The 57,671-nt window shown below is 46.5% G+C and carries 67 protein-coding genes and 1 other annotated feature (1 of these 68 running past the window's edge); of the genes, 4 read left to right on the top strand and 63 right to left on the bottom strand.

What is annotated here, in order from left to right; genetic code table 11:
- The 4 genes from mgsA to WFI24_RS22515 form a co-directional block, all read right to left on the bottom strand.
- Window positions 1–357: the 5' portion of a methylglyoxal synthase gene (gene mgsA, locus WFI24_RS22530; protein WP_145322438.1), read on the bottom strand. It extends 84 nt beyond the left edge of the window; only the first 357 of its 441 coding nucleotides appear in the window; it begins with the start codon at window positions 355–357; its stop codon lies off the left edge, out of view.
- 11 nt (window positions 358–368) lie between these two features.
- Window positions 369–1,172: a 4-hydroxy-tetrahydrodipicolinate reductase gene (gene dapB / locus WFI24_RS22525; protein ID WP_145322440.1), complete on the bottom strand. Its 804-nt coding sequence runs from the start codon at window positions 1,170–1,172 to the stop codon at window positions 369–371.
- An 82-nt stretch (window positions 1,173–1,254) separates the two neighbouring features.
- Complete coding sequence (locus tag WFI24_RS22520) at window positions 1,255–1,779, bottom strand: tetratricopeptide repeat protein (RefSeq protein WP_336764380.1); 525 nt, start codon at window positions 1,777–1,779, stop codon at window positions 1,255–1,257.
- 50 nt (window positions 1,780–1,829) lie between these two features.
- On the bottom strand, window positions 1,830–2,159 hold the full coding sequence (locus tag WFI24_RS22515) for a nucleotide pyrophosphohydrolase (RefSeq protein WP_017687732.1): 330 nt from the start codon (window positions 2,157–2,159) through the stop codon (window positions 1,830–1,832).
- A gap of 171 nt (window positions 2,160–2,330) precedes the next feature.
- Between WFI24_RS22515 and WFI24_RS22510 the strand changes: the two genes are divergently transcribed.
- Window positions 2,331–3,200 carry a YitT family protein gene (locus WFI24_RS22510; RefSeq protein ID WP_336764377.1) on the top strand — a complete coding sequence of 290 codons (870 nt, stop codon included), beginning with the start codon at window positions 2,331–2,333 and terminating at the stop codon, window positions 3,198–3,200.
- Window positions 3,201–3,316: 116 nt separating this feature from the next.
- Here WFI24_RS22510 and WFI24_RS22505 read toward each other — a convergent pair whose 3' ends face one another.
- The 32 genes from WFI24_RS22505 to mtrB all read right to left on the bottom strand — a co-directional run bounded on the left by WFI24_RS22505 (window position 3,317) and on the right by mtrB (window position 31,231).
- Entirely contained in the window at window positions 3,317–4,186 is an 870-nt protein-coding gene (locus WFI24_RS22505) for a sporulation protein YpjB (RefSeq protein WP_336764375.1), read from the bottom strand.
- A gap of 66 nt (window positions 4,187–4,252) precedes the next feature.
- Window positions 4,253–4,879 (bottom strand): DUF1405 domain-containing protein, encoded by a 627-nt coding sequence (locus tag WFI24_RS22500; protein WP_336764373.1) that lies wholly within the window; start codon window positions 4,877–4,879, stop codon window positions 4,253–4,255.
- A gap of 110 nt (window positions 4,880–4,989) precedes the next feature.
- The gene (locus WFI24_RS22495) at window positions 4,990–5,874 is read right to left on the bottom strand and encodes a menaquinol-cytochrome c reductase cytochrome b/c subunit (protein WP_336764371.1); all 885 of its coding nucleotides are present in this window, start codon (window positions 5,872–5,874) and stop codon (window positions 4,990–4,992) included.
- A 21-nt stretch (window positions 5,875–5,895) separates the two neighbouring features.
- Complete coding sequence (gene qcrB / locus WFI24_RS22490) at window positions 5,896–6,567, bottom strand: menaquinol-cytochrome c reductase cytochrome b subunit (protein WP_017687726.1); 672 nt, start codon at window positions 6,565–6,567, stop codon at window positions 5,896–5,898.
- Between the two features lie 15 nt (window positions 6,568–6,582).
- The gene (locus WFI24_RS22485; RefSeq protein ID WP_145322451.1) at window positions 6,583–7,125 is read right to left on the bottom strand and encodes a QcrA and Rieske domain-containing protein; all 543 of its coding nucleotides are present in this window, start codon (window positions 7,123–7,125) and stop codon (window positions 6,583–6,585) included.
- A 193-nt stretch (window positions 7,126–7,318) separates the two neighbouring features.
- The gene (locus WFI24_RS22480; protein ID WP_336764366.1) at window positions 7,319–7,741 is read right to left on the bottom strand and encodes a DUF2487 family protein; all 423 of its coding nucleotides are present in this window, start codon (window positions 7,739–7,741) and stop codon (window positions 7,319–7,321) included.
- A 152-nt stretch (window positions 7,742–7,893) separates the two neighbouring features.
- A complete protein-coding gene (locus WFI24_RS22475; RefSeq protein WP_017687723.1) occupies window positions 7,894–8,073 on the bottom strand; it encodes an IDEAL domain-containing protein in 180 nt (59 codons plus the stop codon).
- A gap of 23 nt (window positions 8,074–8,096) precedes the next feature.
- Entirely contained in the window at window positions 8,097–8,603 is a 507-nt protein-coding gene (locus WFI24_RS22470; protein WP_336764362.1) for a gamma carbonic anhydrase family protein, read from the bottom strand.
- Window positions 8,604–8,647: 44 nt separating this feature from the next.
- On the bottom strand, window positions 8,648–9,766 hold the full coding sequence (locus tag WFI24_RS22465) for a hypothetical protein (protein ID WP_336764360.1): 1,119 nt from the start codon (window positions 9,764–9,766) through the stop codon (window positions 8,648–8,650).
- Window positions 9,767–10,000: 234 nt separating this feature from the next.
- Window positions 10,001–10,600, bottom strand: a complete 600-nt coding sequence (locus WFI24_RS22460) for a histidine phosphatase family protein (protein ID WP_336764358.1) — start codon at window positions 10,598–10,600, stop codon at window positions 10,001–10,003.
- A gap of 43 nt (window positions 10,601–10,643) precedes the next feature.
- Window positions 10,644–11,279, bottom strand: coding sequence for an anti-sigma factor family protein (locus WFI24_RS22455; RefSeq protein WP_336764356.1), 636 nt, complete (start codon window positions 11,277–11,279; stop codon window positions 10,644–10,646).
- On the bottom strand, window positions 11,276–11,869 hold the full coding sequence (locus tag WFI24_RS22450) for an RNA polymerase sigma factor (RefSeq protein WP_036607662.1): 594 nt from the start codon (window positions 11,867–11,869) through the stop codon (window positions 11,276–11,278). Before WFI24_RS22450 ends, WFI24_RS22455 begins: the two co-directional genes overlap by 4 nt.
- A gap of 726 nt (window positions 11,870–12,595) precedes the next feature.
- Window positions 12,596–13,690: a prephenate dehydrogenase gene (locus WFI24_RS22445; RefSeq protein WP_145322462.1), complete on the bottom strand. Its 1,095-nt coding sequence runs from the start codon at window positions 13,688–13,690 to the stop codon at window positions 12,596–12,598.
- Window positions 13,691–13,716: 26 nt separating this feature from the next.
- A complete protein-coding gene (hisC, locus tag WFI24_RS22440; protein WP_336764352.1) occupies window positions 13,717–14,817 on the bottom strand; it encodes a histidinol-phosphate transaminase in 1,101 nt (366 codons plus the stop codon).
- Window positions 14,818–14,903: 86 nt separating this feature from the next.
- Window positions 14,904–15,710, bottom strand: coding sequence for a tryptophan synthase subunit alpha (trpA, locus tag WFI24_RS22435; RefSeq protein WP_336764350.1), 807 nt, complete (start codon window positions 15,708–15,710; stop codon window positions 14,904–14,906).
- Entirely contained in the window at window positions 15,707–16,906 is a 1,200-nt protein-coding gene (gene trpB / locus WFI24_RS22430; RefSeq protein ID WP_145322468.1) for a tryptophan synthase subunit beta, read from the bottom strand. The genes trpA and trpB overlap by 4 nt, the downstream gene beginning before the upstream one ends.
- Window positions 16,903–17,640, bottom strand: a complete 738-nt coding sequence (locus WFI24_RS22425) for a phosphoribosylanthranilate isomerase (RefSeq protein ID WP_336764552.1) — start codon at window positions 17,638–17,640, stop codon at window positions 16,903–16,905. Before WFI24_RS22425 ends, trpB begins: the two co-directional genes overlap by 4 nt.
- Window positions 17,640–18,428, bottom strand: a complete 789-nt coding sequence (trpC, locus tag WFI24_RS22420; RefSeq protein WP_336764348.1) for an indole-3-glycerol phosphate synthase TrpC — start codon at window positions 18,426–18,428, stop codon at window positions 17,640–17,642. The genes WFI24_RS22425 and trpC overlap by 1 nt, the downstream gene beginning before the upstream one ends.
- Window positions 18,418–19,458, bottom strand: coding sequence for an anthranilate phosphoribosyltransferase (trpD, locus tag WFI24_RS22415; protein WP_336764551.1), 1,041 nt, complete (start codon window positions 19,456–19,458; stop codon window positions 18,418–18,420). The genes trpC and trpD overlap by 11 nt, the downstream gene beginning before the upstream one ends.
- Window positions 19,459–19,526: 68 nt before the next feature.
- Entirely contained in the window at window positions 19,527–21,095 is a 1,569-nt protein-coding gene (gene trpE, locus WFI24_RS22410) for an anthranilate synthase component I (protein ID WP_336764346.1), read from the bottom strand.
- A 500-nt stretch (window positions 21,096–21,595) separates the two neighbouring features.
- Window positions 21,596–21,973, bottom strand: coding sequence for a chorismate mutase (gene aroH / locus WFI24_RS22405; protein ID WP_145322476.1), 378 nt, complete (start codon window positions 21,971–21,973; stop codon window positions 21,596–21,598).
- A gap of 5 nt (window positions 21,974–21,978) precedes the next feature.
- Window positions 21,979–23,073, bottom strand: coding sequence for a 3-dehydroquinate synthase (gene aroB / locus WFI24_RS22400; protein ID WP_336764343.1), 1,095 nt, complete (start codon window positions 23,071–23,073; stop codon window positions 21,979–21,981).
- 1 nt (window position 23,074) lies between these two features.
- Window positions 23,075–24,244 (bottom strand): chorismate synthase, encoded by a 1,170-nt coding sequence (aroC, locus tag WFI24_RS22395; RefSeq protein ID WP_336764341.1) that lies wholly within the window; start codon window positions 24,242–24,244, stop codon window positions 23,075–23,077.
- A 178-nt stretch (window positions 24,245–24,422) separates the two neighbouring features.
- Entirely contained in the window at window positions 24,423–25,217 is a 795-nt protein-coding gene (locus WFI24_RS22390; protein ID WP_145322482.1) for a CheR family methyltransferase, read from the bottom strand.
- A 25-nt stretch (window positions 25,218–25,242) separates the two neighbouring features.
- Entirely contained in the window at window positions 25,243–25,686 is a 444-nt protein-coding gene (gene ndk, locus WFI24_RS22385) for a nucleoside-diphosphate kinase (RefSeq protein ID WP_017687704.1), read from the bottom strand.
- 143 nt (window positions 25,687–25,829) lie between these two features.
- Window positions 25,830–26,804, bottom strand: a complete 975-nt coding sequence (locus tag WFI24_RS22380; protein ID WP_336764338.1) for a polyprenyl synthetase family protein — start codon at window positions 26,802–26,804, stop codon at window positions 25,830–25,832.
- 346 nt (window positions 26,805–27,150) lie between these two features.
- Window positions 27,151–27,771, bottom strand: a complete 621-nt coding sequence (locus WFI24_RS22375; protein WP_145322488.1) for a UbiX family flavin prenyltransferase — start codon at window positions 27,769–27,771, stop codon at window positions 27,151–27,153.
- A complete protein-coding gene (locus WFI24_RS22370) occupies window positions 27,771–28,637 on the bottom strand; it encodes a UbiA-like polyprenyltransferase (protein ID WP_336764335.1) in 867 nt (288 codons plus the stop codon). Before WFI24_RS22370 ends, WFI24_RS22375 begins: the two co-directional genes overlap by 1 nt.
- Window positions 28,630–29,358 carry a demethylmenaquinone methyltransferase gene (locus WFI24_RS22365; RefSeq protein WP_336764332.1) on the bottom strand — a complete coding sequence of 243 codons (729 nt, stop codon included), beginning with the start codon at window positions 29,356–29,358 and terminating at the stop codon, window positions 28,630–28,632. Before WFI24_RS22365 ends, WFI24_RS22370 begins: the two co-directional genes overlap by 8 nt.
- A gap of 14 nt (window positions 29,359–29,372) precedes the next feature.
- A complete protein-coding gene (locus WFI24_RS22360) occupies window positions 29,373–30,236 on the bottom strand; it encodes a heptaprenyl diphosphate synthase component 1 (RefSeq protein ID WP_336764330.1) in 864 nt (287 codons plus the stop codon).
- Between the two features lie 101 nt (window positions 30,237–30,337).
- A complete protein-coding gene (locus WFI24_RS22355; RefSeq protein WP_336764328.1) occupies window positions 30,338–30,889 on the bottom strand; it encodes a hypothetical protein in 552 nt (183 codons plus the stop codon).
- 120 nt (window positions 30,890–31,009) lie between these two features.
- The gene (mtrB, locus tag WFI24_RS22350; RefSeq protein WP_017687697.1) at window positions 31,010–31,231 is read right to left on the bottom strand and encodes a trp RNA-binding attenuation protein MtrB; all 222 of its coding nucleotides are present in this window, start codon (window positions 31,229–31,231) and stop codon (window positions 31,010–31,012) included.
- A gap of 147 nt (window positions 31,232–31,378) precedes the next feature.
- Between mtrB and WFI24_RS22345 the strand changes: the two genes are divergently transcribed.
- Window positions 31,379–31,540, top strand: a complete 162-nt coding sequence (locus WFI24_RS22345) for a hypothetical protein (protein ID WP_186327808.1) — start codon at window positions 31,379–31,381, stop codon at window positions 31,538–31,540.
- A 66-nt stretch (window positions 31,541–31,606) separates the two neighbouring features.
- Here WFI24_RS22345 and WFI24_RS22340 read toward each other — a convergent pair whose 3' ends face one another.
- The 23 genes from WFI24_RS22340 to WFI24_RS22230 all read right to left on the bottom strand — a co-directional run bounded on the left by WFI24_RS22340 (window position 31,607) and on the right by WFI24_RS22230 (window position 51,233).
- A complete protein-coding gene (locus WFI24_RS22340) occupies window positions 31,607–31,879 on the bottom strand; it encodes an HU family DNA-binding protein (RefSeq protein ID WP_024630670.1) in 273 nt (90 codons plus the stop codon).
- A gap of 217 nt (window positions 31,880–32,096) precedes the next feature.
- Complete coding sequence (locus tag WFI24_RS22335) at window positions 32,097–33,083, bottom strand: ABC transporter permease (protein WP_062835197.1); 987 nt, start codon at window positions 33,081–33,083, stop codon at window positions 32,097–32,099.
- Window positions 33,080–34,597: a sugar ABC transporter ATP-binding protein gene (locus WFI24_RS22330; protein WP_336764317.1), complete on the bottom strand. Its 1,518-nt coding sequence runs from the start codon at window positions 34,595–34,597 to the stop codon at window positions 33,080–33,082. The genes WFI24_RS22335 and WFI24_RS22330 overlap by 4 nt, the downstream gene beginning before the upstream one ends.
- A 113-nt stretch (window positions 34,598–34,710) precedes the next feature.
- Complete coding sequence (locus WFI24_RS22325) at window positions 34,711–35,808, bottom strand: sugar ABC transporter substrate-binding protein (protein ID WP_336764316.1); 1,098 nt, start codon at window positions 35,806–35,808, stop codon at window positions 34,711–34,713.
- 220 nt (window positions 35,809–36,028) lie between these two features.
- Entirely contained in the window at window positions 36,029–37,507 is a 1,479-nt protein-coding gene (gene spoIVA / locus WFI24_RS22320; protein ID WP_036607700.1) for a stage IV sporulation protein A, read from the bottom strand.
- Window positions 37,508–37,963: 456 nt separating this feature from the next.
- Entirely contained in the window at window positions 37,964–38,743 is a 780-nt protein-coding gene (locus WFI24_RS22315; protein ID WP_336764314.1) for a hypothetical protein, read from the bottom strand.
- A gap of 27 nt (window positions 38,744–38,770) precedes the next feature.
- Window positions 38,771–39,121, bottom strand: coding sequence for a 2Fe-2S iron-sulfur cluster-binding protein (locus WFI24_RS22310; protein ID WP_145322502.1), 351 nt, complete (start codon window positions 39,119–39,121; stop codon window positions 38,771–38,773).
- On the bottom strand, window positions 39,111–39,755 hold the full coding sequence (locus WFI24_RS22305; protein WP_336764312.1) for a hypothetical protein: 645 nt from the start codon (window positions 39,753–39,755) through the stop codon (window positions 39,111–39,113). The genes WFI24_RS22310 and WFI24_RS22305 overlap by 11 nt, the downstream gene beginning before the upstream one ends.
- Window positions 39,756–39,838: 83 nt before the next feature.
- A complete protein-coding gene (locus WFI24_RS22300; RefSeq protein ID WP_145322506.1) occupies window positions 39,839–40,018 on the bottom strand; it encodes a DUF2768 family protein in 180 nt (59 codons plus the stop codon).
- 173 nt (window positions 40,019–40,191) lie between these two features.
- Window positions 40,192–40,467 (bottom strand): stage VI sporulation protein F, encoded by a 276-nt coding sequence (locus WFI24_RS22295; protein WP_145322508.1) that lies wholly within the window; start codon window positions 40,465–40,467, stop codon window positions 40,192–40,194.
- Window positions 40,468–40,570: 103 nt separating this feature from the next.
- Complete coding sequence (locus tag WFI24_RS22290) at window positions 40,571–41,611, bottom strand: NAD(P)H-dependent glycerol-3-phosphate dehydrogenase (RefSeq protein WP_336764308.1); 1,041 nt, start codon at window positions 41,609–41,611, stop codon at window positions 40,571–40,573.
- The gene (gene plsY, locus WFI24_RS22285) at window positions 41,604–42,227 is read right to left on the bottom strand and encodes a glycerol-3-phosphate 1-O-acyltransferase PlsY (RefSeq protein ID WP_336764306.1); all 624 of its coding nucleotides are present in this window, start codon (window positions 42,225–42,227) and stop codon (window positions 41,604–41,606) included. The genes WFI24_RS22290 and plsY overlap by 8 nt, the downstream gene beginning before the upstream one ends.
- Window positions 42,228–42,238: 11 nt before the next feature.
- Window positions 42,239–43,561, bottom strand: a complete 1,323-nt coding sequence (der, locus tag WFI24_RS22280; protein ID WP_145322514.1) for a ribosome biogenesis GTPase Der — start codon at window positions 43,559–43,561, stop codon at window positions 42,239–42,241.
- A gap of 185 nt (window positions 43,562–43,746) precedes the next feature.
- Window positions 43,747–44,961, bottom strand: a complete 1,215-nt coding sequence (gene rpsA / locus WFI24_RS22275) for a 30S ribosomal protein S1 (protein ID WP_062835205.1) — start codon at window positions 44,959–44,961, stop codon at window positions 43,747–43,749.
- Window positions 44,962–45,102: 141 nt separating this feature from the next.
- On the bottom strand, window positions 45,103–45,690 hold the full coding sequence (locus tag WFI24_RS22270) for a lysophospholipid acyltransferase family protein (RefSeq protein ID WP_145322516.1): 588 nt from the start codon (window positions 45,688–45,690) through the stop codon (window positions 45,103–45,105).
- Window positions 45,687–46,391 carry a (d)CMP kinase gene (gene cmk / locus WFI24_RS22265; RefSeq protein ID WP_145322518.1) on the bottom strand — a complete coding sequence of 235 codons (705 nt, stop codon included), beginning with the start codon at window positions 46,389–46,391 and terminating at the stop codon, window positions 45,687–45,689. The genes WFI24_RS22270 and cmk overlap by 4 nt, the downstream gene beginning before the upstream one ends.
- A gap of 103 nt (window positions 46,392–46,494) precedes the next feature.
- A complete protein-coding gene (locus WFI24_RS22260; RefSeq protein ID WP_336764299.1) occupies window positions 46,495–46,719 on the bottom strand; it encodes a hypothetical protein in 225 nt (74 codons plus the stop codon).
- Between the two features lie 62 nt (window positions 46,720–46,781).
- On the bottom strand, window positions 46,782–47,435 hold the full coding sequence (locus tag WFI24_RS22255; protein ID WP_336764297.1) for a flagellar brake protein: 654 nt from the start codon (window positions 47,433–47,435) through the stop codon (window positions 46,782–46,784).
- 149 nt (window positions 47,436–47,584) lie between these two features.
- Window positions 47,585–48,931 carry a germination protein YpeB gene (gene ypeB, locus WFI24_RS22250; RefSeq protein ID WP_336764295.1) on the bottom strand — a complete coding sequence of 449 codons (1,347 nt, stop codon included), beginning with the start codon at window positions 48,929–48,931 and terminating at the stop codon, window positions 47,585–47,587.
- Between the two features lie 120 nt (window positions 48,932–49,051).
- Complete coding sequence (locus tag WFI24_RS22245; protein WP_186327809.1) at window positions 49,052–49,222, bottom strand: hypothetical protein; 171 nt, start codon at window positions 49,220–49,222, stop codon at window positions 49,052–49,054.
- A gap of 116 nt (window positions 49,223–49,338) precedes the next feature.
- Window positions 49,339–50,034, bottom strand: a complete 696-nt coding sequence (gene prsW / locus WFI24_RS22240) for a glutamic-type intramembrane protease PrsW (RefSeq protein ID WP_336764293.1) — start codon at window positions 50,032–50,034, stop codon at window positions 49,339–49,341.
- Between the two features lie 43 nt (window positions 50,035–50,077).
- Window positions 50,078–50,692: a genetic competence negative regulator gene (locus tag WFI24_RS22235; RefSeq protein WP_076209900.1), complete on the bottom strand. Its 615-nt coding sequence runs from the start codon at window positions 50,690–50,692 to the stop codon at window positions 50,078–50,080.
- A gap of 187 nt (window positions 50,693–50,879) precedes the next feature.
- Complete coding sequence (locus tag WFI24_RS22230) at window positions 50,880–51,233, bottom strand: hypothetical protein (protein ID WP_145322530.1); 354 nt, start codon at window positions 51,231–51,233, stop codon at window positions 50,880–50,882.
- A 94-nt stretch (window positions 51,234–51,327) separates the two neighbouring features.
- Between WFI24_RS22230 and WFI24_RS22225 the strand changes: the two genes are divergently transcribed.
- A complete protein-coding gene (locus WFI24_RS22225; RefSeq protein ID WP_336764289.1) occupies window positions 51,328–52,230 on the top strand; it encodes a polysaccharide deacetylase family protein in 903 nt (300 codons plus the stop codon).
- A gap of 45 nt (window positions 52,231–52,275) precedes the next feature.
- Here the strand turns inward: WFI24_RS22225 and WFI24_RS22220 are convergent, their stop codons facing one another.
- From WFI24_RS22220 to WFI24_RS22210, 3 genes are read right to left on the bottom strand one after another with little or no spacing between them, the layout of a single operon-like run.
- On the bottom strand, window positions 52,276–53,073 hold the full coding sequence (locus tag WFI24_RS22220; protein ID WP_336764288.1) for a metallophosphoesterase: 798 nt from the start codon (window positions 53,071–53,073) through the stop codon (window positions 52,276–52,278).
- A 29-nt stretch (window positions 53,074–53,102) separates the two neighbouring features.
- Entirely contained in the window at window positions 53,103–53,555 is a 453-nt protein-coding gene (locus tag WFI24_RS22215; protein WP_221820294.1) for a hypothetical protein, read from the bottom strand.
- Window positions 53,552–54,145: a CPBP family intramembrane glutamic endopeptidase gene (locus tag WFI24_RS22210; protein WP_336764287.1), complete on the bottom strand. Its 594-nt coding sequence runs from the start codon at window positions 54,143–54,145 to the stop codon at window positions 53,552–53,554. Before WFI24_RS22210 ends, WFI24_RS22215 begins: the two co-directional genes overlap by 4 nt.
- A 334-nt stretch (window positions 54,146–54,479) precedes the next feature.
- Window positions 54,480–54,710: a binding site (T-box leader), on the top strand.
- A gap of 197 nt (window positions 54,711–54,907) precedes the next feature.
- Here WFI24_RS22210 and serA point away from each other — a divergent pair.
- Window positions 54,908–56,503, top strand: a complete 1,596-nt coding sequence (gene serA, locus WFI24_RS22205; protein WP_336764286.1) for a phosphoglycerate dehydrogenase — start codon at window positions 54,908–54,910, stop codon at window positions 56,501–56,503.
- 63 nt (window positions 56,504–56,566) lie between these two features.
- Here the strand turns inward: serA and WFI24_RS22200 are convergent.
- Window positions 56,567–57,671: BclA C-terminal domain-containing protein (locus WFI24_RS22200; protein ID WP_442956248.1), on the bottom strand; the 1,105-nt coding region annotated here is incomplete at its 5' end.

Genomic DNA, 57,671 nt, shown 5'->3' with positions numbered 1-57,671 from the left:
AGCCTTAACCAGGATTTCAGCAGTTGCGATATTTGTAGCAAGTGGAATTCCCTGCACATCACAAAGACGCAGCAACGCATTAATATCTGGCTCGTGTGGTTGTGCCATCAGTGGATCGCGCAGAAAAATAATCAGATCCATCTCATTTTGCGCAACCAAAGCTCCAATCTGCTGATCTCCACCCAATGGGCCTGATTCGAATCGATGAATCTGCAACGAGGTTCCTTCCATAATACGAAGCCCTGTTGTTCCAGTCGAGTACAATTGATGGTCTGTAAAGACAGGCTCATATGCCGTCACGAAGTTAACCATCTCTTCTTTTTTGCGATCATGGGCGATAAATGCTATTTTCAACATGACAATCTCCTTTAGTCGATAAAGTGATCAAATCCGTAGATGAGTCCTGTATATTCCATAACCTTTTGTACGCCAATCTTAACACCAGGCATATACCCCGCACGTTCATAGGAGTCATGCCGAATTTTAAGCGACTGGCCATAATCTCCGAATACCACTTCCTGCTGCGCAAATACGCCAGGTAGTCGTACACTGTGAATTCGGAAGCCATTGTAATAACCGCCGCGTGATCCTTCAATCGTTTCTTCCTCATTCGGATTACCTTGACGAAGTTCTTCACGATTAGCAGCAATCAGTTCCGCTGTTTTGATCGCTGTTCCTGAAGGAGCATCCAGCTTCTGATCTCCGTGATATTCAATGATCTCCACATTCGGCATATGCTTGGCAGCCTGTGCTGCGAATCGCATCATCAAAATGGCACCGATCGAGAAGTTAGGGGCAATAAGCCCTCCGATTCCTTTGTCCTGACACTGCTTGTCCAACTGTTCGATCTGCTCCGGCGTGAAGCCGGTAACACCCATCACAGGTCTAACTCCATGACGGATCGCGATCTCAGTATGTGCAAAAGCATATTGTGGCACTGTAAAATCAACCATGACCTGAGGTTTTGTCTCGGCAAAGGCCATTTCGATATCATCAGTCACCAGTACTCCACACTCTGGCAAACCAACAAGTGTTCCGGCATCGGTGCCCGCACCGGAGCGGTTGACTGCAGCTGCAAGCTCCAGTTCCGGGTCCTGAAGTACCAATTTCACGACTTCACGGCCCATTCGACCAGCCGCTCCGATCACGGCAACTCTTATTACTTCACTCATCTTGACTGCATCTCCTCGCTATATTGGATCATATGGTTGAATCCATTTCAACTTGACTTGGATACCCTTGTGAAATGAATTCTTATTGAATAGATTTCATACGTTGCTTGATTTCCTGTAACATCTGATGCAGCTGTCCGTTCTGCGGGTCCAATAAGATGGCCTCACGTAACACCTGAATTGCACAATCAAATTCATTTAAGTCACTGTAAGCCAGTGATAGCATGACATGAGCTTCTACTGAAAGAGGATCAAGTCTCACCGCTTCTTTCAACAGCGTAGACGCTTCCACATAACGCTCCTGTGTTGCAATCCCCCCCTGCTCCAACAACAGCTTGGCTCTGGAGGTCAATTGTTTTGCTTCCAATGTCTGCAGGTGCAAAATATATTCCTCTGTTCCTGCCGACATTGCAACCGCCTTGCGCGCATATTCAAGCGCCGGAACCAGATGATTGCTACGTGCGTGGGTAATGGAACAGCGATAATATAACTCCGCATGCTGCGGATGAGCATGAATGGCTGATTCGAACCAACGAATGGCCTGCTCAAAATCATTTTGCAATATACAGCGATAAGCCTGCTGCATATATTCTTCCGGTTTCATCATTAAGCTGACCCTCCCCGATCGGGTGATGGTACAGCATATGTAATCTACGCCTAATCGGTGTTTTTGGGAGTCCACCGATTGGCATCGCGGGTGTTAAATTTATGCATGACTTTATCGTGCGCCTCAGCCAGATCAATACCCAGCGAGTTCGCAAAACAAATCGTGATAAATAAAATATCTCCGAGCTCAAGTTCAATGGAATTGGCGGCTTCGGAAGACTTCTTGGGCTTCTCACCGAACTCGTGATTCACTTCCCTGGCAAGCTCCCCAACCTCTTCAGACATTCGGGCCAACATGGCCAGAGGACTGAAATATCCCTCCTTGAACTGGGAGATATACTGATCAACCTCACGCTGCATTTCTGCGATGCTTTTCTCCATGAGAACGGATTCTCCTTTTGAAATGATGTCGTATTTGTTCCTAATAATATCAGTTATTTAGATTCACTTCCACCATCATCAGGACAAATCATTTTTAAAGAATCAATAAACAGGTATACTAAGATGGGAATGACTGCTTCTCATTCTAATTCATCTACAGTGAGGGATCTTATGAGCACTGCCAAAACCTGGGTTCAAGTCAAACTGGTTCTGCCCATCCTGCTGGGTACAGCCTTATATGCCTTCGGGCTCCTCTATTTCATTATCCCCAACCAGCTTATGGAAGGTGGTCTCACCGGGGTTACGGTGCTGATCAATTATGCATTCGGCATTTCACCTTCACTCACAACGCTGATTCTTAACGTCCCTCTATTTCTGATCGGGCTTAAAGTTTTGGGCGGCAGACAGATGATCTATACCGGTATCGGGATTGGGGCATTGACCGTTTTTCTGTGGTTGTTCGAGAAATTGATTCATTGGGGCTGGATTGAACCATTACATACCGAGAATGACCTCCTGCTCGCAGCCCTGTATGCAGGTGTTACCCTTGGAGCCGGTCTTGGCATTGTATTCCGTTGGGGCGGAACGACGGGCGGCTCAGACATCATTGCTCGTATTCTCAACCGCAAGTATGGATGGAGTATGGGGCGAGTATTACTGGGCATTGATTTCGTCATTATCGGGCTCTCTCTCATCTACATCCCCAAGGAAAAAATTCTGTATACGCTCGTAGCGGTATTTATCGCCTCCAAAGTCATCGACTTTATTCAGGAAGGTGCATATTCCGCCCGGGCATTTATGATCATCAGTGACCATGCACCCGAGATTGCGGATCAAATCACACGGGAGATGGATCGTGGTGTTACCCTCATTCCAGCCATTGGCGCATACTCTAAACAGGCCAAACACATGGCCTACTGTGTTATATCCAGGCAAGAGTTCAGGCGATTGCAGACGATTGTACGTTCCATTGACCCTAGAGCTTTTGTCATCATCAGCGATGTTCATGATGTACATGGAGAAGGTTTCAAAGAAAGTTGATGTACTACACAGAGACAAAACAAAACCTCTTTTCGCATGAAGAGCCGTTATAGTGGCTGTTTATGTGAAAAGAGGTTTTTTAATATACGAGGATCAGGGATCAGGTTCATGTCCTATTAGCGCCGAAAAGGAAATATACCCTGCTGCTGTGCACGATATTTACGGTATCCGGCATAACTTAGCGTTGCCACAATGACCGAACTAATAAGCAACCCGGCGGCCCTGCGATCCGGACCCTGTACAAACGGTACGAAGGCACTCTCGTCCTTCTCCCGACCAAATAACTGGTTCACCAGTTCCTCACCATGGCCCACCATGCTCTTTAACTGAGCTAGATCTGGCTGCTTTGCAGTGGTAAGCCCTTTGGTATGAGATAACCAGGCATCCATCTGAGCAATCTCATACGGTTCACGGCGAATCAGTGCGGCAGGACGAATCGTCTCGTAATGTTCCTCCAGAACGGCGTAGCGGTTTGCCAGCACGGCCGCAGTTTGACCCTGATTTGTAGCAGCAGATAAAGCATCCAGATCGTTTTTCACGATTTTATAATACTGAAGCCATAACGGCTTGGTCGGATTTGCGAGACTGTCTGCTGCAAGTCTTAGTTTGGCAGAGGACTGCTGAAGAGAGGCATCATCATTCTTCACCTTCACAATGGCTTGTTTCACTTCAACTATGGTTTCGGACAAGGCATGAATGCCCTCTACTGTCGTTTGTCCCTCAAAAGAGATATGCTCCAGACTTTTACTGATGCGCAGAATGCTTCCTCGCACTTCTTCAATATTGTTCTCAAGTGCCTGACGATACAATATGGCTGCTTCTTCATTCAGTTGTGCAATTGAATTGCTTGTGGACACTTGCTGATCTGAACTCGAATTCAATCCTTCACTGTGTGCGGATACACGATATGCTAAGTTCGTCCACAGCAGCAGAGCCATGAACGATACCACCAATAAGCCAGTCTTGATCCTGAACGTTCCCTTCATGGACATCCCCCCCACCATCAATGTATGGCGGCGGGCAGTTCCTTAGAACAAGCTCAAGATCGGATATCAGGTTCGTTTCGCTTGTCTCAGCGCAAGCCAAGCACACAGTATACTCACTAGCGTCAGCCCGAAAGTGAAATTGCGTACGCCATCTACATGATCGTAGAGGGAGGCGGGCAACCAAGGGTAAATATCATATGTATAATCCATCGTATCGTTCAAAAGCGTCCAAAGACCTGCAACGATAAGGGCTGCCCAGCGGAAGCCGAAAAACCGCACATATATAAGAGCTTCAATGGCCATCGCACTATGCGAAGCAATCAACATCCAGTCTTGCCAGTGCTGTGTACCCCCTTGCATCCACCCAGCGAAAATAATGGATACGGCCCACACGCCATATTTCACAGATGTGACTACGGCAAGCGCCTGAATCACATGTCCAATCCGTTTAATAATGATGGACCTTGGTGGATACAGGATCCATAGCAACGCTAAGGTGAAAAACAAACTCGCCGTCGGGCTATCCGGAACAAATACGATCTGCCACACCGGTTGCTCGGCCAGCGTCATTTTCATTTGATCACCGTACCAGATGTAACCGTATACCGTTCCTACCGCATTACACCAAAACAAAAGCCACAGGAAATAACGATTCGTTAGAAATTCCCTACTCCAGAAAAACGATAAAGCCACGTTCCCTGCCCCTTCCTTCTTCACATGTTTTGCACGATAACGTGCTGCATCAAAAACACTTCAAAAAACCTGACCGCATAAACGATCAGGTTTCATTGGTTATTTCGATTTTACTGTTCTGCTTTCTGTTTCGCAAGCCATTCGGTCAGATGAGTAATCTCTTCATCCGTAACACCTTGAGCAATAGCATTATTATACTGAGGCTGCATTGCATTGTAGCCTTCTTTGATAATGGTCAGAATCTCTTCCTGGCTGTGCTTGTCACCTATGCCTCGAAGCGAAGGTCCAGTTGCGCCCTTCATATCAGCCGCATGGCAGCCAATACATCCGGCCTTCTTGTACGTTTCCATTGCAGGGTCATCCTGCTCCACGATGGCCACTTCCTCTTGCTGTCCAGGTGCATTGGAAATGGGTGGAAGCCCCTGTTCATGCCTCTCCAGCGCTTCTTCCTCACGCTGAATATGTTCAGGCTTCTGTCCTGTCGCTTCCAACTCATGCTTGTAGTGCGTCCATGCCACGTTCGTCAGGTAAAATACAGCAATGACCGACAAAATCATCAACGATGAAGCTATGGGACGTTTATAGAAACGTCGCTCCTTGCCTGTGTCCAGGAACGGTGCAAGCAGTAAAGCTCCAAAAGCGACTCCACTGACTCCCAGTACCCCGAGCAGGACGTAATCGCCTGATGCGTATGGATACTTCAGATACTGATACAGAAAAAGGAAGTACCAGTCCGGCATGGGAATAACGGATGCGCTCGGATTGGCCGGATATCCCAAAGGTGCAGGTTCTGAGATCGTGAGAACCAAAATCCCTACCAATACAACGACACCAACCATCCATTCTTTCAGCAGGAAGTTGGGGATAAAGGCTTCTGATTTGCCGGGATACGCCGTGTAATCAGGCGGGGTAATGAATCCCGCCCCTTTACGGACGCGTGAATCACCGACAAAGATAACCTTTTCCTCATCATCCTTCTTATGTCCGTGAGCCATTGCGATTCCTCCCTTCTCAGTTTATAGTGGTCCCGAAATGCCCTGTCTGCGGATCATGATAAAGTGTCCGACCAGAAGCACCAGAAGCACAGCGGGGAGGAAGAATACGTGCAGGGCAAAGAATCGGGTTAGTGTCTGTGCACCAACAATCGTACCGCCTTGCAGGAATTCTTTGATAATTGGTCCCAGCCAAGGAACCGTGTTGGCAATCTCCAGTGTCACTTTTGTTGCAAAATAGGCTTTGTTATCCCATGGTAGCAAGTACCCTGTGAGCCCCAGGCCCAACATGACGAAAAAGATCAGCATGCCGACAACCCAGTTCATTTCTCGCGGTGCCTTGTAAGAGCCTGTAAAGAACACACGCATCGTATGTAAGAACATCATTACGATAACCAGACTGGCTCCCCAGTGGTGCATGCCGCGAACAATTTGGCCGAAGGCTACTTTGGTCTGCAGATACTCCACACTTGCGTAAGCATTGATAATATCAGGTACGTAATACATGGTCAGGAACATGCCTGACAGAATCTGAATAACAGTAATAAAGAACGTCAATCCACCAAAGCAGTACACGAATGCGGAAAAGTGATGAGCCGGATTTACATGCTCTGGAACTTCATGATCCGCAACGTCCCGCCAAATTGGCGTGATGTCGAGACGCTCGTCAATCCAGTCATAGACATTTTTAAACATCTGCGTTCACGCCTCCTAATTCACTCGGGTGTTCGGAACAATGTCGCCCAGATATACCCAACCCTGCTCTTCCTTAACTACGTACTCATCCAGCGGTTTGGGGGCTACGGCAAGATTCTTCCCTTCCTTGTCATAGTGCGCGCCATGGCAGGGGCAATGATACTCGTCAGGATAACTTTTGTCACTATTCCAGCCCACTGTACATCCCAGATGTTTACAGATAGGTGAGAGCGCATAAATTTTACCCTGCTCATCTTTGCGAATCCAAGCCACCAACGATGCATTACTCAGATACCAACCATCCTGTTGTTGAAGTTCAAAGGTGAATTCTTGAGGTTCATTCGTAATTTTGCTGATTTCAGCTACTTTGACAGAGGTGCCTTCTCCCTTATGCTGCAAAATCGGGTCCACCGCAAAACGGACCATGGGAAGAATTGCACCGGCGGCCATGTAGGCTGTAGCTCCACCAAGCGTGTACGTCAAAAACTGCCTGCGTGACATCTCCATGCGGCTTGGCAATTTCATCGAAGCTTCGTGCTGGTCATGCTCACTGCTCATACTGTCTCCAACCCCCTTTTTCAGCCAACTCTCTCAAACGTTTTCATTTTCATAAATTCCACGACTTACTAGAACATACATAATCATATAGTAGCCCTAGAACACCGTCAAGAATTTGTCACACATTTTTAAGGTTCAATTGTAAGCGTTATTAAAAAAGTGTTGTAAAATTGTCACATTTATCACATAAAACTCACTTTTTCCACAACTCTCGTATTTTCTCCCCGACATATCTCGCAATCCCCTCTTCTCCGACCTCACGAGTTAATGTTAATCGGCTCAAAACCAAATCAGCAGATGGAATTTCCATATCCTCAAACTGACCATCAGATGACATAATAACCACATATTTGAATCCTGAAGATTTAAGCTGGGCGGACAAGGAATTTAATGTCATTGACATTTCCGAATTAGCATAATGAAAGGCTGGATAAGTCATGATTCTCCCTTTGAAAGGAATTTCGACCATATCCAAAAAATCTCTCAGCCGCTCCAGTGCCTCGGTAGCTTCAACTGGCGACTGCTCACCGCTAAGAGCTGTGTATGGAATAAGGCATGTATCCAGATAGAGTTGCAGTTCAGCCCAGCTGTCTTGAGTCATCTCACTGAATTTCAATTCCCTATATCCCCTTTCTATCCATTTTATTCCCATATTATATATGAGCATATCTTATAAATCCAGACAATCATTTTGGAATTACACATATCAAAAAAGGGAACACGCATCTGCGCATTCCCTTTTATCTCAGAAAAGATGTATTTAGCCCATCAGTTTATGGTCCTCAGTTCATCCGTCAGACTCCGGAAAGCTACTTCGTCTCCGGTAGCTAACGCTTTATCGATTTCCAAATAGAGCTTCTCGCTGCGCTGTTTGCGAAGCGCTTCGTCCCACACCATCTCAGCTGCTAGCCCCAACATGACTTCATACGTAACTTTCATTTTATCCAATAGGATGCACCTCCAAAACGGATTTAAGAGCTCCTATATTCTTTCCCTTTGGTAACATAACCCAGTGAAGTTCTGGACATCCGCTCCAAATCAGCATCAGTCAACTCACGTATCACTTTGGCAGGTGTCCCCAAAGCAAGAGTATAGGGCGGTATTTTACTATTTTCAGTAACTACAGAACCGGCGCCAATCAGCGTATATTCGCCAATGTCGGCTCCATTCAGCAGAATGGCTCCCATGCCAATCAATGACCCTGTTCCAATACAACAACCATGAATGATCGCTGAGTGTCCTACCGAAACATTGTCTCCCAAGATCAAAGGTTGGTCTGTGTTGACATGCCCAACAGCATTATCTTGAATATTACAGCGCTTTCCAATGATTATAGGAGCCAAATCAGCCCGTAGGACTGCATTGAACCAAACGGAAGACTCTTCTCCCATTCTCAAATCACCGATCAGTTTTGCACCTTCAGCTATGTATACCGAAGGATGTAACTGAGGTTGTATACCTTTGTATGGAATTATCATTCATATCACTCCTTAATTTGGGAGTGATTTTAGCAACTTGTCCTTCACTTGTCAAACATAATGGGTGTCGTGTCTCCTGAGATGGAGCGGCAAGATGCAGCAAGACGCGTACCCCAAGCTGTCATCTGAACAGTCCGGCCTTCTTCGTGTTCCCCAATACGGACCATGCCAAGATGCAACATCATTTTAATAATTCTGTTATCATATATGGCCTCGGCCGTATCATAATAGAACGGCTGAATGAATGGACCGATCTGTCGAAACAGTGACTCGGCGGTTGACCATTCAGATGCACATTCGCCTGTCCAATACACAATAGAGGACAGATTTGGAATAGCGCCTTTATACAATCTTAACCAAAACCTAAATAGCTGTATCATTTCAGCTGTTTTCTCAGCCCCCAGCTTGTCTTCTCCAGCTGGCGATAACATCAGTGTACCTTGCTCTTCGCGAACCAGCCGATGGTGAAATGCATAGTCATAGAGAAGGGCGAAACGATCCGGATAATCCTTGAACGAACGGCCATATCCGAATCTCCAACCGGCCTTGCCTACCAATTCCTCGCTGATGTGCAGATGCTCCATAATCTGCTGTTGAGAGCGGCGATACATCATACCTTCAGCGTTAAGGGCAATTTCATGCTGCTGAACAAACTGCAGGAACAACTTGAGATCGTCCGCCAAGAGATGATACTCATCCCGATACATGGGGGGTTCCGTTGTTTTCGTAATCCCTGTTCGCAAATGAGTGGATAGGACATCCCTGAATCTTAATTTCAGATCCTGAGGTACCTGATACAGATATCGGGTCTGCTGCGTCGTCCCATTGAACAACCATCCACTTTTATTGAAGCGGACGATAAGATCACGTGGACTTGCTCCAGCCTCACTCTCCTTTTTATCCATCGATTGACGAGCTATGGCAACGAGTTCTTCCATACCATAGTACTGGCGAGGATCGAACAACAAGTTGTTCAAGAAGCGCTGATCTGCTTGATTCAGTTGACGTACCTGCTGCTCAAAAAAGGGTCTGCTGCCCAATGTGGTGAGAATACTCTGGATGAGTTCATGTTTGGAGTTGGGCTTGCATTCACATTGGTAATAGTCTGCTATTCGATTAAGCTGGCCAATATCGGCAAAAGTAAGCATATCCGCTAGATTCATGGGTCCATCGCCTCGCCCGTTAACTACTTCGGCTGCTGATTCGGGGCCTGAAATAGTTTGGTTTTGTAAACATCGTTGACGGAATTCCCACAATCTAAACCTCTTTTTGGAAATCTTTTATGTTTTAAAATCATACTATGCCTCAAGTTGGTTAATCAGAAGAAAAATGAGAGGTTTGAAATCATATAAAGCCTTTCTTTCCCCATAAAACGCAAAAAAACAACCCAAGTTGGATTACTCAGGTTGTTTCGCTGTGTCTAGAGACAGATGTCGTGTACAATTATATAACAGCGGACTCCAGTCATCACGTTCCTTCTCCAGGATCGTTAGTGACAGGTTTCCAATCCGTTCTGTATACCGATCTTTATACAAGGCCGTTAACAGGTTGGCCAGAAATGCTCCATGAGTGACTATAAGCACGTTTTGATCCGGATAGGCACACCATAGATCTTCCAGAAATGCCAGTGCACGAATCTGGATATCCGCAATCTGCTCCTGTCCCAGATCAAGCGTCTCCCAGGCTTGGCCCCAGCGGGCAACCCGCTCCTCTGAAGTCAGACCTTCAATCTGACCAAAAGCCCTTTCTTTCAACCGTGCGTCCGGTTCAAGCAAAGGTACATTCAACAGTTTGGAGATAATCTCCCCTGTTTCCTGTGCCCGTGATAATCCACTTGTGATGATATAGTCCCATTGGTATTCTTCCGTCAGCAGACGTCTTCCCAGGCGTTCGGCCTGTTCACGACCTTCTCCATTCAAAGGTATATCAGTCTGCCCCTGAATACGGCCCGCCGCATTCCAGTCTGTAAGACCGTGACGAATAAGTCCGATTCGCACTTACATCCCTCATTTCTCCACACGGCGAACGAAAGGTTATTACCTATGCACGCGCACCTTGTTTTCGTTTATTCGTTGTTCGATGCATACGTCCAAGAGAAAATAAAGCCATCCCTATTGCTAGTAAAGACAGGGCCATCCAATACTGAGGATAAGCGGGTCCCATGCTCACAACAAAAGGTTCAATGATGCTTCCTCTGTCCGTTCCAGTCATGTTGTACTGATACAATCCAGATGACGATGGTCCGCTTCCGGCAACCCCTGTCTCCAGAATACCTGTAGCAACAACCTTGGTTTGCTCAGCTTCTGATACATCTGGCTTAAACATTGCCATGTACAGAAAGCTGCATAAAAAAATAGCCAGGAACGCGGCAATCCACAAAGACATATGCTTGCGAATCGCAGCAGAGAAACGATTAACCTTTGCCTCTTCCGGCAGTAGCCATGGAGACTCCGCGTAGATCCGGTCCATAACGTTACGGTTTACTCTCTCTGCCTGTTGTTCTGTCACTGGAACCGGAATGCTGTGCAGCAAGATCTGAGCTTCTTCCCAGACCTCAAACTGCTCGGAGCACTCTTCACAACCAGCGAGATGAGCATGAAATGCAATCCGCTGAGGATGATTTTCCGGCAAGTCCCAGACCAGTGCAAACAGTTCCTGGGCTTCATTGCAATTCATCGGTTCTTCATCCCTTCATATGGCTCGTACACCGGTTCGAAGAAATAAGGTTCCAATTGAGTTTTCACGCTTGATCTTGCTCTGAATAATAGCGATTTCACAGAACTGACGCTCTGCCCAAGAATATTCGCAATCTCTTGGTAGTCTAGTTGATCATACTCACGGAGTATAATCGCAGAACGCTGCTTCTCCGGCAAATTGTTAATCGCATCCCTAACCAGCATCACCCGCTCGCTGCGTAGTACAGCATACTCCGGTGTATTCTCCGAAGGAGCAACGGGCACAATCCCGCTCTCTTCAAGTGGGACATTTCCGCTGCGCTGTTTGCGAAGCTCACTCAGTACCGTATTTCTCGCAATGGTGTATAACCAGGTTGAGAATGAGGCATCCACCTCACGGAAAGAGTGCAGACTGCGGAACGCCTTATAGAAAGTCTCAGAACAGAGATCTTCCGCAAGCAGCTCCATATTGGAACTTTTCAACATATGATATACGAAAGCCAGTATTTTACGCTGATAACGACTCATCAGCTCGGAATATAACTCCAGGTTACCTTCCTTGATCTCTCGAATCAACTGGGAATCCGTCATTTGAGTGCGACCCCTCCTCGCCCATCCATGTGCTTCTCCCCGTTCGACTCTATCCATGTATTACCGAACAGGCACAAAAAAGTTGCGGTTCTCACCGCATATAAACAGCGTTCAGCGCCATAACTGGCCTTCCCGCCAAATTCCCCTATGTAATGGCAATTTCCCCAACGTTTCTACATTAACAGTATTTATTGTACAACGGTCTGCATCATCCTGGCAAATCCATTGCTCTCCACAGAAACCCGACCTGTCATTCATATGCCGTGTTTTTCACGTTCATGACTTCATTTTGCGCCTTTTTGGTAAGACTTGCTTATATAGACGAACGAAATACTGAAAAGGTTACAAAAATGTGATATTTTTTTGATCTAAAGTATCCTAACAGATTAAGGAGAGTGATGTAAATAGAGGATGTAATAAAAAGTGTAAATATTAACATATAAATAACTTTCAGAAATCTTTTAAGACAAAAAAAAGACCGCTTACATAAGCGGCCATTGCTCACGTGGAGCAATACAGTTATTGGATAGGAGTGGAGAGAAACCATACTGTACCCTTATTATATGTATACGTTTTCATTTTGTCAACACTTTAAGTAAAATTGTTTGATTTCATTATAACTTTCGGAAATTCAGGATAATAACTCCTTTTCTTTGTGGAGGAAAATCAATGAATAACTCTACATATAAGCTCTCAAAAAAGAGGGCTTTCGCCCCCTATCTCGTCTTATATCCACACCTGATATCCCAAGGAATCCAGCAGAGTCTTCGCTCGTTCCATATCTTCTTCCTGACGGAAGGACAGACGCATGATCCCCGGCACATCCACCCGGTTCTCGATAATTTCCAAGTTGCTCAGGTTGATGTCATTCGCACCAAGCTCGGTTGCGATCTTACCGATCATACCAGGTGCATCCTGGACATCGGTATACAGATCAAATAACGGCGAAATCATGCCTTTACGTCGCTCTGGCAATACACTCCTGAACTCGCGGGCCTGACGGAATGCATCCTCAATTCCTTCACCATTCTGATGTTCCAGCATATCCGTGAAGGCCGTCATTTGGCTATTCCAGTCCTTGAGCAAGCCCAACAGCACATCACGGTTGCTAAGCAAGATGTCTCTCCATACAATGGCGTCACTGGACGCAATCCGGGTAATGTCCCGGAAACCGCCTGCTGCCAGCATTTTATACAGCGGATTCGATTCATTATATTGACGTACCTGATTCACCAATGCAACAGCAATAACATGTGGCAGATGACTAATCGCCCCCACAATGTCATCATGCAGTAGTGGCTCCACACGTACGATCTGTGCCCGCGTATACGCAAGAAGCTCAGACAACCTGCTGTACGCTTCCTCAGGCACATGTTCTGAAGGAGTTAAGACGTAGTATGCATTCTCAAACAACACAGCTGAGGCCGCATCTACGCCTGCACGCTCCGATCCTGCCATCGGATGACCACCAATGAAGTAGGCGTCGGTCAACCGCACATGCTCGGCACAAGCGGCAATGGAAGCTTTGGTACTGCCTACGTCCGTGATAATGCATCCTTTTTTCAATGGTAGCTTGGAGAGCTGTTCGAAATAGGATTCAAGCAAACCTACGGGCACACACAAAAAAATAAAGTCGGCATCCTCTACCGCTTCTTCCAGAGAGAGCGTAGCATCATCCACTACACCGCTCGCTATGTACTTGGCCTTCAGTTCCTCCAAATGGGCGTAGCCCATCACGGATACACCTGGCTTGCCTTTGAAGCAAAGCGCCAGTGATCCGCCAATGAGTCCTACACCGATCATTGCAATTTTTAGTTTCATGGGTCCTCACTCTTTCATCGCCAGTATTAAGGGCGTGCTACCGCCTTCTCAGCCAGCGTGTTCTCCAGTGCCGTGACAAATGCACGGTTCTGTTCTGATGTTCCGACGGACACACGAATGTATGTTGGATATACGTGGAATCCTGGGCGAACGATAATGCCTTGTTTGAGCAAGGATTGGAACGCCGTTGCCGAAGGCATATTCAGATCAACCATAATAAAGTTACCCTGCGAAGGGAAATACGACAATCCCAACCGCGTAAATTCATTTTGCAGAAAATCCCGATCCGCTGCATTCCGCTTCGAGCACTCTTGAACAAACTCCTGATCCAGTAGTGCAGCCGTTGCTGCCACCTGTCCAAAACGCGAAGTGTTAAATGGCTCACGTACACGGTTAATCAAATCAATAATTTCGGGACGTGCAATACCGTACCCAATCCGGAGCGAAGCTAAACCGTAAATTTTAGAGAACGTCCGCAGAATGACCAGATTCGGGTACCGTTCAATTAATGGCACACTTTGTGGATATGCTTCATCGGTTACGAATTCATAGTACGCTTCGTCCAGTATAACCATCACATGAGCAGGCACGCGGTCCATAAATGCGATAAGTTCCTGTTCGGAAATAATTGTTCCGGTAGGGTTATTTGGGTTACATACCCATACTGCTTTAGTCTTGTCATTGATTTGTGCGAGCATGGAGCTCAGATCATGCGTTCCATCCTTCAGAGGCACTTCGATGGTTACGGCACCCTCAATATCTGCATTGCTTTTGTATACGGAGAATGTCTGATCAGCCATAATGGTCTCGTCACCCGGTAAGAAGAAAGCTCTCGTGATCAAAGCAATAATCTCATCGGAACCACAACCAAATATAAGATTGTTCCGTTCCACGCCAAGATGCTTGGCAAGAACCCCTGTCAGCTCAGCTGAGCTACCGTCAGGGTATATGCTTATATTAGTCATTTCTCTCGTAATGGCTTCCAGAGCGGCAGGAGAACTGCCGTATGGGTTTTCGTTGGAGGCCAGCTTGATGACTTGTTCAAGCCCCAGTTCACGTTTCACTTCTTCAATCGGTTTGCCCGGCTGGTACACAGGCAGATTGACAATCTGGGATTTCGGTTTCAACCCGACCGCCTCCTGTTATTGAAATAATATTGGACACGATTAAGCTTGTACTGCACGTGTCCAAAGAATGTACTTTCAGGACATCCCTATCCTTTTAATTGTGCCACAAAGTTGCGAATTTGCAACAGTCCCGCTTCACGCGTATCGGGATTTTCAAGCAAAGGAATCGCGTCCTCCACCTGACGAACGATAGCACTTCCTACAACAACGCCATCGCAGATACGAGAGAAATGCGCCACTTGCTCATGACTGGAGATACCGAAACCTACCGCCACCGGAAGGTCTGTCAGACTTTTCACCGTCTCGATGAAGCTTTCTACACCATCAAAGAAAGAAGCCCTCTCTCCGGTTACACCAAGGGAAGAAACGCAATAGATAAATCCGCTCGCTCCCGTCACAATCCGCTCAATCCGTTCATTAGACGTAGGTGCAACGAGCGGAACCAGATGTACACCGGCACGATGTGCACGCTCACGCATTTCTTCCGATTCCTCAATTGGCAGATCCGGAATGATCATGCCGCTAATATCGTGTTTGACCAACTCTTCAAAGAACACATCCAGTCCAGTCTGCAACACCGGATTATAATAGGTGAACAGCACAAAAGGCAGTTTCACACCTGCCTCACGAGCTTTTGCAGCTGTCTCCATGACAGTACGAATGGTAACCCGGCTCTTCAATGCACGTTCGGAAGCACGCTGAATGACGGGTCCATCCGCTAGCGGATCGGAGTACGGAACACCCAGTTCCAGAATGTCTGCTCCGGCCTGCTCAAGCTCCTTGATGATATCGACCGTTGTCTCCACATCCGGGTCTCCAACGGTTAGAAATGGGATAAGTGCCGTTTGATTCTGTTCCTTTAATTGCTGGAAGGTCTGGTCCATCAGATTCATGCCAAGTCGCCTCCCGTGTATTTCATGATGGATTCAACATCCTTGTCTCCCCGTCCCGACAGACAGATGACAACGATATCGTCCGCTGTAAGTTCAGGCGCCAATTTAACAACTTGAGCCACCGCATGTGCAGACTCAAGAGCAGGAATGATTCCTTCCGTCCGGCATAGCAATTGCAGAGCATCCAGAGCTTCCTGGTCCGTAATCGGTACATATTTCGCCCGCTCAATATCTTTGAGATAGGAGTGTTCCGGACCTACACCCGGATAATCAAGCCCGGCCGAGATGGAATGTGCCTCCTGTACTTGTCCATATTCATCCTGCAACAAGTAGCTCATGGAGCCCTGGAATACACCATGCGTACCCTTGCTCATTGTCGCCGCGTGATACTCGGTATCTACCCCTTTGCCTGCGGCCTCAACGCCAACAAGTTTCACATCCTGATCACCGATAAATGGATAGAACATACCGATTGCATTACTACCGCCACCGACAGCAGCTACAATCACATCTGGCAAACGTCCCTCGATCTCCTGAATCTGACGACGGGTCTCATCACCAATCACACGCTGGAAATTCCGAACCATCATCGGATAAGGATGGGGACCAACAACGGATCCGAGGACATAGAACGTATCCTCCACATTGCTGACCCAATAACGAAGTGCTTCATTACCTGCATCCTTCAATGTACGTGTTCCAGACGTCACCGGAATCACTTCTGCTCCAAGCAGCTTCATCCGAAATACGTTTAACTGCTGACGCTGTGTATCCTCTTCGCCCATAAATACTTTGCATTCCAGTCCGAGCAATGCAGCTACTGTCGCAGTTGCAACGCCATGTTGGCCTGCTCCCGTTTCGGCAATCACTTTCTTCTTGCCCATGCGTTTGGCAAGCAAACCCTGTCCAATGGCGTTATTAATTTTGTGTGCACCTGTATGATTCAGATCTTCACGTTTCAGATAAATTTTAGGTCCGCCCAACCGACGAGATAATTGCTCTGCATGGTACAATGGCGTTTCACGTCCAGAATACTCGCTTAGCAGATAGTTCAGTTCCTTGTTAAAATCCTCGTCTTCCGAGAAGTGGCTATAGGCCTCCTCTAGTTCAATGAGTGCGTTCATTAGTGTCTCGGGTACAAAGCGGCCTCCGAAGGGACCGAAACGCCCGTGTTGATCCGGCAATTGATGTGTCATGCCTGCTTCACCCTTTCTACGAATGCTGTAATTTTGGCGATATCTTTCACACCTTCAGTCTCCACGCCGCTAGATACATCGACGCCGAAAGGTGCATATGTCTGTATTAGTTGTTGTACATTGTCCGACTGCAAACCTCCTGCAACGAACATCCCAATGCCGTGACTTTTCGCCCATTCGGCATAGGCAGGAATACGTTCCCAGGCAAAGGTTTTGCCGGAGCCTCCTCCATACTGAGGATCATAGGTATCGAGTAATATCGCATCCACGAATTTATCGTAAGCATCAAGAGCCGTTATGGCTGTATCATCAGCTTCCGAACCCGTTTCATCTTTTGGAAAAGAAATAGCTTTGAACACCTCGGCATTCCACCGCTGCTTCACCTGCTGGCAAAATTCCACAGTCTCTTGTCCATGCAGTTGAATAACATCCAGTTGAACGACCTCCATAATGTGTTCCAGCTCTTCGAGAGTAGGATTCACAAATACACCAGCAAGCTTCGGTCGATCATAAGCAGACCATTCGAACAGCACCGTTCTTAATATAGCAGCCAGCTCAGGTTCGATTCGGCGGCGTGACTTGGCAAAAACAACACCAATGTAATCCACAGGCAAGTTTATCATCGATTTTAGCACTTCAACGTCCTGAAGTCCACATATTTTTACGGCCGCTGGCAGCGGGTTTCTCAGTTCTGACTGACTGTCGCCTGTGCCATCTTTTATGGAGGTATTCATCATTTGGGTCCCATCAGATCATATACAGCTGCCTCGACATCATCCTTACGCATGAGGTGCTCCCCTACGAGAATACCGTGAACACCTGCTTGGAGCAGAGGTACTGTTGATTCTGGTCCATCAATTCCACTTTCACTGATCAAGGTGACACCACTCGGAATCAATTCCATCAAATCCAGTGTCGTATTCAGACTGGTTTCGAATGTTTTCAAATTACGATTGTTGATGCCCACAAGAGTTGCCTCCTGAATTTCCAATACTTGCTCCAGTTCTGTCCGATCGTGGACTTCAATTAAGGCATCCAGCCCCAGACTTTTGGCGAATTCCAGATATTGACGAATCTGTTCTGGTGTCAGTATGCTGGCAATCAGCAGAATTGCATCTGCACCCAGCAATCTTGCCTCGGCAATCTGTCGTTCATCTATAATAAAATCCTTGCGTAATAGCGGAATATTCACCGCCTGATGGATAGCCTGCAAGTACTCATTATTTCCTTGGAAATACGACACATCTGTTAATACGGAGATGCAGTCTGCACCCGCTCGTTCATAAGCAGCAGCAATCTCTACCGGATGAAAATCCGGACGGATCAACCCTTTGGAAGGCGAAGCTTTCTTCACTTCAGCGATAAGACCGAGTTTGCGATTGCGTCTGCTCGATAATGCTTGTTCGAACCCCCGGGTTGCGGGTAGTTGTTCGATTTTTTGGATAGCTTCATCCATGCGAAATGTTTGTGCCAGAACTTCAACTTCTTTATGTTTGGTTGCAACGATTCGATCAAGATACATGACTGTACGCCTCCGTTGTATGAATTAACTGTTCAAGCTTCCCGGCAGCTTTCCCCGAATCTACCGCTTCTGCGGCAAGTGTCACCCCTTCTGCAATGCTATCTGCAAGACCGGATACATAGATGCATGCTCCGGCGTTCAGCAGAACGACGTCGCGGTAGGCACTCTGCTCGCCCTGAAAGATCCTCTTAATAATTTCGGCATTCTGTGCCGCATCTCCTCCAAGTACTGCTTCGAGCGGATGCAGAGACAAGCCCATGTCACGTGGATCAATATCATAGGTATGCACTTCACCATTGCGAAGTTCAGATACCTGAGTCGGTGCCGAGATGCTGATTTCATCCAGACCATCATGACTGGCCACAACCAACGCTCTTTTGAGACCAAGACGATTCAGTACTTCAGCAATCATCGGCGTCCGGGAGCGATCATACAGGCCAAGCAATTGGCGATCCGCTCCGGCAGGATTCGTTAAAGGTCCGAGCATGTTGAAAATGGTACGAACACCCAGCTCTTTTCTTGGTCCTGCTGCATGCCGCATGGAAGGGTGATATACCTGGGCAAAACAGAAGCAGATTCCGATGTCATCCAGACATTGTCTGGCCTGCTCACCGTTCAGATGAATATTTACACCGAGTGCCTCTAATACATCCGCGCTTCCCGCTTTGCCTGAAGCAGAACGGTTGCCATGTTTGGCGACCCGAACCGAGACGGCCGAAGCAATGATGGCGGATGCTGTGGAAATATTGAATTTGTGAATACCCGATCCGCCTGTTCCACAAGTGTCCAGCAAGCCGCTGCCATCGGTGAGAATTCGTCCGCCTTGACCACGCATCGCTTCAGCAAAACCCGTGATCTCATCCACCGTTTCCCCTTTCATCCGCAGCGCCATCAGCAAACCTCCGATTTGAGCCGGCGTTGCCTCACCTCTCATGATCGAGTACATCAAATCTCGTGCTTCGGCTTGCTCCAAATGGCCGCCCTCCAAAACTTTTGCCAGGCCATTCTTCATGCCCTCCTCACGAGCAATCTCAGCTACGGGTGTTACTGATTTCTCATTCATCATTGGGTTCATGTTCATCTCCGGTCTCTCCTCTCTCAGTTCTTAGCGGCCGCTGGTGTGACAAAATAGTCTGCATTCGCCAGTCTCAACGTGCTGTCTTTGTCTTTGGCAGGAAACATTGCTTCTGCTGTTCGAATCGCCTTAAGCAGCGCTTTGGCTTTGTTAACCGTTTCCTCGTATTCATTCTCAGGCACAGAATCCCACACGATTCCCGCTCCGGCCTGAACATATGCTTTTCCTTTTTTGAAAATAATCGTACGAATCGTAATACAGGAGTCCATGTTACCCGAGAATCCGAGGTATCCGATCGCTCCTGCATAGGCACCCCGTGCCTCTTTCTCCAGTTCCGCGATAATCTCCATCGCACGCAATTTCGGTGCACCGGATACGGTACCCGCAGGCAAACATGAGAGGAATGCATCGAAGAAATCCTTGTCGTCTCTAAGCTCGCCCGTAACGTTGGATACCATGTGCATAACGTGAGAATACCGTTCAATCTCCATGAACATGTCACATTTCACACTTCCGAAGCTGGATACACGGCCCAGATCGTTACGGCCCAAATCTACCAGCATCAAATGTTCTGCACGTTCCTTCTCATCCTGGAGCAGATCTGCAGCAAGTGCACGATCTTCCGCTTCTGTCGCCCCTCTTGGACGTGTGCCTGCAATTGGTCGTGTCCCCACACGATTTCCGTCCACCTTGACCAGTGCCTCCGGCGAGGTACCGACGATAATCTCATCATCCATCTTGAGGTAGTACATGTAAGGCGATGGATTTAGCGTCCGAAGCACGCGATACACGTGAAGCGGAGAAACTTCCGTATCGATATGAAAGCGCTGGGATAATACCACTTGAAAAATATCACCTGCGCGGATGTATTCTTTGGCTTGATCCACATTGCCGATAAACTGCTCCTTCGTGAGGTTGGAGCGAATATCCCCCAGTTCGACGTCTCCCGGAATAGAACGCGGATTCAGGTTCTCCCCGGGTCCTTGCTGCTGCAAACGTTCTGCGGCCTGCTCCAGCTTCTCCGAAGTCACTGCATACGCTTGACGTATCTCATCATCCGTTGCCCCGTCTTTGACGTGTACATTACCGACTAACAGCATTTGCTGCTTCACATGGTCAAACACGATAATCTGGTCGCAGAACATAAAACGAATGTCATCCATATTCAGATCATCCAGCGCGTGAGCCGGAAGCTTCTCATAATAGGAAAGCAGATCGTATCCGAAGAATCCAATTGCCCCACCTGTGAATGGTGGCAGTTCATCATCTTTCGGGCTGCGGTACTTACGCAGCAATGCTTTCAGTTCTTCAATCGGTTTGCCTGGCAATTCACGGGTCTTTCCTGCTTCTTCTACAACAATCCGGCCTTTCTTCGCCGAAATCATCAGGAACGGAGCTGTACCGATGAACGAGTATCTCGCCCATTGAATACCACCCTCTACACTTTCCAGCAGGAATGCACGGTCGTTGTCAGCATAACGGCGGAATATTCGAATCGGAGTCTCCATGTCTGCCAGAATCCGTTTGACTACCGGAATCAGATTATACTCATTCGACATTTTCAGTACTTGATTAACGTTTGGCGTTATCATCAGATCACGTCCTTTCAGATTTAGGTAGAAGAAAAAGTTATATATACGAAAAAAACCTCTACCATCAGGTAGAGGTTTGGTTATAAGCTGTATTTAACAGGGTGATGCTTCATAAATAACAAGTCCCTATACTTCGCTGTCGGATTATGCACAGGTTGCTGAATGGATGCAAGTCACATCATTCTATCAGGATACTTCAGTCATAACACGTCAACCACTCAGTCCAATATTTCATTAATAAGGGAGAGTACATTGATTGTGTTTGTACCAAAATATATCAAAACAAAAGATGTCCTAAGACAAATTTGTTCGCCCTGTTCCTGTTACCTATTCCGTAGCACGACGTACCGTGAATCAGTTGACCGGTTTCTGTTGCCCCGGTTACCACCCACTGGACTCTGCTATATACTCCACTAGCTCAGCTGCTCTCAGCTCAATCTCTACTCTACTCAACTGGTTCTCACTATACATCATTATAACCGGTTTGACAACCCACTTGCTTAAGAACCAGAAGGTGCTGCCAGATCCGGACGTAATGCCTGCGCACCATTCAGATACACATGATTGATTTCATTCTGACTCTTGTTCGTATTCACATGTACCATGAAACGGATGCACTGTGCCAAGGCACCTTTAACCGGAACTTCCAGTGCACACATCAGTGGTACAAGCTCCCAGCCGTCCAGTTGGCGAATAGCTTTTGCCGGGAAAGCAGCATCCAGATCCCCAGTTAACGTAATCCATACACTGCAGATATCTTCCGGTTGGATCTCATTGCGATCCACGATCTCCTGCAACAATACAGCCGTTTCCTTCAAAATCTGTTCTTCGTTGTTATGCGTGACTGTTGTAGCCCCGCGAATTCCCCGTGTGACCATTGCTGTTATTCTCCCTTCCTGAGCATTTCGATGACGTCCCGAACCGCCGCCACAGGTACGTCCTTCACAATTTTTGCAGCTCCAATCCGGTCAGGAATGATGAAGACCATATGACCTTCACGGAACTTTTTGTCATGCATCATCGCTTCCATTAATGCATCTGTGTCCAGATGCGCAGGCATTGTTGTCGGAAGGCGAAGTGAACGCAACATGCGGACCGTATCTTCATAGAGACCTGCTGGCGCACCAAGCTTCTCACCAAGCAATGCTGATCCAGCCATACCGATCGAGATCGCTTCTCCATGCAGGAATTCTCCGTAACCGGCAATCGCTTCAATCGCATGACCAATCGTATGTCCCAGGTTCAACAACGCACGTTCTCCATTTTCCCGTTCGTCTCTGGATACAATCTCTGCCTTAATGCTACACCCTCGTTCCAAGCCGTATCCCAGTGCTTCCGGATTAAGCGCAAGCAGTTCTTCCGCATGTTCCTCACACCAATGTGCAAAAGCCTCATCACGGATCAGTCCGTGCTTCAACATCTCTGACAAACCTGCCGAAACATCTCGTGGCGGCAAAGATTGTAGTGTATCCACATCGTAAAGTACAAGCTCAGGCTGGTGGAATGCACCGATCATATTTTTGGCCAGCGGATGATTGACAGCTACTTTGCCGCCCACACTGCTGTCATGCGCCAAAATCGTTGTAGGTACTTGAACAAACTTGATTCCACGCATATATGTAGCAGCAACAAAGCCAGCCAGGTCACCTACGACACCCCCACCTAGGGCCAGAATCGCAGAACTCCGATCCAGTTTGCCTTCGATAGCGACAGTCATCATATCCTGGTACACCGAAAGGGATTTCGATGTTTCACCAGAGGGGACAACCGCCGATACGACTGTATAACCAGCCGTACGCAGCGTTTGCTCCAAACCTGACAAGTATTTGGGAGCCACATTTTCGTCTGTAATGATGAGTAAAGGACTTTTTTTGGTCAAGCCATATTGCTCAAAATATTGAGGTGCTTGCGCCAATAGGCCGCTACCAATCAGAATCGGATATGAGCGTTCCTCCAACTGTACCGTCAGCTGACGCATATTAGTAATTCTCCAGCTGAGCGTTATAGCTGGCAACGTTCGCACGGATCTCTTCCATCGAATCCCCGCCGAATTTCTCCAGGAATGCTTTGGCAATCTCCCACGCAACGACATGCTCCATAACCACACTTGCTGCGGGTACAGCACAAGCGTCTGAGCGCTCAACCTGAGCCGTAAATGCTTCTTTCGTATCAATATCGACACTTTGCAGTGGCTTATACAACGTTGGGATCGGCTTCATCACACCACGTACAACCACTGGCATACCGTTCGTCATCCCACCTTCGAATCCACCGAGACGGTTGGTTGCCCGGTGGTAACCGCGCTCATCCGTGTGCATGATCTCATCATGCACCTGTGAACCACGAATGACTCCGGCTTCGAATCCAATACCAATCTCTACACCTTTGAATGCATTAATGGACATTACGCCTTGAGCGATTCGTGCGTCCAGCTTGCGATCGTATTGAACATAACTTCCCAGACCAACAGGCACACCTTCAACAATACACTCTACAATTCCTCCAATGGAGTCACCTTCCTGTTTGATCTGGTCAATGTAGGCTTCCATCTTCTTCTCAGTCTCAGCATCTGTGACACGTACAGAGGAAGCTTCTGTCACTGCGATCAGTTCATCAATCGGAAGGTCATGGTAAGGAGCTACGATCTCTCCAATGCGAAGCACGCGCCCAGCTACCTTAATCCCGAATTCAGCCAGGAACTGACGTGCAATGGCACCACATGCCACACGTACCGTTGTCTCACGCGCACTGGAACGCTCCAGTACGTTACGCAAGTCTTTGAGATTATACTTGAGTCCACCGTTCAGATCGGCGTGTCCAGGACGCGGACGATGAACGCGACGTTTCTCTTCGTCACTGCCTTCGATCGGCTCAATATTCATAATATTCTGCCAATGTTTCCAGTCATTATTTTGAACAACCAGCGCTACTGGAGCACCTGTTGTATATCCGTGACGGATACCACCAACGAAATTGGCCTGATCCTTCTCGATCTGCATCCGACGTCCACGGCCATAACCCTTCTGGCGGCGGTGAAGCTGGAAATTCAGTTCTTCAAAGTTAATCGTCAAATTACTTGGCAATCCTTCAATAATAGCGGTCAATTGGGGTCCGTGCGTCTCCCCTGCGGTTAAATAGCGTAAACTCATAATACGTTCCCCCTTTAAACTGTTAAACTTCACATTGCTAAAATCCCATAATTTCTTTGCTTATTATAGTATAGCTGACCGGCTTTGACAAGAAAGTCGGCTCTTTCTTGTGCTTGATATACAAATAACCGCCTGAACACATGTACATGTGCTTCAGACGGCTCAACAACCAATATCATTATTTCTTCCGATAGAAGAATGTCTCTGCTGTCTCCAGACCATATTGTCCCGGGGAGAAGATCTGCTCCGTACTGCCCACAAACAAAATACCGCCTGGACGCAAACTTGCTGCAAATTTGTGATACAACAGGTTTTTGGCTTCCTCGGTAAAATAGATCATGACATTCCGGCACACAATCAGATCGTACCCATCGTCAAAACGGTCCACCAGCAAATTTTGTTTCATGAACTTGATTGAATTTTTGAGTTGCTCATCAATACGGTATACCAAGCCATCCTGCTTGAAGTAACGGTTCGCCGTTTCCTTTGGCACATCCTTAAGTGAGCGTTCCATATAACGCCCTTCCTTGGCTTTGGCCAATGCACCTTCATCCAGGTCGCTTGCTGTAATGGAGCTGTCCTTCAAAATACCCATCGTGTCCAGAATCATGGCAAGTGTATATGGTTCTTCACCTGTTGAACAGGCTGCACTCCACACTTTGACACGACGCTTGGAACCCAGCAGCTCAGGCAGGATCTCGTCCCGCAGTACTTCCCAACGATTGGGATTACGCCAGAATTCCGACACGTTAATCGTCATACGATCAAGGAACTCGTAGAACAATGATTTGTCTTTCTGCATAGCCTCAAAAAAGATAGAAAATGTATGAAACCCGTTTTTGTTGCGAAGTGTGGTCAGCCTTCTTTTCATCTGGCCTTCCTTGTATTGAGCAAGATCAATGCCTGTGCTCTCTTTGATTTTACGAATGAATCCGGTGTAATCCGGGTCTAGTAGTTGTTCTTGCTCCAGCATCGTGTATCACCCTTTTGGCTAATAATTACAACCAGGCTGCGATGCTCTTGTCGTATACCACCAGTTCATCTGAAGCAAAGAAATTTGCTGCTTCACGGGAAGCACTTTCCGGCGAATCTGCCCCATGAATCAGATTATGTGGTGTGTGGCTGGCGAAGTCTCCGCGAATGGTACCCGGAGCGGCTTCCTTCACATTGGTTTTTCCGATGACAATGCGGGCAAGCGCCACAATATCGTCCCCTTCCCACACCATGGCAAATACAGGCCCGGATGTGATAAAACGAACCAAATCATCGAAAAAAGGTTTGCCCTCATGTTCAGCATAATGGCGCTTTGCCTGATCCTCAGACATCTGTACCAATTTACCTGCCACCAACTTAAATCCTTTGTCTTCCAGACGGCTAATAATTCGACCGATCAAACCACGCTGCACACCATCCGGCTTCACCATCAAAAATGTACGATCCATCAGCTCACTCCTCACTCACGGTTCAAAGTTAATCACTATGTAAACGCAATCCCTCTGATTGTAACATACATGTCCAAATCCTCCCAATGAGGAATTTCACACATCTGTTTATCTGTGGTTGTGAGTCTTGGGTCATACAATGTTTAATGTGTACGTTTCACCACAAAATGAGCGATATCACGCAAATTTTTGGTCGTCTTGATGTTAGGCAGTTGATCCAGAGCATCGAGCGCTTTCTTCATATATCGGTCAGCAAGGGCTTCTGCTTTAGCAATTCCTTGACTTTGGCGAATCATTCCAATTGCATCCGATGCACTGGCCCGTCCTTCCTCATGCTGGACACGGGAAATCTCCTTCAGCAGAGGTTCACGCAGTTCAGGCTCTTGGAGCGCATACAGCACAGGAAGAGTGATATTCCCCTGCTTCATGTCACTGCCAGGTGGCTTGCCAAGTTGTTTCTCCGTACCTACCAGATCAAGTACATCATCTTGAATCTGGAAAGCCATCCCCACATTGTAGCCATAAGTATACAGCAGAGAAGATACATGCTCAGGGGCACGTGTGGCCAAAGCCCCTAACTGACAACTGACCGCAATCAGAAGTGCTGTTTTACGGCGAATCCGTAGCAAGTAATTACGAACACTTTGTCCCGTATTGAAAAAGTCCCGAATCTGCTCCATCTCACCGATGGACATCTGTACCATGGCTTTGGCAAGTATGCGATGAATAGCCGGGTCGGATAATCCGGAAGTCATTTCAAGTGCCTTACCGTAGATATAGTCTCCAGTGTACATGGCAATCCGATTATCCCATTTTGACTTCACCGTGGGTTTCCCACGACGTGTCTCCGCATTATCAATAACATCATCATGAACAAGGGAAGCGGAATGAATGAGTTCCAGCGGAACCGCAACCAACTTCAGACGTTCAATATCATATGTACCAAATTTCCCGCCAAGTAACACAAAAACGGGCCGCAACCGTTTTCCTCCTGCTTTGAGCAGATGAAGAGACGTTTCACTAAGCAGCTTCTGTTCTCCTCGAACACTGCGATACAACTCTTTCTCAATGTAATCCATGTCCTTTTTTAACAACCCGAAAATATCCAATAGTTTCATTCGTTCACCCGTATCAGCGTATTGTCAGTCCATAAATCCATGCTTACCTTCCCCTCCAGCAAGTCGGGCCTGCAGGCATCACGAAAAACCCGGCTTACCGTTCTTGCTTGTGTTCTTCTATAAGGTAATCTAACGTATTATTCTTCTTCGAATGTCATGGCCGACACCCGGAAATTAAACTCTGCGACTTGTTCTGAAACAAAAGTACAGAAGTTGCCGGAGCATGGGTCAAGACTGTGGTATAAGAAGACTAACCATCAGCACTCACCAATACCCCGGGATTCGGGGGACAACGACACCGTGCAACGCCTTGTCAAAAATGACAGCCGTGGATCGGACTCAATCGTTATCCCCGTTCATCCGGTTCTCCCCATCTTTTAAAAAGTTGATGTGGGATGCGCAAGCTATCCAGCACTTTCCCCACCAAAAACAGAATCAACTCATCCATACTCTGAGGCTTGTAATAAAAAGCAGGCATAGCTGGTATCATTCGTACACCAAGACGGGAGAGCTTCAACATGTTTTCCAGATGAATCGCATGAAGAGGCGTCTCACGTGGTACGAGGATCAGCGTCCTTCCTTCTTTCATCATGACATCAGCTGCGCGGGACATCAGATTATCCGAAGATCCTTGCGCGATGGATGAGAGAGTTCCCATGGAACAAGGCATGATAATCATGCCTTCGGCCAAATAAGAACCACTTGCGATGGAGGCCCCTATATCACTCACAGGATGATAGATCAGAGAACCGGCACGGTTGCCGAATTTTTCTTCCAGCACCGCGTCTCGATTCGTCACATCCCAGTCCATTTCTTCTTTCAGTACACGCCACCCTGCATTGGATATGACCAGATGAACGGTATAATCCAGATCAAGCAGCGTTTCAATTAATCGAATGCCATATATACTGCCACTCGCTCCGGTAATTCCGACAACCAGTCGTTTATTGTCCGGCTGCTGTACCATTACTTCACCGCCAGATCAATCAAAGTAAACGTAAATACGATTAAACTGAGCAAACTGTTCATGGTAAAGAATGCCGTTTGAACACGGCTCATATCATTAGGCGATACAATATAGTGTTGATAGAAAAGTATTCCATACGTAACCAACATGCCTGCGCCATACCACCAGCTCAGATCTGTCATTAACAATAACGCAAGAAAACCAACCGCTGTAACCACATGGAAGAACTTGGCGATCTGCAATGATTTGGCTAAGCCAAAACGGGAAGGTATGGAATGAAGACCCTCTCCCTGATCGAATTCCAGATCCTGACATGCATAGATAATATCAAAACCTGCTGTCCAGAACACAATCGTAACGTACAGCACAATCGCTGTCCAATCCATCGTACCCGTTACAGCTACCCAACCACCAAGTGGTGCCAAACCAATCGTCATTCCAAGAACGACGTGGCATAACCATGTGAATCGTTTGGTGTACGAATACAGCACCAGCATAAACACAGCAATCGGTAACAGTTGCATGGATAATACATTAAGATTGGATGAGGCCCAGAATAACAATATAAATGAGATGATGACGAATATAACCACTTCACCATTTTTCAACAGCCCTGCCGGGATGGCTCTCATCGCAGTACGCGGATTTTTACCATCAATGGCTTGGTCAATAATTCGGTTCAAACCGAAAGCTGCACTACGTGCACCGACCATCGCAAGTAATACCCAGATAATCTGCATCCAGGTTGGGAACGTACCGTTCACTACCATGGAGCCGAGGATGGCTCCCATAAATGCAAATGGTAAAGCAAAAAGCGTGTGTTCAATCTTGATCATTTCTAAAAAGATGCGAATTTTCCTAAACATGCTGATTCTCCTTGGTTCCAATATGCAGTGCCGCGATGCCTCCGGTCAGAGGGTAGGCCTGCACTTGCTGCAATCCGGTTTCTTCAAAAATGTCTGCCAGTTCCTTCCTTCCCGGAAAAATTGCCAGAGAGTCCGGCAGCCATTTGTATTGCTCAAAACTTTTAGCGAACACTTTGGCAAGATTCGGTAAAACCTTCTCAAAATAAAAATAATAAATGCCTTTGAATGGCTGCCATGTTGGCTTGGACAATTCCAGACAAACAACCATACCGCCCGGTTTTACCACACGTTGCATTTCAGACAACACTTGTCTGAGATCAGGTACATTGCGCAGACCGAACCCAATCGTCACATAATCAAATGAATTATCTTCAAAAGGAAGTGACATGGCATTCCCCTGTGTCAGAGTAATCTGCTTTTGACGCTGCACCGCATTGATCTTCGTCTGACCAACCTCCAGCATATTGCTGCTGAAATCAAGTCCGTGCATGTGCCCCGTTTCACTTGCCTCTGCCATGGCGAGCGTCCAGTCACATGTGCCGCAGCACAAATCAAGACCGGTATCGCCTTTGGACATATTCATCTTTTTCATCGTGAATTTACGCCAAGCCTTATGCCTGCGGAAACTCAGAATATCATTCATGACATCATACTTACCGGCTATACTCTGAAAAACCGAATGGACATATTCTTCTTTCGGTTTGGTCTCTCCGCTCCCCATTCGTCTGTCTCCCCTCAATCTTCCCTTACTGCCGCATGTGAAGGCTGCAAATATGTCAAGTAAGGTTCAAGTATTGCATGTAACTCATGCAAGCCCATTCGCCCTTCCTCGTCTTGCAACAACAGCTGAATGCGGTGTGTACACTTTCGAAGCTTGTCCAGCAGAGCTTCGCCAACCTTATACTTCATCACCATAGCGTTCCATGCGCGTGCATCCGGTTCAGACTGACGCAGCATAGTTCGCTCATCGTCATTCCCATGCTCGTATATATGCCAGAATGCATAGCTATGAAGAAATTGTTGTTCGTCATTCATCCGCTTCAGTTCTTCCACGATCGTCTCGCAGGAGCTGAATTCGGTCAACAGGCTGTTCCATAACGACTCTTCATTCTCTTGAACCATGCCTGTAAATGAAAGAAACAGCTGCATCCTCAGCTGTACCGTTTCACGCAAGTATTCATCAGCCGAAACGAGAAGCTTCTTCATCCGTTCATACAGCGTCATCTTGCGTGCGTTCACTTCGGAAACTGCACCACTAAGTTTGCCAATCATTTCAATTCTGCCCGCATGGGCAAGCAATTGATAAAAACGGCTACTAAAATAATCCCCGGCGAGCACATTCAGCTGACGCGAACGCATCTCCTGTTCTCTACGCTCTCCGGAAATGGTATCGATTCGATCATGCGTATCCATGGCCAACTGAACGAGCGAGGTTGCAAGAGCGTATAGCTCATGGTGCACCTTTTCGTCTGTGCGTCCCACAAATACCTGCAGCAGACGTGCCCGGCTATCCGGAAATGATGGGATTTCCGTATGTTGTCGAATCATGTCGTAATCCGTATATTTCTTTGCTAGTTGGGGTACGCGATATGAATTCATTCTCAGCCTCCGAGCCTATACATTGTTAAACCATTTCTGCACTACAATCTTATATATTATATCATATGTTGAACGGGCACGCACTGAATCCTGCTATTCTATTACCCCTGACTTGTCATTTCGAATTGCTTCTTCCAAAGTTCGGTCTCCATCAGATGAAACCAGTCCTTCAATTCATCCGAAAAGGTAGCGCTTTTCCAGCTCCGTAATGTTTCAATCGCATACAGGGGCCACTCTCCACGCCGAATATCAGCCGCAAGTAACAGATGTCTTTTATGCATCCATTCATCTTCTGCCATCACACGCAGCAGCACCTGTTCGACGTTATCCAGAGTCCGAAAACTCAGCTCCGCCACAGCTGCCATGTTCTCATAGATTTCAGTGTAACTCGTACCCGTGCCCTTTACCTTGAGGTCCAGTGTCAAAATGGACTGTTTCCATTCTACTCTCGCAATGGGCGTAGATAGCTGCATGGTGCTAAGCACATCTACGAGATTGTCCTCCGTTAGCTGGATTGGTTGATGTGATGCGGAGACTGGCTGAACGTTTTCCCCGCCTGATGTACGCATATGTAAGGTTTGTATTGCAACAAGCAGAAAGACCGCCGCAACCGTTGCCAGCATTGAAGCAGTAACAATCATCCGCGGTTTCATATACGCCTCCCTGCCTTTACCTGTTAGTGTAGTCTGTCCGGTAAAGGCTCATACCTCATTGTACAATGAAAAAAAGCAGGCTATGCCTGCAATCTTCATTTGATCGTATTCAACCGTCCATTACTCCGATTCAATCTGTCCATGCTTGGTAATCAGCGTGGCTTTGCCCCGGATTTTAATAGCTGAAGTATGAGTGGTAAACTGGGCAAACATTACTTCACCCTTGTCCAATTTTTCGGTGTGATGAAAACGTGTATCCTGACCTCGGGTTAATCCGATCACCTGGACACCATTTTCCTCTGCCTTAATTACAATATAATCATTGCCGGTTGGATGATCCATCACGCACGTCCCCTTTTCTAGTTCGATAGCGTTAATGATGAATAAGATTGTTTCATTTGTCAACCAGTGCCTTATGCGAATGAACCGCAAGAATCGGCTTTCCTCGGGTCATACTACAGTTGTATATCCACAGAAAGGAGAATCTGCATGAAGTACACCCCTGCCGCACTCACAGACGAGCATATTCATCAGTTAAAAGAAATTGAACAGCATCTGTCTGCAGCTGCTGGCGAAGAATTGATTCTCGTTGCTTATGCCGGGCAACCGGATGATCCTGAACCCTCGGATACCCGAAAGAATCATCATTAAAGGGCAAAAGAAAAGGCCGTGAACAAGTCACGGTCTTTTTGTCGACATATGGAATATGTAGAAATCTTATTTAATTCCGTCTTTGAGCGCTTTACCTGGTTTGAACGCAGGAATTTTGCTCGCAGGAATTTCGATTTCTTCACCTGTTTGCGGGTTGCGTCCTTTACGTGCAGAGCGCTCGCGAACTTCGAAGTTCCCAAAACCAACCAATTGTACTTTATCTCCGCTTTGAAGAGCCTCAGAGATTGCTTCGAATACGGCATCAACCGCTTTCGTTACATCTTTCTTGGACAATTCAGTCGCTTCGGATACGTGTGTAATCAAGTCTGATTTGTTCATTTGTTTTTCACCTCCTGAATCAATGTCCTGAATGTTATACTGTGTTTCCGTTTTATAGCGAAATATACGTTCATACGCAAAAAATCTACGTACATCTTGAGCGATGAACACAAATCTCCGCCAGCGGTCAACAGTCATTTTCGGCAGAATGTCGCCTGAAACCAAGGGCATTTCAGACGCCGAACAAATTTCATACTAATACAGACAGCCCACAATTTCAAGTCCGGTTGCGGTTTAAGACGTAAAATGTAACCGCCAGGGCAAGTACAAGAACCCCACCTTTTACAATATCATGCGTGAAATACTGTACGTTCATCATCGTCAATCCGTTCACAAGTACACCAATCAGAACCGAACCGATGAAGGTTCCGATGACATTGGGTTTACCCGCGCCAAATACAGAGAAACCGACAAATACAGCAGCTACGGATTCCATTAACAACGGTGATCCCGCATCAATCTGCCCGGACCCTACTTTGGAAGCATAGATGATACCACCGATTGCTGCAAACACTCCAGCGGCTACATAGGCGAGCGTACGCACCTTTTTTACCTTGATGCCGGATAGGCGCGCAGCTTCCTCATTACCACCTGTAATGTACATCTGGCGCCCATATTTCGTATACGTCAAAAAGATATGCACACCGATGACCGCAATAAGCAGCAGGATGACTGATATCGGCATACCCAGCCATTTACCCTGCCCTATAAGCAGAAATGTCGGGTCCATCTCTCCCGCAGCTTTGCTTCCATCAGGGAACTGCATGTGATTATAAATGGTGTATCCCTGTGCATACGTTTTGTGAATGCCTCCAATGATGTACATCGTGGCAAGGGTAGCTAACAGATCAGGAATACGCAGTTTCACAATCAGCAAAGCGTTCAGTAAACCAATAACAGCTCCAATGATCAGTGGCACGATAATTACGATTGCGAGCGGTTGCTGATACCAAATCATTAATGAAGCCGTAACGACGGTAGTTAATGAGACGGTCGCCCCTACGGAGAGATCAAACCCATCCACAATGAGAGATAACGTAACACCGATCGCTACAAACGTAACGATAGAGATCGAGCCCAAAATATCAGTTAAATTACTGTACGTAAAGAAATAAGGCAATTTAATGCCGAAAAATGCGATAACACCTATGATGACAATGATCGCCCCGTAACGGAACGCAAAATCCAGTGATTTATCCTTCATGATTGCACCTCTTGTCCACCGCTTGCATAGTATAGCAGCTGTTCTTGGTTAGTCTCGCCCCGCTTGAACTCTTTTACGATAACACCTTCGCACATGACGGCAATGCGGTCACCAATCCCCATGCCTTCATCCAGTTCACAGGTGAAATAGATTACGCCCTTGCCTGCCAATGCCAATTCATTGATGATGCGGAAAATGTCACTTTTCGCCCCAATATCCACACCCTTGGTTGGCTCATCAAATATAAATACATCTGCATCCGCATTAAGCCATTTACCAATGGCTACCTTCTGCTGATTACCACCGCTTAAATACTTTACTTCCTGTTTTACTGACGATGTCTTGATTCCGAGCTGTCTCACCAATGACTCTGCATTCTGACGCTCCCGTTTGCGGCTCACAAAGCCCAGTGTACTGAGGCGACTAAGCAAAGGCAGGCTTAAATTCCGTTCCACGTTCTCATGAATCAGAATTCCTTGTTTACGACGTTCCTCCGGTACAGAAACAATCCCTAGAGCCGCAGCATCCGCAGGCTGAGTCAGGCGGAGGTTACGGTTGTTAAGCCGGATCTCGCCTCCCTCCAGTCGATCTGCGCCAATGAGCAAGCGAGAGCTTTCCGTTTTACCAGCGCCTACGAGACCCACTACAGCGAGGACTTCACCCCGGCGTACAGACAGGTCAACACCCTTGACCTTCACTCCACGACGAAGCCCACGTGCCTCCAGTAACAGTTCTCCCACGGGTGCTTCCGTCTTCGGAAACTCTTCTTCGAATGGTTTGCCCAGCATCTGTGTAACCAAGTCGTTAATTGTCAGTCCTTTTGCTTCACCGGTAAATACATGTTGTCCATCTCTCATGACCGTAACGCGATCACAGTGACCTGTCACTTCAGCAAGGCGATGGGTAATGAAAATACAAGCTACACCCCGATCCTTCAGGTGATGAACGATTCGGAAAAATGCATCCGTTTCTTCCTGACTCAGCGGTGCAGTCGGTTCGTCAAAAATGATGACCTTGGCATCCTGAATCAAAATCCGTGCCAACAGTATCATCTGTTTCTCTGCAAGCGTCAGATCGGCCACTTTTTGGTGAACGGATATGTCTGCTCCTAATTGCTGCAACGCCTCAACCGCACGCTGTTGCAGCTTTCGTGGACTTTTCCACCAACCTCCAGCAGATGAAGCCAGCTGATCCAACATAATGTTCTCCGCAGCCGTCAGCTGTGGCACCAGTGCCGCATCCACTTCCTGATATACACAATGGATCCCACTTGCCTTCGCGTCTCCCGGAGAACCCAAGTGAAGCGCTTGACCACTCAACTGAATCGTACCCTGATCCAAATGATAGGCACCGGACAAAATTTTCATTAACGTGCTCTTACCGGCCCCATTGGCACCCAGCAGCGCATGAATCTCGCCGCCTTTTACAGAGAAATCCACATCCTTCAGTGCAGGAATGCCTGAAAACTGCTTGTGGATATGTTCCATTTGAAGCAGAATCGGTGCAGTGCTCATGACGTTAACCTCCAATCATTCCCTCACGGGAGTATCCCATTTCTCATCCAGATCTCGCATATCTTCATTATGGTGGAAAAAGCGCGCCTTGCGGCGCGCTTCCCTTACGCTGCTTATTTAGCAGTAATTCCGTATTCGCTCATCCAATCCTTGATTCCTTGTGTACTGCCTCCCCAACCCTCAACGAACTCTGACAGCTCTGAAGTGGAGATTTGTTTATCTGGCAATGCTTCACGTTGAACGTAGACCGGATTAAGCACAACTGCATCTTCCGTCTCGTCCCCGTTCAGTTTCTGATAGGCATAACGTACTTGTACGCGACCGATATCTGTTGGATCAACCGCAGCAGAAGCAACCCAAGGATTTTTCGGGTCTTGAATCATTTGCAGATCCTCGTCACTCATATCGATACCATACACTTTGATCTCGTCACGTCCAGCTTGTTGAATCGCACGCGCTGCACCTTTGGCGAACTCATCCCATGCAGCCCATACAGCTGTAATTTCACCTTTTGGATATTGTTTGAGAATGGCTTCCATTTTGGCTTGAGTATCCAGCGCCGGGTTCTGTGCAGAACCGAATGTAGCTATTTCCTTGATGTCCGGATTTGCTTTCATGAATTCACCGTATGCGATCTGACGGCGTTCCATCGGTGCGAAACCAGCTACCCATACTTTGACAATATTGCCTTGTCCATTGATATCTTTTTTCATTTGCTCCAACGTGAGTTCAGCCATCTTCTGGTCATCCTGCGACAGGACTGTTGCTCCCGGAACACTGATGGCTGCGTCGAACACAACTACTGGAATGTTCTGTTCTACTGCCTTCTTCACACCTGGCTCTAGCAGGGAATCCCCGTGATCTGTGAGAATGGCATCGAATTTCTGGTTAATTGCGCTATCGAGCAAGGATACCATCTTCGCTTTATCATTATCGGCAACAAACGTAGTCAGCTCACCGCCGAATTTTTCGATTTCTTGTTTGACTCCTTGTACATATTGCTGCGAGAAGGTACCTGTATTGAATTCCATAATAAGTGCGATCCGTTTGCCGCTTAGAGGGCCTGTGACTGCTTCCGTTTTTGGTGTATCATCTGATGCACCTGAAGCCGGAGTTGCTGCCGGTTCTTTTTTGATTCCGCAAGCGGACAGCGCCAATGCGAATACTAAAAACACACTCAACCATACCCATTTTGTCTCTTTTCTTTTCATCTCTGTCTCCCCCTGTCCACTCTCTGTGATCTCGATCACAATAGTTGAATATTAATATAACGGCTAATCCCCAGTATGTAAATGGGTTTTAGTAATTTAAAGCTAAAAATCGCTAAGTTTTTTTTCGAAAGCATTATCCTTCCTATCCATTTCATCCAAAATTAAGAAATCATACTAAAAAAGACCGCGAGGGGGAGTCCCCTTACGGTCTTTTGATGTTTTACAGAATGATGGCAATCAAGCCGCCTGAACCTTCGTTAATGATTCTTCCCAGCGTCTCTTGCAATTTGTATCTTGCATTATCCGGCATCATGGCAATCTTGCCCTGGATACCTTCTCGCACAATGGAGTGCAGCGAACGACCGAACATGTCTGAATCCCATACCTTGATCGGATCGTTCTCGAAGTCCTGCATCAGGTATCTCACCAGTTCCTCACTTTGTTTCTCCGTACCGATGATTGGAGCGAACTCCGATTCCACATCAACCCGGATCATGTGAATGGACGGTGCAGTTGCTTTCAAGCGTACGCCAAATTTGGTACCCTGGCGAATGAGCTCAGGTTCATCCAGAGCCATCTCGGCGAGAGATGGAGCAGCAATGCCGTATCCGGTCGTTTTGACCATCTCCAGCGCTTCTGCAAAGCGGTCATATTCTCTCTTCGCATGCGAGAATTCCTGCATTAATTGCAGCAGATGATCCTTGCCTCGAATTTCAATCCCGACCACTTCCACGAGAATCTGATCATACAGTTCATCCGGCGCATACAGGTCAATTTCGGCTACACCTTGCCCCATATTCATGCCACTTAGACCCGCGCGATCAATGAATTCATATTCCATGAACTGAGCGACAACCCGATCCACGTCACGAAGTCTGCGAATATCCTTTACGGTATCCCGTACGGAATTTTCGTAGTTGCTACGCAGCCAGTGAGTCTCGTTCAGTACCATAACCCAGCTCGGCAGGTTTACATTCACTTCATGCACAGGGAACTCATAGAGCACTTCTCGAAGGACACCCGTCACATCATCTTCCGTCATCGTGGCTGCACTAAGTGTCATGACCGGAATATCATATTTGGCAGCAAGCTCACTACGCAGTTGCAGAGCTTCTTCACTGCGAGGACGAGTGGAGTTGATGACCAGGACAAACGGTTTGCCCACTTCTTTCAATTCCGCAATGACTCGTTCTTCGGATTCCACATAGGAACTGCGGGCAATTTCGGCGATCGTGCCGTCCGTTGTTACCACAACACCCAGAGTGGAATGCTCCTGAATGACTTTGCGAGTACCAATCTCTGCGGCTTCCTGGAACGGAATTGGCTCCTCGAACCAAGGCGTGGAGATCATGCGCGGACCATTCTCATCCTCGTATCCCTTGGCTCCTTCAACCGCATAACCTACACAATCCACAAGGCGCACATTGACATCGAGTCCTTCGGCCACCTTGATTTGAACTGCGTTATTCGGTACGAATTTGGGCTCCGTGGTCATGATCGTCTTACCTGCTGCACTCTGTGGAAGTTCATCCACCGCCCGACCACGATCTGCCTCGTTAGTGATGTTTGGCAATACAATGGTCTCCATGAATCGTTTGATAAATGTTGATTTTCCCGTCCGGACTGCGCCGACAACCCCGAGATAAATATCCCCTCCGGTCCGCTCAGCTATGTCCTTAAAAATGTCCACTTTCTCCAATGAAATCCCCTCCCTAAATTACTCCGAAGGAAAAATGCTAAAGAGCATCCGCTTCGTTTTTTCAATCAGAAGACTGAAATCCCTGCAACGGTAGAGCCGCCTTTGTGAGTGCCCGGAAGTCGTCCGCCGCCGAACGTTGCATTCTGATGAAACCGGCGAGAGCGGCGTTAACTCGTACATGCAATTGGACTAGTATCATCTTATGTATCCGTATGCGGCAATATGACGCGTATTTTTGTTTTTTTATCTTATGGTGATGACATTAGGAGAATCCCCCGATCTCGGACTGCGCGTCTTTATTTCAATCTACTTTATGTGATCCATGAAGCTTTTATGACTGTTGCTGTTCATGATTTCAGAATAAAAAAAGATATCCCATATTGGCGGAATATCTCTTCTTAAGCCATTGGATCAATGGCAGCATATGCTTTTACACCACTTGAAATGTACGAATCCTTAATTGGTTGGTTGAGCAACAGGTATATTATTTTGCCATGCGTAGGGAACAGATTTAACAGGAACGAAGTAGGAGTGTTCCAACAGAACATCCCGAACATCTTCAGTCTCCGCTGGAGACACATCAGACTTTTCCACCGCCTGCATAATGTCAAAAGCATAATCCACATATACATTGCCTTCCTCATCCATCATAAAAGGTAACTCCTGACCCGAATATACACTATTCAACGTTATAGAAGGAGTACCTGCCTGTGCAGCCTGCTCCATATCCACAGCATATAGACCCGGATACAGCTCTTCCCCACTTGGCAACTTATTGTTATGTACGGTCTTGTATTGATTAACCATTCGTTGCACATCATTTACTTTCTGCACGGTCAGAAGATCCATCACTTTAACGGTTGGATTCACTTCTTCATCCTGAATTAGAAAGTAAGCGCTACCACCGCTTTCAAAAGCCGTTCCCGGTATTTCATCCAGATACCCCAGTTGCTTCAACTTGGGCAGATCCACTCTGAACTTTTCATATTTTGGGGTTTGCATGTCTGCATTAATGATTGGCAAAATACCTTCATCTTGCTGGAATGTTTCGACCGCATTCTGGATACGGCTCACACTTTCCCGGTAAGCTATTTTAGGATCCGTAGTGTTCTGGGATGGGTACATGCAACCACTTGCTGTAAAAGCAAACAACAGGAGTAACAGCAGACCGCCCATCTGATGCATAAGACGCTGGCGTCCGCTTCCCTCTACACATTTTGGCTTGTTCCTGATCATCCGTATCCTCCTTGAATAACTCTTATCTCAGAACCAGTCGTCTTCCTGTTGTTGACGTTCCAATTGTTTTCGAATAGCTGCCTTCAGAGGATCCTCAGGAACATGAACCGATAGAGATCCACACACCTTGGCCTGACAAGACAGACGTGTACCTGATTCCAACAGTGAACCCAGCTTACGTTTTTCTGCATCTGTTGGCGGATAGAGTTCCGCCCGATGTTCTTCGTCCACATTCACTTTGCACATCAGGCAAGCCGCTTTACCATCGCATCGGGTCGTAATCTTGACTCCAGCACGTCTTGCCGCATTCAGAAGTGTTGCCCCTGGTTTGAGCGTTATCGATTTGTTCATAGGTAAAAAAGTAATCTTATAGTCCATCATTGTCCTCCCTCAACCTGCTCGGCCATGCAAAGCCAACAAGATTTTCCACTTCTGCTCTGAAGCGGCTTGTCCATACATTCTGTTGACTTAATTGTGTCATTATAGGTTGATGTGCAAGTGGTTGCTGACGCATCTGTCTCGCAATGGGTACATAACGATCTTCACGACCTCGCAGCAGATTAAACAACAACTCATGGGCAAGCGGCATCAGGCGCAGGGTATACGAACCCACCTGTGCTACTGGTGCATGCGGAGCAAGTACATGTTCAATCTCGATGCGGTACCAACTTTTGCGAGCCCATATTTCGAAACCACCAACCAGTTCCAGCGCACATGCTCCAACCTGATAGTGACTCAATAGGGAAGCATACGGTCCTGTCTTATCCACAACAGGCTCGTCAAGCATTTCCCCCGGAGCAATGCGGTGAAGTTCCTTAGCTGCAGCCACATCCGCATAGACATCAATATCTCTGGGAGCCTGCTGCAACTCCACCCCCTGAAGCAGCAACCCACAGCTTCCGCCAAGCAACCAGGTATGGGGCTGAGTATTCCAGGCTTTGGCCGTTTCCAGCAAAGCCGCGTGTAATTCCGGATAATGCTCTGTCCGACCCTCCGTATCATGCGGCCTCATTGGCTCACACTCCCCTCATCCGTGTTCATTGTGTCAGTTCTTATGATGTGCTTATGCGGATGTTATCCTTCAGGCGTAAGAAATCAGGTCAGAGAAGCAATTCCGCCGAAAAAGCCAATCAGCATAATCAAAAATGCAAGCAAGGAAAGAATCCCCCGTACAATGCCTTTTGTTTTGGCACGAGCAAACGTAATCAAGAATACAGATAGTCCCATAATGAGGATGGCGACCAATGACAGCCACATCTTGTCCATTGCGCTCATAATCCAACAGTCTCCCCTTTAGTCCGATATTCATCACTGACACTGTGACAATTGCAACCATTATAACACGAAATTCAGCTTAACTTTCCAAAAAAAAGACAAAAAAGCAAGCCGGCAGAAGCCGACTTGTCTTTTTGTCTTACTCGATCACCTGCACAAACAGGCGTGATCTATTATTTTTTCATCATCATTTTCATTAACGACTCCATACTGTTTGGATTCAGTCCGCTTTTCTTGACCGCACTCACAATATCCTTAACCGTATCCTCAGATACCGGAACTTTCGCCATGGCGGATACTTGCTTGATCAATTGGCGCAACTGAGCTTCATTCTGGATCGTCGTTGGTTTCACCGTGCTTGCCAATTTCTTGACGGCACCCTCAGTTATCGTTTTACCCGTTTTTTTGTTGATTGCATTCAGCGCATCTTTGGAAATGTTGTTACCCATTCGTCTCCCCTCCTCCGGCAATACTCATGTGTATAGTATGAGTCCGCTACAGAAAAGGTGAATAAGCTCCTTATTTCACAAGATGCGTTTAGGCTGATAACAATCAGGAATGCCACTGCTCCCAGGTTTCAAGCTTCATGACTTCCATTTCGGTCTTCGGGTCACGTCCCATCAAGGCTTCAACCGCATCACGCGGCTGTCTCTCTTGGAATAAAACGTGATACAACTGATCTGCAATCGGCATTTGCACACCGTATTTTTGAGAGATGAAATAGGCTGCCTGTGTGGTTCGAATGCCTTCCACCACCATGCCCATGGACTTCAGGACATCATCGAGCTTCTGTCCCTGACCCAACATAGAACCCGCTCTCCAGTTACGGCTGTGCTGACTCGTAGCCGTTACAACCAGATCCCCGATTCCGGCAAGTCCTGAAAACGTTAAAGGATTTGCCCCCATCTCCACACCAATACGTGTGATTTCCGCCAGACCGCGGGTCAACAGCGCTGCTTTGGCATTATCGCCGAATTGAAGACCATCGGACATGCCTGCACCAAGAGCAATGATATTTTTGAATGCGCCTGCCAGTTCAACACCGAGCATGTCACGATTGGTGTAAACACGGAAATAAGCATTCATAAACAAAGCTTGGGCCGCCTCGGCAGATGTCTTATCCAGTGAGGCCACAACCACTGTCGTAGGGCAACGCTTCACCACTTCTTCGGCATGGCTTGGGCCAGAAAGCACAACTACACGTCCTTCTTCGCATTCCAGCTCTTCTGAAATGACTGTGGACATCCGTTTCAGGCTTTCTGTCTCAAAACCTTTGGTTGCATGAATGATTAACATCTCAGGCTTATAATAAGCCTTAAGCTGATTCGAAACTGCACGCATGGCTGAAGAAGGCGCAACAATTAACACAGCTATCGCACCTTCCACCGCAGCTTCCATATCAGTTGTTGCCTGAATCCGAGGTGAAAGCTCCGCATCCGGAAGATAGCGAGTATTGGTGTGCTTGCTATTGATTTCCGTCGTTTGCTCTTCACCACGAGTCCACATCATCACATCTAATTGATTAGCAGCTAGTACACTGGCCAGAGCCGTTCCCCAGCTCCCAGCGACTAGAACAGCAACTTTTTTAGACAACTCGTTTACCCCCTCCAGGGTTTTTCGATCCCAATTTATTTTCCTGTCCTTTGGCGAGCTTCGCAATATTGGTACGATGTCTCCAGAACGCAAACAGACAAATAATTAGACTCCCCCAGAAGATATTCATTGAATACCCGGGTAATACCAAGATAAAGATGGGCGTAAATGCCACAAAAATCAGAGACCCCAATGAAACATATCGTGTCAATACAATGGACAGAATGGCGATCACCCCAGCACATAACGCAGGCAGGAAAGCAAGACTTACTAGAACACCAATGGCTGTGGCAATCCCTTTTCCTCCACGAAAATGGAAGTAAAGCGGCCAGTTATGTCCTGCAATGGCTGCTATACCACTGAGTGCAGGAATCCAGGCAGAACCGTTGCCCAGCCAGATTCCAATCCATACTGCTGCAACACCCTTAAGCACATCAAGTAGCAGAACAGCAATTGCTGGCCCTTTGCCCAATATACGTAATGTATTGGTAGCTCCTGCGTTTCCGCTTCCGTGCTGACGAATGTCGATCCCCCGTATCGCTTTTGCAAGGAGGACACTAAAGCTGATTGAACCGAGCAGATAACTCAGTACAATCGCTGCGATTTGTAAAATCACACACTTCTCCCCTAACTTTCGTCGGACTTCCTCCGAGTAAATATGCGAATTGGTGTTCCTTCGAAATCAAACGCCGCACGGATTTTATTCTCCAGATAGCGCTCATATGAGAAGTGCATCAACTCAGGGTCATTCACAAATATAACCATGGTCGGCGGTTTAACAGCAACCTGCGTTACATAGTTAATTCTCATTCTCCGTCCTTTGTCGGTTGGAGGAGGGTTAATTGCAACCGCATCAGATACTACATCATTAAGTAGATGTGTTTGCACACGTAACGAGTGTTGCTCTGCTACCCGTGTGACAACTGGCAACAGTTTTTGTAAGCGTTGTTTTGTGAGGGCTGACAAAAATACGACTGGAGCATAGGTCATAAACAGGAAGTGATCCCGAATATTTTTCTCAAACTCCTTCATCGTTTTGTCATGCTTCTCTACCACGTCCCATTTGTTCACCACAAACAAAGACGCTTTACCAGCTTCGAATGCATAACCTGCAATATGCTTGTCCTGTTCAATAATGCCTTCTTCACCATTAATGACAATCAGAACAACATCTGCACGCTCAATCGCACGCATAGCACGCATTACACTATATTTCTCAGTTGTTTCGTATACTTTACCACGCTTACGCATACCTGCTGTATCAATCAGCACGTAACGTTGGCCGTCTTTTTCAAAAGGTGTATCAATTGCATCCCGGGTTGTTCCAGCCACGTCACTTACAATGACACGCTCTTCACCCAGAATCGCGTTCACCAGTGAAGATTTACCCACGTTAGGACGTCCGATCAGCGCTACACGAATGACATCTTCATCGTAAGTCTCTTCCTCAAGTTCAGGCAACTTCTCCACAATCGCATCAAGCAAATCACCTACACCTGTACCGTGACTTCCGGATACGCCGATGGGATCACCAAAGCCGAATCCATAAAACTCATAAATGAGCTCACTTCGTCCGATATTATCCACTTTGTTAACAGCTACAACAATAGGCTTGCCTGAGCGGTACAACATCTCTGCGACCTCTTCATCCGATTGCGTAATACCTGCTTTTGCATCACACATGAATACAATAACATCCGCTTCTTCAATAGCGAGTTCTGCTTGCATTCGGATTGATTTTAAGATGACATCCTCACCATCAATTTCGATACCACCTGTATCAATAATACTGAATGGTTTACCGTTCCATTCGCCGATTCCGTAGATCCGGTCACGGGTAATGCCCGGCTTGTCTTCCACAATGGCCAGTCTGTCGCCGATGATCCGATTGAAAATGGTGGATTTACCCACGTTCGGTCGTCCGACAATTGCCACAACGGGTCTTGCCATACATTCCACTCCTCCTGTCCATACTTACGATACTCATCATAGCAAAAAAGATATGTCTTGGCTAACGTTTCATGCCAAAATACTCGCAATAAAAACAATCGGCGAACCCGCCTTGGGCTCGCCGATCTTGCTTTTATTATTCAGCAAAATATGCAGTATATAACTAAGAACCATGCATTGTTAACTTATTTGAATTTGCTGAGTTTGTCACCAAACAGTTCGCCAAGCGTAGTGCTCATACCTTGATTGTTCAAGGAAACGTTTGGATTGTTGATTTCTTCACGTGGAGCGTTGTTTCTTGCAGGTCTTTCTGATTTTTGTGGTTGAGCTGGAGCTTCTTCTGTTTCTTTGATGCTCAAGCTTACACGTTGCTCAGAAGGGTTCATGTCCAAGATTTTAACTTGAACTTCCTGTCCTTCTTTCAGCACTTCATGAGGAGTGCCGATGTGTTTGTGGGAGATTTGCGAGATATGCACAAGTCCCTCAACACCAGGAGCGATTTCAACAAATGCACCGAAGTCTACCAGACGTTTTACAACACCTGTTACGATATCGCTGGAATTGAATTTTTCGCTAGCTGTTTCCCAAGGACCTGGTTGAACAGCTTTCATGCTCAAGCTGATTTTTCCTTTTTCAGGATCAACTTTCAGCACTTTCACACTAACTTTATCGCCTTCAGACAGAACGTCGGATGGTTTTTCAACGTGTGTCCAAGCCAGCTCGGATACGTGAACCAAACCGTCAACTCCGCCCACATCAACGAACGCGCCGAATTGAGTCAAACGTTGTACTGTACCTTCGATCACTTGACCTTCTTGCAAACCAGCCATTACTGTAGCTTTGTTTGCTTCGAATTCTTGCTCCAGTACGTCTTTTTGGGAAAGGATCACTTTGTTGTTCTCACGGTCGATCTCTTTCACTTTAACACGCAGTGTGCGTCCTTTGTAGTCGCTGAAGTCTTCAACGAAATGGCGCTCAACCATGGAAGCCGGGATAAATCCACGTACGCCCACGTCTGCAACCAGACCGCCTTTAACAACATCACCTACAACAACTTCGAATACGTCTTGGTCTTCAAAATGCTTTTGCAATTGATCCCATGCGTTTTCGCTGTCGATTGCACGTTTGGACAGAACGAGTTTTTCTTTCTCGTCGTCGATGCTAAGAACTTTAGCTTCAACTTCTTGTCCAACTTCTACTGCATCAGACGCGCTGTCCACATGTAATGAAGACAGTTCACGAATTGGAATGACACCGTCATATTTATATCCAATGCTCACATAGGCTTGGTTATCTTCCAATTTGACGATGGTTCCTTTTACGGTATCTCCTTTTTTCAAGGAAACGAATTGATCCAACTCATCTTGGGTTGCTTCTTGATTTTTCATTTCTTCCGACATGTCAAATACCCTCCTCAATTCAAAAACCCCATTATATTCAAACCTGCCTGTAGCAGAGTTCAAAACACTTTCATCACTGAGTACTCACGCTTAGTCTCCCTCAAAAATATGGAAACATGCACTCAGCTATCGACGAAGCCGTTACTTGCTCGGCACGCCCGTTTGGACCATTTCGTTAATTTTGGACATAATTTTCTCAGTCGCTTTCTCCAGAGCTTCTCCGGATGGGTCTTCCTTGAACTCGTCCAAACTTACCGGTGCTCCATATACAACTTTCATCTTACGAAAAACCTTGTAGTTGCCGATAATAGCAGTAGGAATAACTGTAGCTCCACTACGGAGAGCAAAACTCGCTGCTCCTTTTTTGCCGATGCCTCCGTCATTATGACGGCTTCCTGAAGGGAAGATTCCAAGCACTTCACCATCACGCAAAATATTGAGTGAGGTCTTAATGGATTCCTTGCTGACACCTCCACGTTTAACGGGGAAAGCGCCCACGGCTTTAATAATGCGGCCGAGTACCGGAATATCAAACAACTCGCTTTTGGCCATGAAACGTACCTTACGGCGAATTTTGATACCAACGGTTGGAGGATCGAAGTTACTGATATGATTGGAACATAAAAGTACGCCGCCATCTTTCGGAATATTCTCCCGTCCGACAGCCTCCAAGCGGAAAAGAATGGTGTAAATGATCCGCAGTAATGTGCTGCAAAATGTGTAAATCATAGACCGATCTCTCCTCTGACCATTGTGCAATAAGATACGATTTTGTCAACCACTTCATGGATGTTCATCTCAGTTGTATCAAGAACGATTGCATCCTCAGCACAACGAAGCGGGGAAATTTCCCGATTCTCATCCAATTTGTCACGGGTGGCAATGTCTCGCTCCAGTTGTTGCAACGTTAGTCCTTCAGAGGGGTCCAGTTCTTTGAAGCGGCGAAGCGCACGCTCTTCCACACTGGCAGTCATAAAGATTTTCACTTCCGCATCGGGCAGTACTGTCGTTCCGATATCGCGTCCATCCATGACGACGCCCTTGCGCAAAGCCATTTGCCGCTGAGTATCCACTAATTGCGTACGCAGCCCCTCGATTTGCGCATATCGGGACACGATTCCCGTCACTTCACGGGAGCGGATTTCCGAGGTTACTTCTTCCCCATTACAGAACACTTTCTGTCCGTCGGGATCCGGTTGTAAATCAATGACCAGCTTTTGGGCTTCCTGAAGTACCTGTGTCACATCTTCCGGTGTAATTCCTTTCCGAAGCATATGCAAGGTTACCGCACGGTACATTGCGCCTGTATCGACGTATACATACGCGAGCGCTTCTGCAACCAATCGGGCCACCGTGCTTTTCCCGGCACCGGCAGGTCCGTCAATTGCAACGTTCATTTTCCCGTTCTCTGATGTGTTCTGGCTTGCCAACGGGGCATTCCTCCTCAAACGATAAACCTCAATAAAAAAACAGGCATTGCCTGCATCGTGAAAATTATACCACACTCTACACATGGATGCAAAAACAGACAAATCAATGAGATTCGAATTCATTCATCGTTTGCACACGGATTGGCGTTCCCTCCAGGCGATCAATGGTGGTCATATTTTTTTTGAAGCCAGGTACGAGCAGCAGTAATTGATACACTACAAGCAGGATTAGAAGGGTTGTGATCATAATCATCACCCTTCTTTCCATTCGCCTGGAGAGCACATAATAGAGGCGTTCATATCTTCGGGTTGCATGGCGATGACTCATGGCATATCCTCCGTTTTTTCATTACGGTATCCACAGCGCCCTTTTTTTATGCCATAACATTCCTATTTAGTTCGATAATCCAATTGACGCTCAAAACAGAACTTGATAATTTTCTGGCGTTCCGAGTCTGAGATCTGCACAAATTTCAGCATGCACAACATTCTGCCTGTTTCCAGTGTTTTGATCCGCACGACTTCAGCCTCAAAATTCACATGTTCAATTGTTGAATTACGGTATGGAACGAGCAGCCAGCATTTCAATTTTTGTTCTTCAGCTATTGAAAATCCTGTTTCGCCATAGATGGACAATCCACCGCCACCGATATCTTCAGTCAAGCCTACGGCACGAGTCAGGTCTTCACTTTGAATGGCCATTTCAAGGTTTGCATGAACACGAAGAAAACTGCGGCGTTGTATTTTCGATATATCACCTGGAAGCGGTTTACGGATACGGACTAGACGGACCACATCTTCTTCAAATCCGGTGACATAGGTATTAAAATAATGCCGGACTCCATCTTCCGTAATATATGAAATGGACAGTTCCTCTCCGAAAAAGAGCCTTTTCAGACGGTTGCTTCCCTGTTGCATCGGGACCTCAATCAAAAAACTGTTGTCATCCATATCTGCAATGCGTGATTTGTACTCTTTGTTTTCCTCTTTTTCATCTGCGGAAGCAATCTGGATGTATAGAACTTCATTGATTTTAGGAAACAATTGGTTCACCGCCACTTTATGTATTTATCTTCGTATGTACAAGGACTATTATACCATGACCTTTCTCACATTGAACTAGAAAAAAACAGACCACAATGTGGTCTGCCTTGTTTGTTTGAACAACTTAACATTTAGCTTTCTAAAGCTGTTTATGAGGTTGCGTTGACTGGTTTGATCTCCTCAACGGCTTCTTCCATCCCCGTATTCGCATTAATGTATATCCGGTAACGGGAACCGTTAATTCTCCCTCCAAATTCATAACACAATACCTCTTTGCTGTAATCATTTTCAATCAGTGATTTACGAACATAATTTTCTTTGAACTCGGAATTAAGTTTTTGACGAGCCTGTTGCTCCGTAAGCGTTGCTTTCGGAACTTTGCGCTTGTCATTATGTTCGTAGACAAAGTCACTCGCCTGGAAGCCCGTTACTTCGCCTGTATCCAATCCCACTCGAACAGACATTTTCTCGGGATAGATTAAGGTGTCCCCTTGCTTACGCACATAAGTGAGGTTACCCAAATTACCGAATTCATCGTAGTTTACGGCCTTCATATCTTTGTAGCCTTTATTCGTTAGAAATTGATCTGCTTTTGCCATGGCATCCTGACGAGATACTTTTTTGGTTCCAATCGGACGTGTATCGCTGTAAGAGATAAGCATCCCCCCATTACGGGTGAAATCCATCATCAGTTTGCCATTGTTGCCATGATTGACAGTCGCAGTATACGATTCCCAGTCCGTTCCTTTACCGTTCTCTTGTACTTGGATTTTGCTACTGTCTGCAGCAGAGAATTTCGCAGCTTTGCTTTGAATTTGTTCTTTGGTCATCGGCAGACCATCCAGTTTCTTCACCGTGCGTTTGGCATAGATATTGGATACGGAAGGACCCCAATCAAGCTCCGGATACTCCTGCACCTTTTTATTCACGGTACGGAATCCATCTACAATCGTGTTATCCATTGTTTGTTCTTCCGTTGCCATAGCTGTCTCCGCATCCATCCAGCGCAAACGATCCGTAAGAACTTTCTGCTGTACATCCTGCAAATTCTTGGTAATCTCGGATGAATTCTGATACAGCTTTTTCAGGTTCCCCATTTCTTTTTCACTTAACGGTTCGTTCGTTAGGTCACGCATCGACGCTCGATAAGCAAAGTTGGAAATACGGGAGAGAAATTCCTCTGTCTCGTTAAATGGCAACATGGTGAGTGGCAGTTGGTTGATCTCATTTTGCGCTTCACTGGTGAGTCGCCATACATTCATCAGACCTTTACGATGCATCCCCTGTGACGTGGAGTGAACCGCCAAGGTGTTGCCAATCTCGGAATGCAATTTATCCATATGAAAAGATAAATCGTGAAAGGCCCGCTGATATTGATTCTCTGCCTTGATCAGTATTGCATTCTTTTCTTGATTCTCCTGATAGCCCCACACGAGTGCACCGACCAGCAAGACCGCAAATATCGGAAACATGACTGAACTTAAACGTTTATACATCCGTAGAGTCTCCTTTCTTCTAAACCACTACCTCTATTGTGGATCGAAGAAAGATCTCTTATGCATGCGATTTCCAGTCCTTACACAAGCAGGCTGTATTGTAGCGCTGTAAAACTTCCTTTAATTCAGCTGAAGCCCGGTAGCCATGCCTTCTTCTTCGATTTCGAACTGATCCCTGTTATCACAGAGACATTGCTTGAACCCCGTTTCGATCCGGCCACGTTCTTTCTTGCCTCGTAATGTAAAACGTTCACCGCATTGTTTGCATCTGATTTTAATTTTAATTCTCATCGCAGTCGATCCTCGTTTCTGTTGGTCATTCCCCGGGAGTTTATCCAAAAAAAATAAAAACACACCGGGGCAGCAGGCGCAATATGCGCTTTATGTCCACCAGTGTGTCCGTATTTTTATAATTTAACCTCTTCCTCCCGCTTCACAAAACGAAATGGAGAACGGTTATTGGCTCGTGTGATTTTACCCATTGCCCCATACCACAGGCCCGCCATTAGTGGCGCTATAAACCATAACCAATGATTCGCCATGGTGTTCATGATGACGTCGTACAGTGCATGCCAGAAAAAAGGTAACACGAGTGAAAGAACCAGGTACCACCGCTTTTTCTTGCCTCCGATAAACTTGGCCTTGCCCATGTAATAACCCATAATCACCGCAAACATTGCATGCCCTGAAACAGGGAGCAGTGCTCGAAGGAACATGGCTGAGACGGATGCATTCCCCGCAAAGGCATACAACACATTCTCTACTGTGGCAAACCCAAGTGATACAGCGACTGCATATAAGATTCCGTCATACGGCTCATCAAATTCGGTGTGATTATAGATGATATGATAAAGCACGAACCATTTAACAAACTCTTCCACGCCACCTGAGATCATAATGGCCTCAAGATAAGGATTATCCCCGAGCCACATCATCATGCCACGCTGAATAATCATCACAGGCAGTACCATCAGAATCCCCATGAGGAAAACTCGCAATACCATATGAAGTGGCTCATAATCATAACGGTCTTTCAGGTAAAAGTATGTTAACAAGGCGAGACCCGGGGCAACTGCTGCCGCTAAGACCGAAAACAAAAGCACCGAAATTCCCTCCTCTGACTAAAGACGCGATTACAACTAGAGATTAATCCTGACGTTTGAAGTGGGTGCAGATAACATCAATCGCTTGTGCAGGAATAACAACTTTACCGTACTCTTCCATAACTGCCGGAGTAACTGAAGAACCTTCACCAAATTCAGCAAGCAAGGCAATCAGTGCCGCATGTTTGGTGGAATCCACCTCATCTGGTTCCAAATGCAAGAACCACTTGTCTTTATACGAATAAAGTCTCCCAGCATCCGTAACATGCTGACGCAACATATGTGCAGCTTCAATGAGCACTTCAAAGTCCTTGAACGCATAAACGATGGAATCGCTTTGCTCGAGTGTAACTTCCATTTCATATACTTCTTCAGGAAGATCATCTTCATGACCTGAACCATATTGTTGCGGATCATATTTTCCACGTGTGACAATGACAACCATCCCTTGAGCGGGAAGTGCGAATACTTCGACAGCAAGTGGACCTGTGGCATCAAATCCAAGTTCGGAATAGGCCTGGTCCATCATTTCAGTGAACAGTTCATGAACCTTAGGTATTTCCTGCCACATATCTTCTTTTTGTATTCCGCGCTCGCTCAGATCGTCAAAGGTCAGGAAAATCCGTATCTTATCGTGACTTAGTCGTTCTATTTTCATACAGGATCTCCCCTTTATAAGCAAGTCTTATAACAGATTATGAAGCACAAAACAATATGTGCTGAAAATAAATCTATGTAGTTATGTTATCATTTTATACCTCTAAATGCACGAAGTAAAATCGACAAAAAAAGAATCATTCCACAGCAGATCCAGACTGTGGATGATTCTAATTGGTGGTTTTGGTTTATAAACCCGGTACTGTTGTGTTTGTTTGATTTAAAATCTGTTCAACTTCATGCTTCACATCCGGATTGGTGCGAATAAAATCCTTGAGCATGCTCATATTCGCTTCTTTTTCCTGCGGAGTGATTGTACTTGCCTTTTTTACTGCTGGGGTTTTATGTGATTCGCCATGTTGATTTTGCTTGCTGGTGAACCCATCCATACCCGGGAAAGTCATCTCCATCATCTTATGTTTTGCCTGATCCATCATATTTCGTGATGAACCCGAAGACAGCATGGGCAACTTGCCTTTGGACAACCAAGAACTGGCCGCTACGCCAATTGCAATTCCCCAAAAAAAGGACGACGCCTTCATTACACCAACCTCCTTTAAGTGTTAAAATCACATGTAGTGTTTGCGGGAGTGAGCATTCTCATTCCGTATAAATACAGGAAAGCGAGTTGAAATCATGTTCAGACATACCGCCGTATTAATTATTGCTGCAAGTTTGCTGCTCTCAGCCTGTGGGGCAGCGGGAGAAAAAGCATCAGAAAATTCCACACCAGCGGGCGAACCCACGACCACGATTCAAGAAGAGCAAAGTGGTTCCAACTTAAGTGAAACAGGAGAGTCTGCACCTGCTGAGACCGAACCTGCAACGGACGAGTCAACTGCAACAGAAGAGGGATCTGCACCTGCACCTTCCGAGCAAGCTCCAGCAGAAGAAAAAGTGGAACAGACGTATCATATGAATTCAAATTATTATATTAAACCGAATGATGACACGAGCCCAAGCAAAGTGGTTTTGTTAACTTTTGATGATGGACCCAAAGAAGAAAAGATGATTAATTCACTAATCGACACATTAGATAAACACAACGCTAAAGCGATATTTTTCGTCAATGGATATCGGGTGAAAAGTCATCCTGAATTGCTCAAGCTCATCCATGAACGAGGTCAGATTGTAGGTAATCATGCCTGGGATCATGAGGATCTCAAAAAAATGTCCAATGCTGAAGCGGCCAAGCAGGTTACGGATGTCCAAAAAATTGTGAAGGACACTATCGGTGAAAAACCGCAGTTCTTCCGTCCACCTTTTGGATCGGGTAATGATGCACTGAAGGCTACTGTGAAGAAAAAAGGCATGTTATATATGACATGGTCTAACGGTTCCCTCGATTGGGATAAAAGCACCAAAGATAAACCCGAGAAAGTCATTCAAAATGTACTGGACCAGTTAAATCCTGGAAGCAATATTTTGATGCATGAATTGCCATGGACGGTTGAAGCATTGGATGAGTTGTTGACCAAGCTCGAACAAAAAGGCTATTCTTTTGTAGATCCGCGTGCGATCGAACTGGAAGCTCGTTAAATCGATATTTCTCGCATCAAAATGAAACAGCCTTGATCCAATGGATCAAGGCTGTTTCTCTGTGAGTGCTTTTTCCGTGGGCACTCTTAATGTAATGAGGTGCATCTCTGCGGGACAACCTAGTCGAAGAGGGAGATGATTTGTACCGTATCCTCTGCTAACAAGCATTTTGCCTTCTTGGTAAACGTCGTCCGGACTTCGCTTCAGGGAGTACCACCCGTTCGATACGGGACGATACGCTTTGCTCAGGAACACAGGTCCGAAAAATGGTACAACCAATTGTCCGCCATGTGTATGACCGCTTAAAATAAGATCTGCATTTTCTTCCAAGCGAAGGGCCTGCAAAGGATCATGAACGATAGCAATTTTGCAAAAACGGTTACCGATCTGCTGTAGTAATACATCGCCCTGTTTGGAACGATAATCTATACCGATCAGGCTCAATCTGTCGCTACCCCTTTGCAGATATTCCACATTATCCTGCAGGAGCTTAACGTCCGATTCCCGAAGGATTCGCGCAAGTTGAGCGGTACCAGCCCTCTTGTCATGGTTGCCATACACCGTAAATGAAGGGGCAATGTTCGATAAAATTTTCATGTTATGTCTAACTAGAGACCATGAGATTCCTTTTTCCGCAACATCCCCGCCGATAAGAACCCAGTCCACTTTGTTTTTAACGTTTTCCAGATCCTTCTGCTTCAGCTTGCGCTTGTGCGTGTCGGATACATACAAAATCATAGCCCCGTCAAAGGATATTGGCAGATGAGGTACTTCAACCTCTTCTTCAATCATTTGATGAACATGGGCTTCACGCCACATATGAAAAAGTAGTAAAACTCCCATCAAAATGATAAAACCTGCGAGTAAAAGCATTACCAAGGCAAGGGAAGGAACGTATTCAGAGCGGGTGCCCCTTCAACCCCCCACCAAACCAGACTAATCGTTAACATGACAAAAATAAAAATGAGTGAATTGACAAACCTCTTACTCAATTTTAACCGACGTGAAGGATGCAATTCTGTTCGTGTAGGAAGCGAACCCGCTTCGGGGATCGATTCTTCCGTTGATGTTGACGTTTTTTTGGAGCGTGATGGTGCCCTTTGAGGAAGTACTGGACTTTCCAGCTTTTCTGTATAGGGCTTGCGCTGTGATCTAGGTAAAGAAACGGAAGTAATTGGTGTGATTCCGCCAACCTCAGCAGCTGCTGCCGTTTCAGCAACGATGCTTACTTGAGAAGCCACCTGACGCTCGGATTTCTCTTTTTTATCCGATTGACGATGGCGCTGACTGCCATATGTCTTCATTCTACTTAATGGCTGATTCATGATCCCCTCCGAAAACGTATCGCTAATCCGGACACCAAATCAATAATAAAGTGACATAATATAGGCGCCCATAATGTGCCGGACTGCAAGTAAATCCAACCCAATCCATAACTTGAGACAAACACCCAGCCTGTTGGAATCCAGTGGCGCAAATAACGAATATGGATAACTGCAAATAAAATACTTGTCCAGTAAGGACCGATGGCATGTTGGATGGCTCCACGGAATAATAATTCCTCACACACAGCAACAATGGCTGCTATGCATACAATGTGCCAGATCGGACGCCCACGGAACAGCATCTCGTTAATTCCACCGTCATCCATGCTTTCCTGAGGTATAACATACGACAGTACCAAGTCCATAACAAGCATAATTCCTGCAAGACCAAGACCCCACCATATAAATTGGTAATTGTCTGGCCATGCGAGTACATCTAACAAGTTTCGTTTCTGCAATAAGATCCACACAACTCCGATAATCAGTGTCAGACCTTGTGTAAAGTATAGATTGATTAAAAGCAAACGCTCGGTAAGCTGCTGTGGCTCAGCCTTTTGAATCTTGAACTTGGGAAACTTGATTTTTTTCATCGGATGCGTCTGTCCTCTTGAGTTAAATTTGATGGATAACAATTACGTTGTCCAATCGGATAGTATACTAAATGATAGCCAAAAAACCAATTAGGTTCAAGACCTGCCCCAAGTCCTGGTTTATGTCCGTACCATTACTTCATTAAAGCAGTAAAATTCAGTTCACCAAACAGCTTACTTTCCATCTTCTTGTCGTAGGTATATTAACTATTGTATTACTTATGGTGACTCTGTTTATGTGTGAATCTAAAGACATCTGCAAAACATTTTAAAACATTTAAGCCTATTGACATGCTCATGTCAGCCATGATACATTATGAAAAAATTAGTCACGTTAAACACGATGATGGAAAAAAGACGTTGCTTCGTCTTACAGAGAGCCGATGGTAGGTGTGAATCGGTGGCAGGCAAATGGTCTTGAGCGCTCCTGAGTTATTGCATTGAAATTGGAGTAGGTGCAATCGGTTTAGACCCGTTATCCTCTTCGGTCTTCATTGACCGCTAAGACTGTCGTTGCGAAACGGCGGTGAATTAGGGTGGTACCACGACAACTCTCGTCCCTTATTGCGCAAGCAGTATGTGGATTGAGAGTTTTTTGATTATTTTAAAGGATATCTGTGGAATCACTCTATTTGCTTCACCTTTTCCCTCTGCTGCGACACCGCGTTATTAGGCGGAAGAATCACCCTGGTTTTAAGGAATACCTCTAGCTGAGGTCAGACCTTGACGATATAGATACACATACCTAAGGAGGAAGAAACCATGTACAAAGTGTTAGTGTCGGACCCAATCAGTGATCTGGGAATCCAGCAACTGGTGGATGCAAATGATGTTGTTGTTGAGAAGAAAACCGGTCTTAGTGAAGATGAACTTGTTGCCATTATTGGTGATTATGATGCCCTCTTGGTTCGTAGTCAGACTCGTGTTACAGATCGTATTATGACGGCTGGTACCAACCTTAAGGTAATCGGACGCGCAGGGGTTGGTGTAGACAACATTGATCTGGAAGCTGCTACACAGCGTGGTATTATCGTTATCAACGCACCTGATGGCAATACCATCACAACCTGTGAGCACACATTTGCCATGATGATGGCACTGGCACGACACATTCCTCAAGCATACGCCAAAACCATTCAAGGTACGTGGGATCGTAAAACATTCCTGGGTGTGGAATTAAGAAACAAAACGCTGGGTGTACTGGGCATGGGACGGATCGGTAGTGAAGTTGCCAAACGCGCCAAAGCATTCGGAATGGACATTCTTGCTTACGACCCGTTCCTCACGGAAGAGCGTGCCGAGAAGCTGCAGGTGAAACTCGCAAGTGTGGATGATATCATTCGCAATGCGGACTTCATGACCGTTCACACGCCATTAACTCCGGAAACACGGCACATGATTTCACGTCCACAATTCGAAGTAATGAAAAAAGGCATGCGTATCATCAACTGTGCCCGTGGTGGTGTAGTTGACGAAATGGCACTTGTGGAAGCAATTGACGAGGGCATTGTTGCCGGGGCTGCATTTGATGTATTCGAAAGTGAGCCACCTGCTCCAGACCATCCGTTCCTGAATCATCCTAGCATTATTGTCACGCCTCACCTTGGTGCATCCACTGTTGAAGCACAAGAAAATGTAGCGATTGACGTATCCGAACAAGTTCTGCACATCCTGCGTAACGAACCATTCAAGAACGCAGTTAACATGCCAGCGGTTGCACCTACCGTTATGACTAAACTACAACCTTATTTCAAACTGGGTGAAACACTCGGTAGTTTTGCAGCACAGATTACACAAAATGCAGTGCAGGAGATTCGGATCGACTATGCTGGTGAACTTTCTGAAGTAGACACGTCTCCTCTTACTCGTTATATTGTGAAGGGTATTCTCGCAAGACATTTGGGTGGAGAAGCCAACATCGTCAACTCCATGCATTTGGCCAAAATCCGTGATCTGAATGTGGTTGTAAGCCAAACCTCCGCAACCAAAGGATTCACTAACCTGATTACCGTAACATTGGTTACAACTCAGGAAGCTGAGGAACGCCGCGTAGCGGGGACATTGCTTGCAGGTTATGGAGAACGTATTGTTCGCCTGGACAAATTCCCGGTAGATATCGCTCCGGAGAGTCATCAAATTTTGATCTCCCATAACGATAAACCAGGTATTATCGGACGTGTAGGAACCCTGCTTGGACAGAACGATGTCAATATCGCATCCATGCAAGTGGGACGGAAAATCATTGGTGGTGCCGCGATCATGATCCTGACCGTGGATAAAGCAGTTCCCAAAGATGTTCTTGTTCAGCTTGCTGCACTTCCAGAAATCAATACAGCTGTTGAAATCGTGCTGGAATAGTTACTTATCATTCATTAAGAATCAAAAGAGACGAACCCAAAGGGTTCGTCTCTTTTTTGGTAATTAGCTTAAGCGGATAATGTTGAGTGTCGCACCTGGCGGCGATAGAACAGCTGTGGCTATTAGGCCGAATAATTGAAGTTGAATGGTCGAACCCGCTGTAGCCGTGATAATAAAATCGGTTGCCAGTTGGCTTAGAGAAAGCACTGGTGAGATTACACTCGCTGGAACCACTGCTCCATTTAGCAATATCCGTGATTGTACGGCGAGTGCGGCCGTCAAATTAACTTTATAGCTAATATAATACCTGCCCGCTGTAGCCAAAGTGAAGGTATCATTCGCTCCATTTACCGTAATACCAGTTCCGATGTTCTGGTTTGCAGGAAGAGCAACAGCTGTTCCTCCCAGAATAACAAGAATGGTACCATTCGTATTCTCTGCATAGGAAGAAGCTGCAGTGACCGAAGTTCCTGTAACGCCCGTTGTACCGGTTGCACCTGTTATACCGACTCCCGTGGCTCCTGTAATGCCTGTGACCCCAGTTGATCCCGTACTCCCGGTTACGCTGACGCCAGTAGCTCCTGTAACGCCAGTCGCACCTGTCAGTCCCGTTACACCTGTCAGTCCCGTTACACCTGTCGCTCCTGTTTCTCCAGTTGCACCTGTTAATCCGGTACTTCCGGTTACACTGATTCCGGTAGCTCCCGTAACGCCAGTTGCCCCAGTCAAGCCCGTTACACCTGTCGCTCCTGTTTCTCCAGTTGTACCTGTTAATCCCGTACTTCCGGTTACACTTAAACCAGTCGCTCCCGTTTCACCAGTCGCACCAGTCAACCCTGCAAGACCAGTCTCTCCTGTCTCACCAGTTACACCAGTTGATCCCGTACTTCCGGTTACGCCTAAACCAGTCGCTCCCGTTTCACCAGTTACACCGGCTGTTCCTGTACTTCCGGTCACACTGATTCCGGTAGCTCCCGTAACGCCAGTCGCACCTGTCAGTCCCGTTACACCTGTCGCTCCTGTTTCTCCAGTTGTACCTGTTAATCCCGTACTTCCGGTTACGCTGATTCCGGTAGCTCCTGTAACGCCAGTTGCCCCAGTCAGACCTGCAAGACCAGTCGCCCCTGTCTCACCAGTTACACCGGTTGTTCCTGTACTTCCGGTTACG

The organism is Paenibacillus sp. USHLN196 (assembly GCF_037144955.1).
GTDB lineage: Bacteria > Bacillota > Bacilli > Paenibacillales > Paenibacillaceae > Paenibacillus > Paenibacillus xylanexedens_C.
The sequence above is the reverse complement of the archived record's forward strand: the minus strand, read 5'-3'. Positions and strand labels throughout refer to the sequence as shown.

Bases quoted from the DNA above. Each gene is read 5' to 3' on its own strand.
- dapB (WP_145322440.1), bottom strand. From the start codon at position 1,172: ATGAGTGAAGTAATAAGAGTTGCCGTGATCGGAGCGGCTGGTCGAATG.
- WFI24_RS22520 (WP_336764380.1), bottom strand. From the start codon at position 1,779: ATGATGAAACCGGAAGAATATATGCAGCAGGCTTATCGCTGTATATTG.
- WFI24_RS22515 (WP_017687732.1), bottom strand. From the start codon at position 2,159: ATGGAGAAAAGCATCGCAGAAATGCAGCGTGAGGTTGATCAGTATATC.
- WFI24_RS22510 (WP_336764377.1), top strand. From the start codon at position 2,331: ATGAGCACTGCCAAAACCTGGGTTCAAGTCAAACTGGTTCTGCCCATC.
- WFI24_RS22505 (WP_336764375.1), bottom strand. From the start codon at position 4,186: ATGAAGGGAACGTTCAGGATCAAGACTGGCTTATTGGTGGTATCGTTC.
- WFI24_RS22495 (WP_336764371.1), bottom strand. From the start codon at position 5,874: ATGGCTCACGGACATAAGAAGGATGATGAGGAAAAGGTTATCTTTGTC.
- qcrB (WP_017687726.1), bottom strand. From the start codon at position 6,567: ATGTTTAAAAATGTCTATGACTGGATTGACGAGCGTCTCGACATCACG.
- WFI24_RS22485 (WP_145322451.1), bottom strand. From the start codon at position 7,125: ATGAGCAGTGAGCATGACCAGCACGAAGCTTCGATGAAATTGCCAAGC.
- WFI24_RS22470 (WP_336764362.1), bottom strand. From the start codon at position 8,603: ATGATAATTCCATACAAAGGTATACAACCTCAGTTACATCCTTCGGTA.
- WFI24_RS22465 (WP_336764360.1), bottom strand. From the start codon at position 9,766: ATGAATCTAGCGGATATGCTTACTTTTGCCGATATTGGCCAGCTTAAT.
- WFI24_RS22455 (WP_336764356.1), bottom strand. From the start codon at position 11,279: ATGAATTGCAATGAAGCCCAGGAACTGTTTGCACTGGTCTGGGACTTG.
- WFI24_RS22450 (WP_036607662.1), bottom strand. From the start codon at position 11,869: ATGACGGATTCCCAGTTGATTCGAGAGATCAAGGAAGGTAACCTGGAG.
- WFI24_RS22445 (WP_145322462.1), bottom strand. From the start codon at position 13,690: ATGAAACTAAAAATTGCAATGATCGGTGTAGGACTCATTGGCGGATCA.
- trpA (WP_336764350.1), bottom strand. From the start codon at position 15,710: ATGAATCTGATGGACCAGACCTTCCAGCAATTAAAGGAACAGAATCAA.
- trpB (WP_145322468.1), bottom strand. From the start codon at position 16,906: ATGACACATCAATTGCCGGATCAACACGGGCGTTTCGGTCCCTTCGGA.
- WFI24_RS22425 (WP_336764552.1), bottom strand. From the start codon at position 17,640: ATGAATACCTCCATAAAAGATGGCACAGGCGACAGTCAGTCAGAACTG.
- trpC (WP_336764348.1), bottom strand. From the start codon at position 18,428: ATGTATCTTGATCGAATCGTTGCAACCAAACATAAAGAAGTTGAAGTT.
- trpE (WP_336764346.1), bottom strand. From the start codon at position 21,095: ATGATAACGCCAAACGTTAATCAAGTACTGAAAATGTCGAATGAGTAT.
- aroH (WP_145322476.1), bottom strand. From the start codon at position 21,973: ATGGTCACACGGGGAATTCGCGGGGCTACAACAGTCACGCATAACAAC.
- aroB (WP_336764343.1), bottom strand. From the start codon at position 23,073: ATGCGTCAGCTGACGGTACAGTTGGAGGAACGCTCATATCCGATTCTG.
- aroC (WP_336764341.1), bottom strand. From the start codon at position 24,244: ATGAGTTTACGCTATTTAACCGCAGGGGAGACGCACGGACCCCAATTG.
- WFI24_RS22390 (WP_145322482.1), bottom strand. From the start codon at position 25,217: ATGCTGGAGCAAGAACAACTACTAGACCCGGATTACACCGGATTCATT.
- ndk (WP_017687704.1), bottom strand. From the start codon at position 25,686: ATGGATCGTACATTTTTGATGGTGAAGCCGGATGGTGTGCAGCGTGGT.
- WFI24_RS22380 (WP_336764338.1), bottom strand. From the start codon at position 26,804: ATGAAACTATTGGATATTTTCGGGTTGTTAAAAAAGGACATGGATTAC.
- WFI24_RS22375 (WP_145322488.1), bottom strand. From the start codon at position 27,771: ATGGTACAGCAGCCGGACAATAAACGACTGGTTGTCGGAATTACCGGA.
- WFI24_RS22370 (WP_336764335.1), bottom strand. From the start codon at position 28,637: ATGTTTAGGAAAATTCGCATCTTTTTAGAAATGATCAAGATTGAACAC.
- WFI24_RS22365 (WP_336764332.1), bottom strand. From the start codon at position 29,358: ATGGGGAGCGGAGAGACCAAACCGAAAGAAGAATATGTCCATTCGGTT.
- WFI24_RS22360 (WP_336764330.1), bottom strand. From the start codon at position 30,236: ATGAATTCATATCGCGTACCCCAACTAGCAAAGAAATATACGGATTAC.
- WFI24_RS22355 (WP_336764328.1), bottom strand. From the start codon at position 30,889: ATGAAACCGCGGATGATTGTTACTGCTTCAATGCTGGCAACGGTTGCG.
- mtrB (WP_017687697.1), bottom strand. From the start codon at position 31,231: ATGGATCATCCAACCGGCAATGATTATATTGTAATTAAGGCAGAGGAA.
- WFI24_RS22345 (WP_186327808.1), top strand. From the start codon at position 31,379: ATGAAGTACACCCCTGCCGCACTCACAGACGAGCATATTCATCAGTTA.
- WFI24_RS22340 (WP_024630670.1), bottom strand. From the start codon at position 31,879: ATGAACAAATCAGACTTGATTACACACGTATCCGAAGCGACTGAATTG.
- WFI24_RS22335 (WP_062835197.1), bottom strand. From the start codon at position 33,083: ATGAAGGATAAATCACTGGATTTTGCGTTCCGTTACGGGGCGATCATT.
- WFI24_RS22330 (WP_336764317.1), bottom strand. From the start codon at position 34,597: ATGAGCACTGCACCGATTCTGCTTCAAATGGAACATATCCACAAGCAG.
- WFI24_RS22325 (WP_336764316.1), bottom strand. From the start codon at position 35,808: ATGAAAAGAAAAGAGACAAAATGGGTATGGTTGAGTGTGTTTTTAGTA.
- WFI24_RS22315 (WP_336764314.1), bottom strand. From the start codon at position 38,743: ATGATCAGGAACAAGCCAAAATGTGTAGAGGGAAGCGGACGCCAGCGT.
- WFI24_RS22310 (WP_145322502.1), bottom strand. From the start codon at position 39,121: ATGGACTATAAGATTACTTTTTTACCTATGAACAAATCGATAACGCTC.
- WFI24_RS22305 (WP_336764312.1), bottom strand. From the start codon at position 39,755: ATGAGGCCGCATGATACGGAGGGTCGGACAGAGCATTATCCGGAATTA.
- WFI24_RS22300 (WP_145322506.1), bottom strand. From the start codon at position 40,018: ATGAGCGCAATGGACAAGATGTGGCTGTCATTGGTCGCCATCCTCATT.
- WFI24_RS22295 (WP_145322508.1), bottom strand. From the start codon at position 40,467: ATGGGTAACAACATTTCCAAAGATGCGCTGAATGCAATCAACAAAAAA.
- der (WP_145322514.1), bottom strand. From the start codon at position 43,561: ATGGCAAGACCCGTTGTGGCAATTGTCGGACGACCGAACGTGGGTAAA.
- rpsA (WP_062835205.1), bottom strand. From the start codon at position 44,961: ATGTCGGAAGAAATGAAAAATCAAGAAGCAACCCAAGATGAGTTGGAT.
- WFI24_RS22270 (WP_145322516.1), bottom strand. From the start codon at position 45,690: ATGATTTACACATTTTGCAGCACATTACTGCGGATCATTTACACCATT.
- WFI24_RS22260 (WP_336764299.1), bottom strand. From the start codon at position 46,719: ATGAGTCATCGCCATGCAACCCGAAGATATGAACGCCTCTATTATGTG.
- ypeB (WP_336764295.1), bottom strand. From the start codon at position 48,931: ATGTATAAACGTTTAAGTTCAGTCATGTTTCCGATATTTGCGGTCTTG.
- WFI24_RS22245 (WP_186327809.1), bottom strand. From the start codon at position 49,222: ATGAGAATTAAAATTAAAATCAGATGCAAACAATGCGGTGAACGTTTT.
- WFI24_RS22235 (WP_076209900.1), bottom strand. From the start codon at position 50,692: ATGAAAATAGAACGACTAAGTCACGATAAGATACGGATTTTCCTGACC.
- WFI24_RS22230 (WP_145322530.1), bottom strand. From the start codon at position 51,233: ATGAAGGCGTCGTCCTTTTTTTGGGGAATTGCAATTGGCGTAGCGGCC.
- WFI24_RS22225 (WP_336764289.1), top strand. From the start codon at position 51,328: ATGTTCAGACATACCGCCGTATTAATTATTGCTGCAAGTTTGCTGCTC.
- WFI24_RS22220 (WP_336764288.1), bottom strand. From the start codon at position 53,073: ATGGGAGTTTTACTACTTTTTCATATGTGGCGTGAAGCCCATGTTCAT.
- WFI24_RS22215 (WP_221820294.1), bottom strand. From the start codon at position 53,555: ATGAATCAGCCATTAAGTAGAATGAAGACATATGGCAGTCAGCGCCAT.
- WFI24_RS22210 (WP_336764287.1), bottom strand. From the start codon at position 54,145: ATGAAAAAAATCAAGTTTCCCAAGTTCAAGATTCAAAAGGCTGAGCCA.
- serA (WP_336764286.1), top strand. From the start codon at position 54,908: ATGTACAAAGTGTTAGTGTCGGACCCAATCAGTGATCTGGGAATCCAG.